Origin of the sequence: Qipengyuania benthica, assembly GCF_030717865.1 — a bacterium.
In the GTDB taxonomy this organism is placed as follows: domain Bacteria; phylum Pseudomonadota; class Alphaproteobacteria; order Sphingomonadales; family Sphingomonadaceae; genus Qipengyuania; species Qipengyuania benthica.
In genome coordinates, this window is the sequence record NZ_JAVAIL010000001.1 from 444,784 (window position 1) to 487,500 (window position 42,717).

The 42,717-nt window shown below is 65.1% G+C and carries 43 protein-coding genes, 1 tRNA gene and 1 pseudogene (2 of these 45 cut by a window edge); 21 read left to right on the plus strand and 24 right to left on the minus strand.

Annotated elements, in window-relative coordinates:
• Together Q9K01_RS02220 and Q9K01_RS02225 are read right to left on the minus strand one after the other, a co-directional pair.
• Positions 1-449 carry the 5' portion of a vitamin K epoxide reductase family protein gene (locus Q9K01_RS02220; protein WP_305928578.1) on the minus strand. The gene continues 103 nt to the left of window position 1, outside the view, so 449 of the gene's 552 nt are visible here — the first part of the coding sequence; its start codon is at positions 447-449; its stop codon lies off the left edge, out of view.
• Between the two features lie 297 nt (positions 450-746).
• A complete protein-coding gene (locus Q9K01_RS02225; RefSeq protein WP_305928579.1) occupies positions 747-1,316 on the minus strand; it encodes a CC0125/CC1285 family lipoprotein in 570 nt (189 codons plus the stop codon).
• A gap of 182 nt (positions 1,317-1,498) precedes the next feature.
• On the opposite strand from Q9K01_RS02225, the gene Q9K01_RS02230 reads away from it, so the two are divergent.
• The 3 genes from Q9K01_RS02230 (at position 1,499) to Q9K01_RS02240 (ending at position 4,781) form a co-directional block, all read left to right on the plus strand.
• Positions 1,499-2,659, plus strand: a complete 1,161-nt coding sequence (locus Q9K01_RS02230; protein ID WP_305928580.1) for a trypsin-like peptidase domain-containing protein — start codon at positions 1,499-1,501, stop codon at positions 2,657-2,659.
• Positions 2,660-2,728: 69 nt separating this feature from the next.
• The gene (locus Q9K01_RS02235; RefSeq protein ID WP_305928581.1) at positions 2,729-3,409 is read left to right on the plus strand and encodes a winged helix-turn-helix domain-containing protein; all 681 of its coding nucleotides are present in this window, start codon (positions 2,729-2,731) and stop codon (positions 3,407-3,409) included.
• Entirely contained in the window at positions 3,399-4,781 is a 1,383-nt protein-coding gene (locus Q9K01_RS02240; RefSeq protein ID WP_305928582.1) for a sensor histidine kinase, read from the plus strand. Before Q9K01_RS02235 ends, Q9K01_RS02240 begins: the two co-directional genes overlap by 11 nt.
• A gap of 452 nt (positions 4,782-5,233) precedes the next feature.
• Here the strand turns inward: Q9K01_RS02240 and Q9K01_RS02245 are convergent, their stop codons facing one another.
• Both Q9K01_RS02245 and Q9K01_RS02250 read right to left on the minus strand, forming a co-directional pair.
• Positions 5,234-5,794 (minus strand): gluconokinase, encoded by a 561-nt coding sequence (locus tag Q9K01_RS02245; protein ID WP_305928583.1) that lies wholly within the window; start codon positions 5,792-5,794, stop codon positions 5,234-5,236.
• An 80-nt stretch (positions 5,795-5,874) separates the two neighbouring features.
• Positions 5,875-6,252 carry a sensory rhodopsin transducer gene (locus Q9K01_RS02250; protein WP_305929158.1) on the minus strand — a complete coding sequence of 126 codons (378 nt, stop codon included), beginning with the start codon at positions 6,250-6,252 and terminating at the stop codon, positions 5,875-5,877.
• A gap of 202 nt (positions 6,253-6,454) precedes the next feature.
• Between Q9K01_RS02250 and Q9K01_RS02255 the strand changes: the two genes are divergently transcribed.
• From Q9K01_RS02255 to Q9K01_RS02270, 4 genes and pseudogenes are all read left to right on the plus strand, one after another.
• Complete coding sequence (locus Q9K01_RS02255; RefSeq protein WP_305928584.1) at positions 6,455-7,477, plus strand: SDR family oxidoreductase; 1,023 nt, start codon at positions 6,455-6,457, stop codon at positions 7,475-7,477.
• A pseudogene (locus Q9K01_RS15450) lies at positions 7,477-7,824 on the plus strand (trehalase-like domain-containing protein); the annotation flags it as partial. The gene Q9K01_RS02255 and the pseudogene Q9K01_RS15450, both read left to right, overlap by 1 nt.
• A 165-nt stretch (positions 7,825-7,989) precedes the next feature.
• Entirely contained in the window at positions 7,990-9,291 is a 1,302-nt protein-coding gene (locus Q9K01_RS02265; protein WP_305928586.1) for a glycoside hydrolase family 15 protein, read from the plus strand.
• Complete coding sequence (locus Q9K01_RS02270; protein WP_305928587.1) at positions 9,288-9,785, plus strand: hypothetical protein; 498 nt, start codon at positions 9,288-9,290, stop codon at positions 9,783-9,785. The genes Q9K01_RS02265 and Q9K01_RS02270 overlap by 4 nt, the downstream gene beginning before the upstream one ends.
• A gap of 387 nt (positions 9,786-10,172) precedes the next feature.
• On the opposite strand, the gene Q9K01_RS02275 is transcribed toward Q9K01_RS02270, so the two are convergent.
• The 8 genes from Q9K01_RS02275 to Q9K01_RS02310 form a co-directional block, all read right to left on the minus strand.
• Positions 10,173-10,451, minus strand: a complete 279-nt coding sequence (locus tag Q9K01_RS02275; RefSeq protein WP_305928588.1) for a hypothetical protein — start codon at positions 10,449-10,451, stop codon at positions 10,173-10,175.
• A gap of 4 nt (positions 10,452-10,455) precedes the next feature.
• Positions 10,456-13,008, minus strand: a complete 2,553-nt coding sequence (locus tag Q9K01_RS02280) for a cbb3-type cytochrome c oxidase subunit I (protein WP_305928589.1) — start codon at positions 13,006-13,008, stop codon at positions 10,456-10,458.
• A gap of 23 nt (positions 13,009-13,031) precedes the next feature.
• Positions 13,032-14,054 carry a cytochrome c oxidase subunit II gene (locus Q9K01_RS02285; protein ID WP_305928590.1) on the minus strand — a complete coding sequence of 341 codons (1,023 nt, stop codon included), beginning with the start codon at positions 14,052-14,054 and terminating at the stop codon, positions 13,032-13,034.
• Positions 14,047-14,844: a c-type cytochrome gene (locus Q9K01_RS02290; RefSeq protein WP_305928591.1), complete on the minus strand. Its 798-nt coding sequence runs from the start codon at positions 14,842-14,844 to the stop codon at positions 14,047-14,049. The genes Q9K01_RS02285 and Q9K01_RS02290 overlap by 8 nt, the downstream gene beginning before the upstream one ends.
• 277 nt (positions 14,845-15,121) lie before the next feature.
• Positions 15,122-15,799, minus strand: coding sequence for a cytochrome b (locus Q9K01_RS02295; RefSeq protein WP_305928592.1), 678 nt, complete (start codon positions 15,797-15,799; stop codon positions 15,122-15,124).
• Positions 15,796-16,440 (minus strand): cytochrome c oxidase assembly protein, encoded by a 645-nt coding sequence (locus Q9K01_RS02300; protein WP_305929159.1) that lies wholly within the window; start codon positions 16,438-16,440, stop codon positions 15,796-15,798. The genes Q9K01_RS02295 and Q9K01_RS02300 overlap by 4 nt, the downstream gene beginning before the upstream one ends.
• 392 nt (positions 16,441-16,832) lie before the next feature.
• Entirely contained in the window at positions 16,833-17,822 is a 990-nt protein-coding gene (locus Q9K01_RS02305; protein ID WP_305928593.1) for an MBL fold metallo-hydrolase, read from the minus strand.
• A 358-nt stretch (positions 17,823-18,180) separates the two neighbouring features.
• Positions 18,181-18,555 (minus strand): hypothetical protein, encoded by a 375-nt coding sequence (locus Q9K01_RS02310; protein WP_305928594.1) that lies wholly within the window; start codon positions 18,553-18,555, stop codon positions 18,181-18,183.
• Positions 18,556-19,197: 642 nt separating this feature from the next.
• Between Q9K01_RS02310 and Q9K01_RS02315 the strand changes: the two genes are divergently transcribed.
• The gene (locus Q9K01_RS02315) at positions 19,198-19,953 is read left to right on the plus strand and encodes an alpha/beta fold hydrolase (RefSeq protein WP_305929160.1); all 756 of its coding nucleotides are present in this window, start codon (positions 19,198-19,200) and stop codon (positions 19,951-19,953) included.
• A gap of 915 nt (positions 19,954-20,868) precedes the next feature.
• Here Q9K01_RS02315 and Q9K01_RS02320 read toward each other — a convergent pair.
• Positions 20,869-20,959: transfer RNA gene (locus tag Q9K01_RS02320), tRNA-Ser, on the minus strand.
• 216 nt (positions 20,960-21,175) lie between these two features.
• Between Q9K01_RS02320 and Q9K01_RS02325 the strand changes: the two genes are divergently transcribed.
• Together Q9K01_RS02325 and Q9K01_RS02330 are read left to right on the plus strand one after the other, a co-directional pair.
• A complete protein-coding gene (locus Q9K01_RS02325; protein WP_305928595.1) occupies positions 21,176-22,009 on the plus strand; it encodes a DUF1134 domain-containing protein in 834 nt (277 codons plus the stop codon).
• A 112-nt stretch (positions 22,010-22,121) separates the two neighbouring features.
• Positions 22,122-23,303 carry an amino acid aminotransferase gene (locus tag Q9K01_RS02330; protein ID WP_305928596.1) on the plus strand — a complete coding sequence of 394 codons (1,182 nt, stop codon included), beginning with the start codon at positions 22,122-22,124 and terminating at the stop codon, positions 23,301-23,303.
• A gap of 37 nt (positions 23,304-23,340) precedes the next feature.
• On the opposite strand, the gene Q9K01_RS02335 is transcribed toward Q9K01_RS02330, so the two are convergent.
• From Q9K01_RS02335 to Q9K01_RS02360, 6 genes are all read right to left on the minus strand, one after another.
• The gene (locus Q9K01_RS02335) at positions 23,341-23,958 is read right to left on the minus strand and encodes a riboflavin synthase (protein WP_305928597.1); all 618 of its coding nucleotides are present in this window, start codon (positions 23,956-23,958) and stop codon (positions 23,341-23,343) included.
• Between the two features lie 131 nt (positions 23,959-24,089).
• A complete protein-coding gene (gene ribD, locus Q9K01_RS02340) occupies positions 24,090-25,061 on the minus strand; it encodes a bifunctional diaminohydroxyphosphoribosylaminopyrimidine deaminase/5-amino-6-(5-phosphoribosylamino)uracil reductase RibD (protein WP_305928598.1) in 972 nt (323 codons plus the stop codon).
• Positions 25,042-25,524: a hypothetical protein gene (locus tag Q9K01_RS02345; RefSeq protein WP_305928599.1), complete on the minus strand. Its 483-nt coding sequence runs from the start codon at positions 25,522-25,524 to the stop codon at positions 25,042-25,044. Before Q9K01_RS02345 ends, ribD begins: the two co-directional genes overlap by 20 nt.
• An 88-nt stretch (positions 25,525-25,612) precedes the next feature.
• Entirely contained in the window at positions 25,613-26,353 is a 741-nt protein-coding gene (locus tag Q9K01_RS02350) for a M48 family metallopeptidase (protein ID WP_305928600.1), read from the minus strand.
• Positions 26,350-26,844 carry a YcgN family cysteine cluster protein gene (locus Q9K01_RS02355; protein WP_305928601.1) on the minus strand — a complete coding sequence of 165 codons (495 nt, stop codon included), beginning with the start codon at positions 26,842-26,844 and terminating at the stop codon, positions 26,350-26,352. Before Q9K01_RS02355 ends, Q9K01_RS02350 begins: the two co-directional genes overlap by 4 nt.
• Positions 26,832-27,446 carry an SCO family protein gene (locus Q9K01_RS02360; protein ID WP_305928602.1) on the minus strand — a complete coding sequence of 205 codons (615 nt, stop codon included), beginning with the start codon at positions 27,444-27,446 and terminating at the stop codon, positions 26,832-26,834. The genes Q9K01_RS02355 and Q9K01_RS02360 overlap by 13 nt, the downstream gene beginning before the upstream one ends.
• Positions 27,447-27,497: 51 nt before the next feature.
• Between Q9K01_RS02360 and Q9K01_RS02365 the strand changes: the two genes are divergently transcribed.
• From Q9K01_RS02365 to ssb, 5 genes are all read left to right on the plus strand, one after another.
• A complete protein-coding gene (locus tag Q9K01_RS02365) occupies positions 27,498-28,151 on the plus strand; it encodes an ankyrin repeat domain-containing protein (RefSeq protein ID WP_305928603.1) in 654 nt (217 codons plus the stop codon).
• Between the two features lie 44 nt (positions 28,152-28,195).
• On the plus strand, positions 28,196-28,837 hold the full coding sequence (locus Q9K01_RS02370; protein ID WP_305928604.1) for a COQ9 family protein: 642 nt from the start codon (positions 28,196-28,198) through the stop codon (positions 28,835-28,837).
• A gap of 53 nt (positions 28,838-28,890) precedes the next feature.
• Positions 28,891-29,163 (plus strand): FeoA family protein, encoded by a 273-nt coding sequence (locus Q9K01_RS02375; protein ID WP_305928605.1) that lies wholly within the window; start codon positions 28,891-28,893, stop codon positions 29,161-29,163.
• On the plus strand, positions 29,160-31,007 hold the full coding sequence (feoB, locus tag Q9K01_RS02380) for a ferrous iron transporter B (protein WP_305928606.1): 1,848 nt from the start codon (positions 29,160-29,162) through the stop codon (positions 31,005-31,007). The genes Q9K01_RS02375 and feoB overlap by 4 nt, the downstream gene beginning before the upstream one ends.
• A 271-nt stretch (positions 31,008-31,278) precedes the next feature.
• The gene (gene ssb / locus Q9K01_RS02385) at positions 31,279-31,815 is read left to right on the plus strand and encodes a single-stranded DNA-binding protein (RefSeq protein WP_305928607.1); all 537 of its coding nucleotides are present in this window, start codon (positions 31,279-31,281) and stop codon (positions 31,813-31,815) included.
• 22 nt (positions 31,816-31,837) lie between these two features.
• On the opposite strand, the gene Q9K01_RS02390 is transcribed toward ssb, so the two are convergent.
• On the minus strand, positions 31,838-32,374 hold the full coding sequence (locus tag Q9K01_RS02390; protein WP_305928608.1) for a YceD family protein: 537 nt from the start codon (positions 32,372-32,374) through the stop codon (positions 31,838-31,840).
• On the minus strand, positions 32,371-32,895 hold the full coding sequence (locus Q9K01_RS02395; RefSeq protein WP_305928609.1) for a ubiquinol-cytochrome C chaperone family protein: 525 nt from the start codon (positions 32,893-32,895) through the stop codon (positions 32,371-32,373). The genes Q9K01_RS02390 and Q9K01_RS02395 overlap by 4 nt, the downstream gene beginning before the upstream one ends.
• Positions 32,896-33,109: 214 nt before the next feature.
• On the opposite strand from Q9K01_RS02395, the gene Q9K01_RS02400 reads away from it, so the two are divergent.
• From Q9K01_RS02400 to Q9K01_RS02420, 5 genes are all read left to right on the plus strand, one after another.
• The gene (locus tag Q9K01_RS02400; RefSeq protein WP_305929161.1) at positions 33,110-33,589 is read left to right on the plus strand and encodes an outer membrane protein assembly factor BamE; all 480 of its coding nucleotides are present in this window, start codon (positions 33,110-33,112) and stop codon (positions 33,587-33,589) included.
• A 59-nt stretch (positions 33,590-33,648) separates the two neighbouring features.
• A complete protein-coding gene (gene hslV / locus Q9K01_RS02405) occupies positions 33,649-34,224 on the plus strand; it encodes an ATP-dependent protease subunit HslV (RefSeq protein WP_305928610.1) in 576 nt (191 codons plus the stop codon).
• Between the two features lie 58 nt (positions 34,225-34,282).
• Positions 34,283-35,584, plus strand: a complete 1,302-nt coding sequence (hslU, locus tag Q9K01_RS02410; protein WP_305928611.1) for an ATP-dependent protease ATPase subunit HslU — start codon at positions 34,283-34,285, stop codon at positions 35,582-35,584.
• A 1,084-nt stretch (positions 35,585-36,668) separates the two neighbouring features.
• A complete protein-coding gene (locus Q9K01_RS02415; protein ID WP_305928612.1) occupies positions 36,669-37,010 on the plus strand; it encodes a hypothetical protein in 342 nt (113 codons plus the stop codon).
• A 90-nt stretch (positions 37,011-37,100) separates the two neighbouring features.
• Positions 37,101-38,054: a hypothetical protein gene (locus tag Q9K01_RS02420; RefSeq protein ID WP_305928613.1), complete on the plus strand. Its 954-nt coding sequence runs from the start codon at positions 37,101-37,103 to the stop codon at positions 38,052-38,054.
• Here Q9K01_RS02420 and Q9K01_RS02425 read toward each other — a convergent pair.
• Positions 38,051-39,877: an ABCB family ABC transporter ATP-binding protein/permease gene (locus Q9K01_RS02425; protein WP_305928614.1), complete on the minus strand. Its 1,827-nt coding sequence runs from the start codon at positions 39,875-39,877 to the stop codon at positions 38,051-38,053. The two genes, Q9K01_RS02420 and Q9K01_RS02425, sit on opposite strands and share 4 nt — an antisense overlap.
• 60 nt (positions 39,878-39,937) lie before the next feature.
• The gene (locus Q9K01_RS02430) at positions 39,938-40,924 is read right to left on the minus strand and encodes a retropepsin-like aspartic protease (protein ID WP_305928615.1); all 987 of its coding nucleotides are present in this window, start codon (positions 40,922-40,924) and stop codon (positions 39,938-39,940) included.
• Between the two features lie 131 nt (positions 40,925-41,055).
• On the opposite strand from Q9K01_RS02430, the gene Q9K01_RS02435 reads away from it, so the two are divergent.
• Positions 41,056-41,886: a glycosyltransferase gene (locus tag Q9K01_RS02435; RefSeq protein WP_305928616.1), complete on the plus strand. Its 831-nt coding sequence runs from the start codon at positions 41,056-41,058 to the stop codon at positions 41,884-41,886.
• Here the strand turns inward: Q9K01_RS02435 and Q9K01_RS02440 are convergent.
• Positions 41,825-42,717 carry the 3' portion of a lipopolysaccharide biosynthesis protein gene (locus Q9K01_RS02440; protein WP_305928617.1) on the minus strand. It continues 694 nt past the right edge of the window, so the window shows 893 of its 1,587 coding nt (coding positions 695-1,587); its start codon lies beyond the right edge, outside the window — the gene reads right to left on this strand; it ends in the stop codon at positions 41,825-41,827. The two genes, Q9K01_RS02435 and Q9K01_RS02440, sit on opposite strands and share 62 nt — an antisense overlap.

Genomic DNA, 42,717 nt, shown 5'->3' on the forward strand with positions numbered 1-42,717 from the left:
GGGCACCAGGCTTTGTCGACCTTCGGCATTTGATGGAAAAGATACCGCCCCGCGACGGCAGCCTGTGGCAATGCTACGAGAGCCGCGAGCAACGGCAACCACGGTCTGTCGCGATAGCGATCCGCAGGTCCCGCCGCTGCGATCGCGAGCGTGACGGCATGGGCAGCGATCGTCAGCGGCGCATCCGGCATGCCGTAGCTGTATGCTTCGCGGCTCGTATTCACCTTGTCGGAATCGAAGTCGGGCTTTTTGGTGGGTGGATCGGGCAGGTGCCGTACGAGCCCGGTCTGCAGCAGGCTGACGACACCCATCGCTGCGATGCCGACGAGCGAAATGGCGACGATTCCGCGCCGGAACTTCATTGGCCGATCGGTCGATTGCCTGATGCTTCGCTCAAGCTGGCGGGGATTTTTGTTTCCGCTGGTTGCATTCATCAGAAGGGACTTCATCGGATGATCCTGGTTGGCGCGTCGCAAATTCCACGCCGTCTGCGAGAAGGCGGTTCCCTATAAGACACGCATGCGAAAGGCAGCAGACGTCGCCAATCCGCGCCCACAGGAGAGTGGTTCCGACGCCGGAGCCTGCTGTACGGTCCAATTATGCCTGAGATCCAGCGCAGCGGTCGAATGCCTATTCGCCGGCCGCAACGAAGACGGAGGCGGCGTTTCGAACCAGATTAGAGCGGCCCGCCGCCCGCCACGCCTGGACGGGCGCGCAGGCGAGCGAGCAGCGGACCGATCTCGCTATCAGCCGGGCATTTCTACCGTGCCTTGCAGACGAGCCATCACTGCCGAGGCATCGAAGTTCGGTTGCGGTCCGGCCGGAGGCGTGCCGCGATACATCTGAATCGTGGCCCTTGCTTCGTACCGTTCCACGCGGTCGATATCGACTGTGGTTCCGGGGAACTGGCCTCCCAGAAAGGGATCATAGGTGTTGTAGATCCCGCCGGTACCATAAAAGCCGTAATACGGCGTGAAGGTGGGATAGGCCCCGATGCCGGTGGTGGGGTAGGTATCCACATCGGTCGCCACGTTCCGATCGATGTTTTCACGCATCAGGCTGAACCCGGTATAGCCGCGCTGGCGCGTGAGTTCCGCGGCGCGGTAGAGAAGGTAATCCTCGACTGTTTCGCGAGACGTGAACTGGTTACCGGCAAAGGAGACCCGGTACATTCCTTCGCCCAGCCGGGTGCTGCTATAGCCGAAGTCCTGTGCCGTCGCCGATGCGCTCTGCGGCGCATAGGGGGTGGACTGGCTGCAAGCTCCCAGGCTGATGGCCGCTGCTGACAGGACGGTGACTACTGCTAATCTGGTCATTCGCTTTCTCCTCAAGCGTTTGTAACCCCGTCCGTTTCGTTAGAGCGCCTGACGAAGACCCCTGTTCCCCCGGCCAATCCGCAAGCCCGTTTATGAAGCGGATTTAATGCGCGTCTCATGCTGGCGTGATGTTGGCTGGGTAAACGGGCTGTCGAACAAGAATCTCTTGCGACAGGATACTCATGACAAAGCGTAAATTCTCACTTCGCCCTGCATCGGCCGCCATTCTGCTCGGGAGTGCTGCATTGGGCGGCATAGTCGGTGGTGCGGCGCTGGCCAGCGACGACGCCGCGATCGCCGGCGAGATCGCCGCTCCGGGTCCCGCTGCGGTGATGCAGAGCGGCGTCCATGCGAACCTTGCCGACATGGTCGAGGCGGTGGGTCCGAGCGTGGTGCAGATCCAGGTAAAACCCGAAGCGCGCTCGCGCACAGCCGCCGGCCCCATGACCCGTGACGAAGCGCTGCGCCGCTTTTTCGGGCAGCCCTCGCCCCATGGCGACCGGGCACGGCCGGGCGGCTCGCTCGGCTCCGGCTTCATCGTCGATCCTTCCGGTCTCGTGGTCACCAACAACCATGTCGTCGCCAATGCCGACGTGGTGACGGTGCAATTGAGCGACGGCCGCGAACTCGAAGGGCGGGTGCTAGGCCGCGACGACAAGACCGATGTCGCCGTCGTGCAAATCACCCAAGGCAGCGGCTTTCAGGCCGTGGACTGGGGTGACAGCGACGGGACGCGTGTCGGCGACAGCGTTTTCGCGGTCGGCAGCCCGTTCGGGCTCGGCAATACGGTGACCTCCGGCATCGTATCGGCGCGCGGTCGCGAGATCGGGGGCGCCTACGACGATTTCCTGCAGGTCGACGCAGCCATCAACTCGGGCAATTCGGGTGGGCCGCTGTTCGATGCGAGCGGTCGTGTGATCGGCGTCAACACCGCCATCTTCACGCCTTCGGGCGGCAATGTCGGCATCGGCTTTGCCATTCCGGCACACCTCGCCCGCGAGATCGCCACAGAAATCGTCCAGAACGGCAGCGTCTCGCGCGGCCGCATCGGGGTCTCCATGACCGATCTCGACGAGGACATTGCCCGTCGGCTCGGGCTGTCCAGCGAGGTCGGCGCACTGATCGCCGAGGTCGAAGCGCGTGGCCCTGCGGCGCGCTCCGGTCTGAAGCCCGGCGACGTCATCCTGCGCTTCGCGGGCGAGAAGCTCGAGGATGGCCGCGATCTCGCCCGTTCGGTGGGCGAGGCAAAAGCGGGAACCAGTGTGCCGGTGGAAGTCTATCGCGACGGCAGACTGCTCGCGCTGGAACTGGTCATCGGCAGCGATCGGGTCGCGTGGTCCTGACCCGAGCGGGAACTGCCGGACCGAAAGGGCGTCGGCATCATAAGACGCCCTTTTCGGAGCCACCTTCTCTTGAAACTCCTGCTGATCGAGGACGATGCGAAGACCGCCGAGTATATCGCGCGCGGTCTGCGCGAGCTCGGCCATACTTGCAACCATCTCGCGAATGGTCTCGATGGCCTCTCCGCCGCCCTCGACGACGAGCACGATGCGGCGATCCTCGATCGCAATCTTCCGGGGCTGGACGGGCTCGCGGTGCTCACCGCGATGCGAGCGCAAGATGTTCGCACACCCGTCCTGCTGCTCTCGGCGCTGGGTCAGGTGGATGACAGGGTCGCCGGTCTCAAGGCCGGCGGCGACGACTATCTGACCAAGCCGTTCTCGTTTCAGGAGCTGATCGCGCGACTGGAGGCCATCACCCGGCGGACGGACGCCGCCGCCAGCACGGATGGGTCCCGCTTGCAGGTCGGCGACCTTACGCTTGATCTGCTGTCCCGGACCGCCCGCCGCTCGGGGCGGGAGATCGAACTCGGAAACAAGGAGTTCCAGCTGCTCGAATACCTGATGCGGCATGCGGGCCAGGTGGTGACCCGGACCATGCTCATCGAGGCGATCTGGGACTACAACTTCAATCCGGGCACCAATGTCATCGACGTGCATATCTCGCGCTTGCGCGCGAAGATCGACGCCGAGGGCGAGACGGGAATGATCAGCACCGTCCGCGGCGCGGGCTATCGCCTCGATGCCCTCTGATCGCACCGCCCTGTTCCACAGTGCGGCCCTGCGCGGCGCGATCTGGATCACGCTGATCGCACTCGCCACGACGGGGTTCGCGCTGACGGTCCAGTTCACGCAGACCATGCGCCTGCTCGAGCAACGCAATCATGCCCTCGTCGACGACGAGGCCGCCAGCCTCCTTTCGCGCTACCGAGCGGCGGGGCTGCAGGGGGTCGCCCGGGCCGTCCGGCAGGAAGGCGGCGCACCGCGGCTCAACGAATTCTTCTATCTGCTGGCGACACCGGGCGGCAGACCGCTGGCCGGAAATCTCGTCGAATGGCCGCGAGAAGTGAACCGGCCAGGCTATCATCGGTTCGAAACGCGGGTCGCCAGCAGCCGCGCCCCCTTGCGCGAGCGAAATGTGGAGGCGCGTGCGATCATCCTGCCGGACGGCTATCGCCTGCTGGTCGGGAATCTGTCCGACGAGCGAATGGTGCTGCGCGATCGCTATCTTTCCGCGCTGGTCTGGTCGCTCCTCGCGACCGGCATTCTCGGTCTGGCGCTCGGCTTCTGGTACAGCCGCCGCGGCCTCTTCTTCGTGCAGGCGGCATCCGATGCCGGCAACCGGTTCCTGCGCGGCAAGCTGGACGAGCGCCTGCCCGTGTCCGCCCGGCGCGACGAATATGACCGGCTCGCACGCACCCTGAACACGACCTTCGAAGAGATCGAGCGGCTGATCGGCTCGCTCCGCGCCGCGACCGAAGGGCTGGCGCACGATCTGCGCACGCCGATCACGCGCATCAGGGCACGGCTCGAACTGGCGGAGATGCAGCAGGCCGACGCCGAGCAGTTGCATGCGGTGATGGCGGAAAGCCGCGAGGATCTCGACGCCATCCTGCGGCTCATCGAGGATATCCTCGAACTTGCGCGTGCCGAGGCGATTGCGGAGGCTGGCTTTGCGCCTCTGCGGCTCGATGCGATCGTCGCCGAAGCGGTTGAGCTCTACGAGCCGCTGGCGGAGGAGCGCGGACTGCGTCTGCAGATGCATACCGCACCGGCGCAACTGTCCGGCTCGCGCTCGCTGCTTGCCCGCATGGTTACGAACCTTCTCGACAACGCGATCAAGTATTCGCCTCAGGGTGGGCGCATCCTGGTGGCGGTGGAAGCCACCGAACAGAACGTCGTTCTGAGCGTCGCGGATGAAGGGCCCGGTGTGCCCGAAGCGCAGCGAGAGAAGGTCCTGTATCGCTTCGCCAGGCTCGATCCCAGCCGCTCGCAACCCGGCAGCGGCATAGGGTTGAGCATCGTGGCGGCGGCGGTTCGCGCGCATCGCGCCGAACTCGAGTTGCAGGAGAACAAGCCGGGGCTGCGGGTCGTGATCCGCTTTTCGCAGACCCGTCGCAGCTAGGTGCGACCGAGGCGAGTTGACCCGTCGAGCGCCATCCCGAGGCTGATCACTGGCCTGCAGGCATCGAACCGAAAACTCGCCGAAAAACAATTACACTCCGCCATCGCCAGATCGGCGGTAGAGAAGACTTGGATGAGTAATATCGTCGCCGTCGCAGGCCGTCTTCCTGGTCGCGGATGAAGACAACATCCGGATCTTCGAAGCAGGCGATCCGCAGCCCCGTACCGACCAGCGTCGCGAGTGAAATGCGGAGTGGTAACAAGCGTCCCAGATCCGGAAGTTCTGCTTCGCGCCGCAATTTCGGCTATCAAGAAGATTGCGGTTCCATCCCGAGAGCGGCCGTCTATCACAGAGGTCGTTTATCCATAATCAGGTACGCGCTGCCGTCCCCACGGGCTCTGTGCGGTCCTTTGGAAAGACGCGGTGTTGCTCCGCGGCAATCGTTGCGACGATCATCTGCTCAGTGCTGATAGGTAGCCAAGCACTACTTCGACTTGCGCCTGAGTTGGCAAGTGGCCGTCGAGCGTCAGAGAGCTCTCATTGGAAGAGGGGGCATCGAGGGAAGATAGCTGGTTCTGTAGAAGGTCTGGAGGCATGAAATGCCCCTCTCTTTCTTCCATTCTCCGCATGAGTTCTCCTTGGTCGGTCTTTGGCCATACAAAGAGGATGTCATCGACGAAGCTTCGCAAAACGTCCCGATGCGAACTGCTGAGAGCAGAACAGCTCGCCACTGTGGGAGAATTTCGGGCCAATTGGCGTCCTACGCTTCTCAAAAAAGGTAAGCGATCTGCGTCGGTGAGAGGTTTCCCTGCCTTCATCTTTACGATGTTCGCGGGAGGGTGATGGTCATCCCCTTCGATAAAATTCCAATCAAGGGTTTTGGCAAGAGACTTGGCGAGCGTTGATTTTCCGCAACCACTCGGCCCCATCACTACGATCGCGGAAAGCCCGGTCGGCCCATGGAGGATTTGTGGCCCGTCGCCGCTTGAGATCACCGAAAGCTTCGTGGTCATGGCCTCTCTTTCATTTCGGCCTGATATCGCCCTGGTATTGACGCCCGGATGGATCGGGACCCATCTGTCTATTCTCTCGTTCAGCTCTCTCCAAATGCCATAGTGGAAAGAAGCGCAATCTCGCTTCGCCTAGAATCGAGCCGTGTATGCTGCACGACGATGGGTAAGTCGGATTCGATGATGCTGGCATAGTCCGTGTCGCGTGGCACTGGTTCCGGTTCTTCCAGATCGTTGAAACGCAGGTGGAGCGTGCGTTGGGGTGCTATTGAGACCCTATACGGCCCGACGGGTTCGCGATCCTTGAAGAAGATCGTGATAGTGAGATGTGCCTCGCCGTCACCGGCGTTGAGAATGCAGGCCGTCTCATGGCTGACCAGCGCCGGATCGTCCTGATCCAAGCTGTCGGAGGGAATATAGCCTTCCGCGATTGCCCAGCGCTTCTTTCCGATCGGTTCCATCAATTTGCGAGCGCGTTAATGCGGTCTTGGTTCCCCGTCTCTGCAAGCTCGTGTTCGTTCCGGGAAACGGGGAGCGAGAAAAGCGGGAATGAGGAGGCCGCGTGATGGCGAGCGCACATCAGCAGGTTTGATCGCTTATCGGCCATTAAGCCCGCACAGCCGCATCGGGGAACTTGCGCATAATCAGGTGCTTTTTAAGGACATGCGCAACCGCCTCGTCCCTGAACCGCCCGTCGTCGTCGTCACCGGAGCCTCGGCTGGAGTGGGCCGTGCCGTGGTCCGTCGCTTTGCGCGGGACGGCGCTCGCATCGCGCTGATTGCCCGGGGAGTGGACGGGCTCGAAGGCGCCCGCCGCGAGATTGAGCAGGCCGGTGGCAAGGCGCTGATCTGCCAGTGCGATGTCGCCAATGCCGCAGAGCTCGAGGAAACTGCCGAGCGGATCGAAAACGAGCTCGGCACGATCGATATCTGGATCAACGCTGCATTTGCAGGTGTGCTGTCGCGCTTCATGGATATGTCGCTGGCAGATTTCGACCGGGTGACGCAGGTCACTTATTTGGGCCAGGTCTATGGAACGCGCGCGGCACTCAAACGGATGCTGCCGCGCAACCGAGGTTCCATCGTCTTGGTCGGTAGCGCTCTCGCCTACCGCGGCATTCCGCTTCAGTCCGCCTATTGCGGCGCGAAGCACGCCATCCAGGGTTTTCACGATTCCATCCGTTCGGAGCTGATCCATTCCGGATCGCAGGTCCACGTAAGCATGGTCCAACTTCCCGGCGTCAACACCCCGCAGTTCGACTGGATCAAGACGAACCTGCCGAAAAAGCCCCGCCCCGCCAGTGCCAGTTATCAGCCCGAGGTTGCCGCCGAGGCGATCCATTTTGCCGCTCACAACCGGCGCAAGTCGCTCAAAGTCGGCTTCCCCACGCTGAAGGCGATCATCGGTGACCGGCTCGCCTCTCCCCTGCTCGACCGCTATCTCGCCCGAACCGCAATTTCCGGCCAGCAGGACAGCGAACTCGTATCGCCCGACCGGAAGAACAATCTCTACGAACCGGTGCCAGGGGATCATGGTGCGCATGGCCGGTTCGACGCTGAGGCCCGAGAGTACAGTCCCCAGCTGTGGTTGACGATGCATCGCGGGGCCTCGGCGCTGGGGGCGGCGGCGCTCGGCCTTGCGCTCATCGGCGCCTCCCGGCTTGTTCTCGGAAGGCGGCGCGGCTGATGCGGGGCCCTGGGCCCGACCAGTCCTATCCGCCGATCAGCGACTATGCCGCTATCGGCAATCTGCAAGCCTGTGCCCTCGTCTCACGCGAAGGTAGCATCGACTGGCTTTGCCTGCCCAATATCTCCGATCCGCCGCTTTTCGCAGGACTGTTGGATCATCTCGCGGGCGGCCATTTTCGGATTCATGCCGGCGGAAAAGCCGTGACCCGGCGCAGCTTCGAAGCGGGCACCCCGGTCTTGCGAACCCGCTTCGATGCGCAAGATGGCAGTTTCACGGTGACTGATTTTATCCATAGCCCTGTCAAAGGCCTCGCCGGGCGCATCGAACCGGAACGCCAGCTTGTCCGACTGGTCGAAGCGACAGAGGGACGCCCAGTCGTACGGCTCGACTGTCAGCCGCGCCCGCCCGCCCGGAAGCGACCAAAGCTGCAGACGCGCGGGAAAATGGGTTGGGCCTGCCAGTATGGAGCCGATGTCGTGCTCCTCCAGACAGATATTGCGAATGCTGAAGTGACAGACGGGGGGCTAACCGCGAACGAGCGGCTCGAAGCGGGTGCGACGCGTCAGGCGTCGCTCTCCTTCTGTCGGCGCGACGCGGGCGTTATCCCCCCGCTCGGGGCTGAAAATCTAGAAAAACTGGAGACGACGATCGACTGGTGGAGGCGCTGGACCGAACGGATCACTTATCGCGGACCGTTCCGCGAGGCGGTCGAGCGCAGCCTGATCGTGCTTCGATTGCTCACCAGCGGAGAGACCGGAGCTGTGGCGGCTGCCGGGACGACGTCGCTCCCAGAATGGATCGGGGGATCGCGCAATTGGGATTATCGCTATTGCTGGATGCGCGATGCCCATTTGGTTCTTGCCGCCTTCATGCAAGCGGGATTTGATTTCGAAGCAAAGCATTATCTCCATTGGTTGATGCATGCGACACAACGCGACCAGCCCGGTCTCCGCCCGCTCTACGATATTCACGGGCGCAGCGATCTGAAGGAGAAGGTCGTTTCCGGCCTGGAAGGATACCGGCGCTCCGCTCCGGTGCGGACCGGAAACAATGCCAAGGATCAGCTGCAACTCGACAGCTACGGTTCCGTCGTGCTGGCAGCGCGCGAATTCGTGGCAAATGGAGGCGAATTCGACGCTTCCGAAGCAAGCCGCCTGCGAGGGTTCGGGCGCACTGTATGCGAGATGTGGGACCGGCCCGACAATGGGATATGGGAGATCCGCGGGCGCCGCATGCATCACGTCTATTCGAAAGCAATGTGTTGGGCCGCGCTCGACGGCCTGCTGGAGATTGATCGCACCGTTCCGCTGCTCCACGACCGTCTACGATTCGAGGAGGAAAGGCGCCGTATCAAGGACGCCGTTCTCGAGCATGGATGGAACGCACAGCGCGGCGCCTTTACCGGAGCATTCGGTCACGAGCATCTGGACGCCAGCGTCTTGCTGCTGCCCCGCATCGGTCTCATAGCCGCGGACGATCCGCGCATGTGCAGCACCTTCGATCGTATCGAAGACGAACTGGCGCAAGGACCATTCGTCTGGCGCTATGCGCGCGGGGTGGATGGAATGGAGGAACCCGAAGGTTCATTCCTCGCCTGCGGCTTTTGGGCGTGCGAATATCTTGCGCTGCGCGGCGAGAAGGCGGCAGCACGCGGACGCATTGCCGCGCTACTCGAAGCGGCCAACGACCTTTGGCTCATGGCAGAAGAGTATGATCCCGCCTCACACACGATGCTCGGCAACTTCCCGCAGGGTCTCTCTCACGCGGCTTTTGTCGACGCGGCCTATGCCGCAGGAGAGGGGGAGGCATGAACCCAGCGCTGCACGAGATCATCAGCAACTGGATATCGCCTGCCGTCTGGGGACTCGTGGCAACGGCTATCATGGCATCTGTGCTGCAAACTGCTCAGCTTATCGGCCTGTCCCGCCTGAGCCTGCCCTTTTTGTTCGGCACCTTCGTGGTTTCCAGCCGCCGAAAGGCGATTGTATGGGGCTATGCGCTCTATCTCTTGGGAGGGTGGCTGTTCGCCTTCGTTTACGCTCTGCTGTTCGCAACCCTCGACAGATCGGATTGGTGGGTAGGCGTGCTGCTGGGCGCCGCCCACGGCCTGTTCCTGATAGCGGTGTTCCTGCCAATGCTCCCTTACATCCATCCGCGCCTGGCGACCGAATTCGATGGGCCAGACCGGACCAGAAGGATCGAACCGCCAGGCGCCTTCGGCCTCAACTATGGCCGCAACACTCCGCTCATAACTGTCCTGGCGCAAACCGCTTACGGGCTGATTCTCGCGCTCGGCTACGGATAGAGCTGGTCTTCGAAGGACAGAACGAGGAGCATCAGGGAGCCGCTGCGATTGCTCCATGATCCAGCTCTTCAGACAATTAAGCGGTTCCAGCCGCCATAGGGCAAGCACCGTAATCCTGGAGCCCCATTCCGGGTGGAATCTCGCGTGCGAGGAGATCCAGGAGCCATAGGGAGTCCGATACAACGAAGTCAGCGCAGACCATCTGACAGGTCTCTCGCCTTTCTCGTCTCGACGCCTATCCACGTGAGCTCTCGTTGCCACAGCCAGGAGGATACCTTCGGGTCGCCTCTGATTGCTCGTGAACAAGGGGCCGACGCCGCGGCTTGCCCATGGCCGAAACCTCGAATGGCCTGGTCGCGATCCCGGCCGCAGTTGTGGCGAGCCAGATCACCCGATCAGCGGTGGAATGGAATCGTAGATCGTACCGACAGTAGCGATGGCAAGTCCGAGTCCCGCAACGCTGGCGAGCTTAGGTTTGCCGGCGCGCAGGAAAAGCCAAGAAAGTGCACCCAGCGCGAAGGTGGTGAAAGCGAGCGCCAGCCAGCGGGCGGCGGGTTCGCCGGGGAAGGTGACGCTGGCGACCCACAGCAGGGTGAAATGCGCCGCCCAGACGATGAAGGCCAGGACAAGCGTGCGGAAGTCGTGCCGATTGCGAAAGTCCTGCATGGCCTTACCCTCCCGGGAGCAGCCGGATGACGAGCGCCAGGACCGCGCCCTGCACGCCGACGTAGCCGATGAAGCGGCTGACTGTGTCGAGCGTGACGCTGGCCGGCGGGGTTATCAGCCCGCGACCGCTGCGAAAGCCGAGATAACCGGCCAGAAGCGCGCTGATTGCGGTCAGGCAGCCCTGATAACCCACCGCCGCGAACACCGTGGCGCCTTGCCCGCTGGCCACGGGATCGAGCCCTGCTTCGCTCCAGCCGGACCAGTCCCACCAGACGCCAAGGGCCAAACAGGTCGCAGCGAGCGCCGCGGTGATCCATGGCAACTGTCCAGCGGGAATCCCGGGCTTGCGCCAGGACAGCATGCGGCGTGAGAGCCAGGCGAGGGCCGTCGTCGCTCCGAACAGCCCAAGGATACCCAGCGTCTGTTCCAGCGGCGGCGCGGCGATCCAGATGTCCGGACGCAGGCCGAACAGGTAGAGATAGGAAAACAGCATCATGGCGCCGATCATGCCCATGACCACCATCAGGACATTGAGCCCCCACCAGCCATGGCTCGAGGGGCCGGTAATGGCGACCGGCACCGTGATCCCGGCGCCGATATCGGCGGTCTTCTGTTCGAGGGGCGGATCGCTGTCCCACATCCAGCGCAACATGCAGCCCACCGCGATCACACCGCAGAACATCGCGAAGGCATAGGCCTGCACCGTAAGCGACAGGAAGAACGCGGCTGTGAAGAACGCCGCCGCCGTGGGAAATGGCGAGGGTCCGGGGATGATCTGCAGATATTGCGGCTCGGCATTGATCGGGCTGGTGATGATCGTCTCCCGCAGCCCGGTGGCGCTGTTGGGCAGGAAGTAGCGCCCTTCCTGCGTATCCTTGGCCAGATCGGGATCGTCCCACAGCGGATCGCGGCTCTTCACCAGCGGCAGCGAGCGGCTGGAGTAGAGGCCGGCGGGCAGCCATTCCAGCGTCCCGGCATCGTAAACGTTGCCGGCCGATTCTGCTGCGGTGAAGCGGAAATTGCGCGCCAGGTCATACAGGAACAGCGCGACCCCGGCGGCAATGACGAAGGCACCGACGGTCGAGATCAGGTTAACCAGGTCGAGCTCGCGGCCCGGCAGATAGGTGTAGACTCGGCGTGGCATGCCGAGGAAGCCGGTCAGGTGCATCGGCATAAAGGTGATGTGCACGCCGCTGAAGAACAGCGCGAACACCCACCGGCCGAGCCGGTCGGACAGCGCGTTCTTGCTGGTCATCCCGGCCCAGTAATAGAACGCGCCGAACAGGGGCATCACCATGCCGCCGATCAGCACGTAATGCAGGTGGGCGACGATGAAGTAGGTGTCGTGCGCCTGCCAGTCGAACGGCACCATTCCCACCATCACCCCGGTCAGCCCGCCGATGGTGAAGGTTACAATGCTGCCGGTCACAAACAGCGCCGGCGCGGACCAGCGAATTCTCCCGCTTGCCAGCGTGGCGATCCAGCAGAACACCTGTATCCCCGCGGGCAGGCTCACCGCCATGCTCGCGGCGCTGAAATAGCCGGTCGAGACGCGCGGCATGCCGGTGGCGAACATGTGATGCGCCCAGACGCCGAAGCTGATGAACCCCGTTGCCACCAGCGCGACCACGTTCAGCCGGTAGCCGACCAGCGGCGTGCGTGCGATGGTGGCCACCATCATGCTCATCATGCCCGCGGCGGGGATGAAGATGATGTAGACTTCCGGGTGGCCGAAGAACCAGAACAGATGCTGCCATAGGAGCGGGTCGCCGCCGCGGGTGGGATCGAAGAAGGGCCAGTTGAACGCCCGCTCCAGTTCCAGCAGCGAGGTGGCGGCGATGATCGCGGGGAAAGCCAGGATGATCATCACGCCGAACACCAGCATCGCCCAGGCGAAGATCGGCATCCGGTCGAGAGTCATCCCCGGTGCCCGGGATCGCAGGACGCCGACGATGATCTCCACCGCGCCGGCAATGGCGCTGATTTCGATGAAGCCGATCCCCAGCAGGTAGAAATCCGTGTTGATCTCGGGCGAGAAGGCGATGCTGGTCAGCGGCGGATACATGAACCAGCCGCCGCTGGGGGCGAGGCTGAAAAAGATCGAAGCGAAGAACGAGAGGCCGCCGATAAGGAACATCCAGAACCCGTAGGCGGCCATGCGGGGGAACGGCAGTTCGCGCGCTCCCAGCATCTGCGGCAGCAGCAGCATCCCCGCCGCCTCCACCGCCGGCACGGCGAACAGGAACATCATCATGGTGCCGTGCATGGTGAAGAACTGGTTGTAGGTCTCCTGCGGCAGGAAATCCTCCAGCGGAGCGGCCAGTTGCACCCTCATCCCCAGCGCGAGGATCCCGGCGAGCAGGAAGAACAGAAAGGCCGTGGAGAGGTGGAAAAACCCGATGTAATTGTTGTTGATGCCCTTCAGCAGCCCCCAGCCGGTGGGCGCTTTCCAGATCCGGTCGAGTTCCTCCACCTCGCCTTCGGGGCGCGGGGCGTGAACCGGGAAGAGCTTGTAGAGATCGTGATCGAAGCCGGTTTCGGATTCGCGCCCGGCCATTGCGTCGCCTCCGCCAGCTGCGCTCACCTCTGTTGCTCCAGCCAGATTGCGATAGCCTCGAGCTCGTCGGCGGAAAGCCGGTCGTAGGTCGGCATGCGATTGCCCGGCTTGATCGACTGGCTGTCGCCGATCCAGCCCATCATCGTCCCGCGATGATTGGGCAGGATGCCTGCGCCCAGCGTCAGGCGTGCACCCACATGAGTCAGATCTGGCCCCGCCAGCCCGTTGGCCTCGGTCCCGGCGACGCGGTGGCAGGCGCCGCAGCCGCTGTCCATGAACAGAGCGCGGCCAGCAATTGCGGCGGCGGCTTGATCCGTTCGCGCGGGCAAGTCTGTATCTCGGACCACCGCAGGCATCGGGCCGGTTCGCGCTGGCAGAGCGGCGGGGCTGTCGCCGCCCTCGAGCCGCGCCTGCAACCACGCTTCCCATTCACCCGCTTCATGCGCCACCGCGACGAAGCCCATCAGTGCATGCGGCCCCCCGCAATACTCGGCGCAAACCCCGCCGAACCGTCCGGGCCGGTCCGCCTGCACCAGCAATTCGTTGAGACGGCCGGGGACCATGTCCTTCTTGCCCGAAAGATGGGGCACCCAGAAGGAATGGATCACATCGTCGCTCAGCAGTTCCAGCACCACCTTTTCGCCGACCGGCAGATGCAGCTCGTTCGCATCGCGCAGCAGCACATCGCCATCGGCGTCCAGATACTCGACATCGAACCACCACATATGCCCGGTCACGCGCACGCGCATTTCATCGCCGCTGATCTCCTCGGTCAGCGAGGCGGTGAGCAGCAGGCCCCACACCAGCAGAACGGTCAATACGATGCCGGGAAAGGCGATCCCGCCGATCCACACGGCGCGCTCGCCGCCCAGCCTGCGACGCCATTTGTCCGGTCCTTTGGCCGCCACCCACAAGGCGGCGACTATGACGCAGGTGACGATCACGCCCATGCCGAACAGCGCCCAAGCGAGCACGGTTACGCTGTCCGCATAGGGACCTGCCGGATCGAGCACCGGCGGCGGCCATCCCCAGAACGCGTCAAGCATCGTCGAGGCCGTAGAGATAGGCCGCGACATCGGCGGCTTGTGGCTGAGTAAGCGGCATGGCGGGCATCGTCGAACCGGGCTTTGCTTCGGGTGCGTTACGGACGAAGTGGGCGAGATTGGCCGGGGTGTTGGGAAGCGCTCCGGCGATCAGACCGATATCGTCGAAGCCGACCAGCGATGGGCCCAACCGGCCCCTGGGCCAGCCGATGCCCGGAATTTCGTGGCATGCTGCGCAACCTGTTTCCTTGATCAGCGCCAATCCCCTCTCTGCATCGGCTCCGCTGCGAACATAACGGGGGCCGGGAACCTCCTTGCAGCCGGCCAATGCCAGCGCGGCAGCGGCCCATACGGCGGAATTCGTATGGCGCCACCACCAGCGGCTTTTTTGCCCTTCGCGATGCACTCGGCGGGTCGCTCGCTCGGGAACCGTCACGGTGCGGGGAAGGTTCCCGTCGGGATGGCCCGGCTCTTCCGTTCGTTCTTGATCCTGTTCGCTTCCGCCGCTGCGACCGCCTGCAACGAAGCCGAGCCGACCGTCGGGAAGTGGGAGCGCACCGGCGAACTGGTGGCGCTGTCCGGAGGCGACGCCGGCGCGCGCGGTGCCTGCATCACCTGTCACGGTCTTCGTGGAGAGGGCGATGGCAAGCTCGTGCCGCGGCTCGCCGGGCTCAACCCCGGCTATATCGCCCGGCAGCTCGATTATTTCGCCACGGGTCTCAGGCGGCATCCGCAAATGGTCTGGATCGCCGACCAGCTCGACTGGCACTCCCGCCAAAAGGTTGCGTTCCATTACGCAGCAATGCCCGTCCCCCCCGAGGTGCCGCGCACCGTCGCCGACGGGCCCTTGCCGGATGCGGTCTGTTCTCCCCGCATCGTGCGGCTCTATTTCTTTGGCGATCCGCAGCGCGGCCTGATCTCCTGCGCAGAATGCCACGGTCGCGACGGGGTGGGGAGAGGGCAGGGCAATCCGCCGCTCGCTGCGCAGCCCGCGCCCTATCTGGAGGCGCAGCTGCGACACTGGCGGACTGGAGAACGCTATGGCGATCCGAACGGCGCGATGACTCATATCAGCCGGCTTCTGCACGAGGAGGAGATTGCCCCCCTTGCGGCTTTCGCCTCGCGCCTGCGGGATTCCAGTCGGTATCCGGCACTTCCGGCAGCATGCCTTCGAACACGTCGTCCCGATCCCAGAAGTGGTGCTTGATCGCCGCTCCTGCGTGGGCCGGGATCAGAAGCGCGAGAACCACGACGCAGAAGACATGCACGTCGAGCGAGCTTTCCAGCACCCACGACTGCCATTCTGGCGAGAAGTCCTGGAACGGCATGGGGGGTATCCGCACCAGCCCGGCGATATGCAGCGGCCGGGCAGGCTGGATCGCGGACCATAGCATGTACCCGCTCAGCGGCATGATCACGAACAGCGTGTAGAACATGGCGTGGATCAGATGCGCCACCCCGCTGCGCCAACCGGCGTTGTCGGCATCGTTGATCGGCCCGGGCACCATCAGCCGCCAAAGCAGGCGAAGCGCGCCCAGCAGCAGCAGAGTGAGGCCGAGACCGCTGTGGCGGGCATAGGCATCCAGCTTGTCGGCCCCGACAAGGTAGCGCTGCATCCACCAGCCGGAGAGCAATTGATAGATCACGAGTGCGGCCATGGTCCAATGGAAGGTAACCCCCACAGGGGTGTACTTCCCGCGGTCGCGATAGCTCTTCGACCAATCACGGAAGAACTCGGACAGGTTCACCGGGCGGGTTCAAGTCGCAACGATCGGTAGAGCACGGCGAGCGCGACCAGCAGATAGATGGCCGACCCGGGCACCCACATTAGGATGCCGGACAATTGCTGGTCCTCGAGCGGCGAAAACCCCCAGGCCTGGGTCGTCAGCCAGTGCGGTTGGTAGAAGGCGCGACCGGCGAAGATCAGCAGCGCGGCCAATAGCCCCATCAAGACCATGGTTGCCAGAAGCGCGATCACGGCGGCGCCTGCATCGGCCTGCCGCAAACGGGCCCACCAGCCGGCGGAGGAGAGCAGCAGGCTGGCTTGCATGATCCAGAACAGCGCGTCGCTGGAGAGAGCTGCGGAATAGAGCGGCGGAGCGTGCCAGGCCCAGAAGATCAGCATGTGCAGCGCCGTGAGCTGCGCCAGGGACAGGTGCCGAAATGCCCGCTGCACGGGGCCGAACCCGGCGATGAGCGGGGCGAGGGCCGCAACCAGGAGGACGTGATGAACCGCCCGCACCGCGAACAGGGACGAACCCAGTGCGCAGAAGGGCGAGATGTAGAGGAAGGCGAAGATGGCGGCAGCGGCGATGGCGCGTCTGCGGCCTTCGCCATCGAGGCCGCCGCGAAGCAATGCCCAGCCAAGAGCCGCAGCCAGCACCAGCATCAGCACCGGATCGAAGTTGAACCGCAGCCACCACTCGGCCGGGACGGGAGCAACCCCACAGTAAGGTACCCAGGAATTCACGCCAGCTGTCATCAAGAGTGCCCACCCTGCTTGCTCTTGGTCATCCCTATCTACGCGTTCCTGTTCGGCGGGTTCCAGATCGGCCTGTCCGAGGGATCAACCGGTGGCTGCGAAGCGCTGTGATGGAACTTGTGCAATACCGGGTGCCTTCAGCAACATGAACAAAAATCGCAGCGATCCGCCGGTCGAACCGTCGGCATCGAACATACCGTTACGACGTGCCGTAGAGCGGCATCGACATTGGTGAAGACGGTCGCTGCCGAGGAGGACTCGAGTTTGCCCGCCGAGGATACGGCTTCGGTCATCAGGCGTCAGGCGGAGCCGGCGAATGCCTCCTCTACCTCCGCCAGCAGCGCTGCCTCGCAATCCTTGTAACGGGGGGAGAAGTGAAACGGCTCTACCCTTTTCGCTTCGCATTCGCGCGCGATCTCGCCTGCCGCCCGCGTGGTGAGGTGCGCTCGGTCGAATGCGAGCGCGGCATCGGCGGCGCGAAAGGAAGCTTCGATGAACAGGATCCTCGCACCGGCACCAAGCGATCTGAGTGACTGCCGGTTGGCGGCTGTGTCGCGAAGGTCGGTCGCGTAGCAGATCTTCCCGCCCGGCTCGACGCTCACCAGATGGCGCAATTCGGATAGAGGTTTTGCGGATCCGCTCGGCAATCTGATAGGCAGTTGGTCGTCACCGCCGCGGCGGATCGCCTCCTTCAGGCCATGGAGCCACTTTCCCCGCTCGAGCCCCGCTTCGTCGAGCCGGTTGCGCCAGACGTTGACCCGATGTGGCTCCTCCAGCGCGAACGCAAGACAGGGACCGTGGTGCTCCAGAATGCTCGCCGACAGCTTCCAGCGAGGGGTTTCGAAGATCATGCCTCCTCGGGCCTCGGCTTCGCCCAGGGGCTCGGGTTCGAAGCGCTGGGAGAACCGGAATCGCGTGCGTCGCAGGCATTCGGGTGCAACCAGTTCAGCTGCCTCGATGACGAGTTCGGTCGTATATCGCTGCGCCAGGTCCCAGGTGTAGCCCTGCAGCTTGTGCCCGAGCCGGTCTGCAAAACCCTCGGGTCCGGCCAATTCTATGCGGGCATCGCGGCCGACATTCACCCGAAGCAAGGCGTCGAAACCGATCAAATGGTCCATGTGCATGTGCGACACGCCAACCGTGCCGACACGCAGCAGGTCACGCGCGGAGAGTGCGGACAGATCTCCCATGTCGAGCAGAACCGCCTCGCGCTGGTGCGAAAACTCCACGAAAAGCGCGGGATCGCCATATCGGCCGTTTACCAGCCGTGGCCGCAAGGAAGTGCTCATAAGCGCGCAACGCAGCAGTTGCTGCCGGGCAGGCCTCGTCGGGCGGGTCCGGCTCCGCTCCTACCTTTTGGACGCAGATTGCCGCTCCGGATCGAGCCCTGTGGCGGGCACATCCGTGTTGTCACCGTCCTCCATTCCGAACCGGGTTGTGGCAGCCTCCCCTCCTTTCTGGAGCCGATAGGTATCCTGGGTCGAACCATCGTCGCTCTTCTTTGCGGCGGGGTCGGTGGGTTGCTTTGGCATCTATAAACTCCTCTGGTTGCTGCATAACCAACGCGCGAGCGTCGCCCGGGTTCATTGGAGCGGACCTTGGTTCCGTGTGCGGTATTCGCAGCAGCAAACGGCCCCGGTTCCGCGATCACGGCCAACGTGCCTTCACCAGCTTCACGCTCGGCGCGTCCTCCACATCCTCCCAGCCGTATCGGGCGATGGCGTCATTGCTCTCATGTGCCTCGCGCCCCGGTTCGAGCGACCAGGTGATATGATAGGTGCCGCCGTCCGGGCGTCGATGGCTGCCCGCTACCTCGACCACCAGCGCCTCGACGCCCGCACCGTCATCTGCATGGCCGATCACGACGGCCCGATCGGCATCGGGCACGGGCGAAGATCCGTCGGCGGGGCCGTGGGTGACGTGATCGGCAATCGTGTTGCAATAGCGAGGCGGAAACCGGTCGAGCAGGTTGGATCGATGCTCCGCATCGAGCTTCCAGCCAAGCCACACCTGCTGCGTCACGGCGACCCCGTTGCGGGCAATGAAGATTTGCCTGTGTCGCTGGACATCGCGATGTCTCCTCTCGGCGAACCCAACGGGTCCGACCGACGGGGGTTTCCCGATATCTGCAGCAGAAAACGCACCTTGCCCTGTGACGGCAATGTCGCGCCGACGATATGGCTCGCCTCTTCGCTCGCCAGCATCGCGCTAGGCCGGCGAGTTCCTCGGGTTTTGCTCTTTTTGCTGAGAACTAAGTTGCACGATGCGGGAGCAGCGCCGCCTGATTGATCTAGTCCCGCTTGATCATCTCGTCGGCGAGTGGTCCGTCTGCTGAAGGTCGGCTCTTCGGGATATTCGCTCCTCTTCCGGAGTGCGCTGCCTGATCGACGCGGACTGGAACGAGCTGGCTCAACACTCGGGCGGTGGACCTCAGCGCTGCAAGAACCAGGTAAAGACCCGCTCTGGATCTGGCTTGGTCAGGAAGCCGCCCAAAGACAGGCGACTGGACGTGCGACCGAGCAGTAACTGTGACCAGCGTGTAACCGAGATGCCGAGCAGGAATTGGAGCTGACTGCCGCCGGCGGCGTTAGTGTCGTAAAGGAGAGCCTGGTGGATTCATCGATCGAGACGCACACGATAGGAAGCGGACGGAAGCTGCTGCTTGTGCATGGGCTTGGAGGAAGCTGGAGGTCTTGGTCGCCGATCCTTCCGATAGTTTCCGCGCAAAGACAAGCGATCATGATCGACCTGCCGGGGCACGGCGAATCTCCTGCCCGCCCTGATAGTGGCACCTTTCGCGGCCTTGCCGACAGCCTGGAGACATACATCCTTCGCGAGGGCCTAGGTCCCGTTGATGTCGCAGGCGTTTCGCTTGGCGGGCGCCTCGTGTTGGAGCTGGCGAGGCGGGGTTGTGTCCGGGATGTCGTGGCACTCGATCCCGGCGGTTTCTGGCAGGGGTGGGAGCGAGCCTATTTTAGATGGACGCTCGGCGCTTCGCTCAGGCTCCTGCGCCTGCTGAAGGGTCAGCTTGGCATGCTCAGCGCATCGCCAGTCACCCGAACTGCCCTGCTCGCTCAACTCTCGGCGAGGCCGTGGGCTTTGTCCCCCGAGTTGGTCGAGAGGGAACTTGCATCCTTTGCCAAGACGCCAACTGTGGCTCCGTTGATCAAGGATCTGGCCGACGGTCCCGCGCAAGAGGGGCCAGCTTCGTCATCGGTTGGTCGCATCACAATTGGCTGGGGCGGAAAGGATCGCCTGTGCCCGCCGCGGCAGGCCGCCCGCGCTCGCGAAGCCTTCCCTCATGCCGCACTCCATTGGTTCGAGGAGAGTGGGCATTATTCGATCTGGGACTGCCCAGAGCAAGCGGCCCGACTGATACTTGAATCGACCGGAAAGGTCAGCGTGACCAACTCTCGCTAGCCCGGAACCGACAGCCCCTTGGAGGCGCCGGCGGCCGCCTCCTCGTAATGAAAGCTGCCTGACTGCTGACGACCCAGTTGCAGCCGTCCCGAATATGGCTCATCCTCGACAGATGGATAGCACCTGGCATCGCATCCGATACGACTGGTCAGGAAAGATTGCATTGCTAATTATCTTCAGATGTTTGGCGCTTGTGCTCGTTGCCCTCCAAGCTGGCCCATCGTCTAACGTAGAAGGCCACATCCTCCGAATTGGGAGCAGTCCCGATGGGTTTGGAGACGGTCCGGTGCTCACTGTCGAATTACCCGACGGGACAATCCAAACGGTGTTAATCGAAGCACCCTATGTTGCCGACTGCAATGTAGGCAGCAAAATAGTTCTGATTAAACGCCGCTTGAGATACTCAGCCTATCCGCCAGGGTGTTGACCTCAAATGTCAGCTCCCACCCAGAACTAGCCACTTCCAGCTACTCGAGGACAGCCCGAAACCTGCCTGGCAACTTCAGCGACTTTGCCGCCGAAAGCCGAAACGAAGAAGGTGGTAGCAAGTAAGTCTGTCTAACCCTGGAGGTCGATCAACTGCGGCACAGGGAAATAGAACCAACCATTCGGTCCGGGTTGAGAGGTGATGATAGGATGAAATCATGGCGTGGCTGATCTGCCTCGAGAAAGACCAGACTCCCTCCCACCCAAGACAGTGCGGCGAAAAACGCTTGGAGCCATCGAGCTGAATCGGCAGGCCCCAAGCCGGGAGGCGCTACCCCCATGCAGACGAGTTCGTCACTTCCCATCTAAACCCCACTTGCGTTCGGCTAGAGATGGGTGGCGTCGGACGGCATAGGAGTTGCAAATAGCGGAAATGTAGAGCTTTTCCGCGTGATTCTGGAGGGGATTGGAGCGGCCTGAAAAGGCCGGTGGCGGAGACGGAGGGATTCGAACCCTCGGTACCCGGTTGGGGTACGGTTCCTTAGCAGGGAACTGGTTTCAGCCACTCACCCACGTCTCCGCAACGGACGCATCTCGGCTGCGAGGAGCGCGCTATAGCCAGAGCTTTGTTTGCCTTCAAGGGGCTTGGCGCCGCGATGTGCGATTAGCACCGGCAGGGATTGGCGCGGTTCGATTCGCCTCGTTTTCGATTCGGTTCATCGCTCACTCATTGCGGGGCGGCGATTGGAGGATTCTTGTCGAACTGCCGATCTATGCCCGCAGGGAGGGGCGCATCATGACCAGACCCGCCAGCCTTGCCCGCCGCTTCACTGCAGCCGCTGCCGCGGTTTTCGCCTTGCTCGCCAGTCCGCTGTCAGCGCAGCTCGAGACGGTCGATCCGAACGAGGCGCTGCAATATCCGATCGATGGCGACCTGGAAGAGACGCCGGGCGACCAGTCGGTCTATGCCGAGCCGCAGACTTCCGCCCCGGCAGCGCCCTATTCCCCAGAGCCCCAACCCCGCGACGGGACGAATGTGGCGCCAAGCTGGAGCGAGCCCGCTTCGCCCGGCTCGGCCGCTATCGATTACAGTGCAGGCCCCGAGGCGACCGGCAGTGCGATCCCGCCCGTCGTCGCCGAGGCCGAGCAGACCTATCGCGAAGACGATCTGATCGGTGCCGCGCAGGGGGTGTTCGGCGACGGCGCCAAGGAAGTCGCCACGTTGATCCGCCGGCTTCTGGCCGACCAGGGCGAACCCAATGCCTATATCGTGGGACGAGAAGCGAGCGGTGCCTTCATCGTGGGTGCTCGCTATGGGTCGGGCACGCTCTATCACAAGGTCGAGGGCGAAAGGACGGTCTACTGGACCGGCCCCTCGATCGGATTCGATGCGGGCGCCAACGCCGGCAGCACCTTCGTGCTGGTCTACAATCTCTACGACAGCGAGGAATTGTACGAGCGCTATCCCGCGGGCGAGGGTCAGCTCTATGCAGTCGGTGGGTTGACCGCCTCCTACATGCGCAAGGGCGATGTGGTGCTGATCCCGATCCGCGTGGGTGCCGGGCTGCGGCTGGGTATCAACGCCGGTTACATGAAGTTCTCCAAGGAACAGCGCTGGCTTCCCTTCTGACGGGGCCTTGCGAGAGACGGGTATCGCCGCTCGCCTAGCGCGATAGAACCGCTGACCCGACGGGAAGTGTTTTCCTGTTGCCGCGTTCCGCAGCTGTCGGCATGGACGCTGCATGCTCGAAAAGCTTCAGTCACAACCCGCCGATGCGCTGCTCGCGCTGATCAAGATGTACGCCGACGACGAGCGCGAGGACAAGATCGACCTCGGGGTCGGAGTTTATCGCACCGGCGAGGGCGCGACCCCGGTATTCTCCGCCATCAAGGGCGCGGAGACCAGGCTGCTCGAGCAGCAGGATTCCAAGAGCTATCTCGGCCCCGAGGGTGACATGGGCTTCGTCCAGGCGCTGATGCCCTACGTCTTCGGCGAGGATGCGACGATGGGCGGGCGCATTGCCGGGATGCAGACCCCCGGAGGCACCGGTGCGGTCCGTCTCGCGCTGGCGCTGGCGCAGCGTGCCGGGGCGGAGCGGGTTCATCTGGGGCTGCCGAGCTGGCCCAACCATGTGCAGATCCTCGAGGATCTGGGAATGGAAGCGGTACCGTTCGACCATGCCAACGCCGACGGCAGCGCCAATCTCGCGGCGCTGATCGCCGCGATCGATGGCGCCGCCCCCGGCGATATGGTGCTGCTTCACGGCTGTTGTCACAATCCGACCGGGATCGATTACACGCCCGAGGATTGGGACGTCATCGCCCAAGCGCTGGAGCGCAACGGCGTTTTGCCGCTGCTCGACATCGCGTATCAGGGGCTGGGTCGCGGGCTCGACGAAGACGTCGCCGGGGTTCGCAGCGTGCTCGCCGCCGTGCCCGAGGCGCTGATCGCCTACAGCTGCGACAAGAACTTCGGTCTCTATCGCGACCGCGTGGGCGCTTTCTACGTGATGGCGCAGGATGGCGGGACGCTCGACACGATCCTGTCCAACGCCAATGCGCTGGCGCGGGCGACCTGGTCGATGCCGCCCGATCATGGCGCCGCGGCCGTGCGGATTGCGCTGCGCGATCCCGATCTGACCAGAGAGTGGCGCACCGAACTCGACGGGATGCGCGATCGGATGCGCGATGTGCGCCGCCAGCTAGCTGTGGCCGACAGCGATGCGCCGGGGCTCAATCTGGCCGCGCTGACCGAGCAGAACGGGCTGTTCGCCGTCTTGCCGCTGGATCGCGGCCAGATCGCCGCGCTGCGCGAGGAGCATGCGATCTACATGGCCGGCTCGGGCCGGATCAACATCGCCGGGCTGCACGTAGGCAACATCGGCAAGTTCATCGCCGCGCTGGCGGACGTCACGCAGCGCTGATCCGCGACGCTGAAATCGGGCTGCGTTCCCGCCGAACCTAATTTTGTAGGCTCTGCATCCGCTTGAGATAGCGGGCCAGCACATCGATCTCGAGATTGACCGAATCCCCCTGAGTCAGCGAGCCCAGCGTGGTGACCTCCGCGGTGTGCGGGATGATGTTGAGCACGAAATCGCAGCTGCCATCGGCGCGATCGTCGACATCGTTCACGGTCAGCGAGACCCCGTCGACCGTGATCGAACCCTTGGGCGCGATGAACGCGGCATATTCGGCGGGAGCTCGGATCGCCAGCCGTGTCGAACCGCCCTCGGTTCGCGCCATTTGGACGGTGCCGCAGGTATCGACATGGCCGGTGACCAGATGGCCGCCCAGTTCGTCGCCCAAGCGCAGCGCGGGCTCGAGGTTGAGCCGGCGACCTTCCTGCCACATCTCGGGAACGCTGCGCGAGACGGTTTCGCCCGACACATCGACGGCGAACCAGGCGTCGCCGGGGTTGCCGCCGCGCTCCACGACCGTCAGGCAGACCCCCGAACAGGCGATCGAGGCACCCATGTCGATTGCTTCCGGATCGAAGGGGCAGGTGATCCTGACTCGCCGGTCGGCCCGATCTTCGACGCTGTCGATGGTCCCGACGGCAGTGACGATCCCGGTGAACATGGTCGTGTCTCCTCGCGCCGTCCGGCGCTTCGATTGCAGATCTGTCGCTCTTGCTCCGGTGAGCGGGCGAGTGGGGGGCCTCGCGCTGGTACGCATCGGCGTCCGCGCTGCCAAGCGCAAGGAATCCGCAGCTAGCGGACGCGCGCAAAGGCTTCGTAGCTGTCGGTGCCGAGCCCACGCCGCTCGACCAGCTTCCAGCGCCCATGCGCCTCGGCGAGATCGCCCAGCCGAATGTCCGCGATTCCGGAAATTCCCTCGCCCACAAGGATCGGGGCGCGATAGATATCGAGCCGGTCCACCAGATCGGCGGCCAGGAAGGCGGCAGCGGTCTGCGCGCCGCCCTCCACATAGAGGTAGAGCATGTCCTGCAACCCGGCGATGTCCTCGGGTGCGGCGATCGTCCGCACCCCATCGATGGCGAGAGCAGTCAGCACTACAGGTAGCGGGCTGCGGCTTTCGAGGCCGCGCAGGCGGACGTCGAGGCGGGGCCGGTCTGCGCGCCAGGTTCCGCCACCCACCAAAATGCCATCGGCGAGCGCGCGCCGCGAATGAACGTGCGCGCGTGCCGCCTCGCCGGTAATCCAGCGACTCTCGCCCGAGGGCAGCGCGATCTTTCCATCGAGCGAGAGCGCAAGCTTGAGAGTGACGTGGGGGCGGCCACGACGGGCGCGGGTCAGATACCCTGCCAGACTTTCGCGAGCAGCGGCCAACTCGATCAACTCGGCGCTCACCCCCGCGTCGCGCAGCCGCGCCAGCCCGCTGCCGGCAGTTCGCGGATCGGGATCCTCGGAGCCGATTACCACGCGTGCGACGCCCGCATCCGCCAGTAGATCGGCGCAGGCGGGTCCGCGGTCGGAACGGTGGGCGCAGGGCTCGAGGGTGACGTAGGCGGTCGCCCCGCGCGCCTCGGCACCGGCTCGACCGAGCGCGATCGCTTCCGCGTGCGGTCGGCCGCCGGGTTGCGTCCAGCCGCGACCGATCACGATACCGTCCTTGACGAGGATCGCTCCGACGGCAGGGTTGGGGCGGCTAGCGGGGCGGCCGCGCAGCGCCAGCCGCGCAGCAGCCGTCAGCCAGCGCGCGTCATTCGGCTGCAGTGTCAATCGCGCCGTCCGCCGGAAGGTCGGTTTGCGGCCCGGCAGGGATGCCCGCCCGATCGAGTGCGCGGAGGCGCTCGGCCTCCTCACGCGCCCGATCCTCGGCGATCTGGCGCTCCATCGCATCGACATCGATCCCGGTGGCCCGGCCGAGCGTCCGATACATATCCTGGATCTCGGCCTCGCGTGCATCGCGCCGGGCTTCCCATTGCTCCTTCAACCGCTGGTTCTCCAGGTTCGAGGCGATGATCTCGGCCTCGCTGCGCCCATCGGCGAAGGTGGAAATGATCGAGACCTGTGGCCGTACGGGCGGACCGATCACCCGCTCCTGCGTTACCCAGAACATCAGAGCGAAGGTGCTCAGCAGGGATGCCGCCAGGATCGGCCAACGATAAGGATTCGGGCGTTTGAATTCGCTCCAGAAATCCTGGAACCCACCGACGGGGTTGAGTCGCGATTTGATCCGCATGGCGAGAGAGATAGGGGGGCCGGCGCCAAGTTACCAGCCGGCTGTTTATCAGCCCGTCGGTTCGACCGGTCGCAAGACCCGCGAGGGCCTACCCGAAATCGGTGTAGAGACTGCGACCGTGCGCGCGCAGCCAGGCGTCGGCCGCGTCCACATCGTCTTCGTAGATGTCGCGAAGCAAGCGGTGAAATTCCGGGCTGTGGTCGAAATGGACCAGATGCGCGGTTTCGTGCGCCACCACCGATCGGCGGATCGCATCGGGCGCCTGCACCAGCCGCCAATTGACCCGCACCACGCCCTTGCTCGAACAGCTGCCCCAGCGTCGCTGCGCGCGGGTAAGCCGCAGATCGGGCGGCGAAAGGCCGGCGCTGGTGCAATAATGGGCCAGATCCGCGCGCATCAGCCGGATCGCCTCGGCTTCGAGCCAGCGATGCAGCCGGTGGGGCAGCGTGTGGTGCGGACCGCCGAGCCGGATCCTGCGCTCTTCCAGCATGGCTTTGCGCGGCGCGTCCTCGGCCCAGCGTATCGCGAGTTCGCTGCCGCGGTAGCGGATCGTGCCGCGCGCGACCGGGTCGGTCGCTTGCGGAACCTTGGCCAATTGCGCCTCGAGCCATTCGCGGCGGACCGCGGCGAAAGCCACCGCGTCGGCGCTGCGGCACCAGCGCGGCAGGGTGATCCGCACCGCGCTGCCATCGGGCGCCAGCCGCAGCGTCAGCCGCTTGGCGCGCGGATGGCGGTTGAGCGCAATCGGCAGAGTGCGACCCGATAGCTCGATCGTAGGCGCCCTAGGTTTGGCAGCGGGCCTGCTATCGCCGCGCAGCCACTCGATCACTCTGCGGCTTCCCGGTGCCAGTCGCGGCCGCCTTGGCCCCCACCATCGCCCTCTTCGTCCCACTCGACGACATGGTGTTCGAGCGGCCCGGCATCCACTTCGCTGACGACCCGGCCAGCGACCGAAACGCCCGCGCGCACCACCGCCTCGCGGTCGCCCGACAGCAGGTAATGCCAATCGGGCAGCGACCGGCCTTCCGCGCGGCGGCGATAGGCACAGGTGGAGGGCAGCCAGGGCACCCGATCGACGATCTTGAGCGTCAGCCGCAGGCAGTCGGGAACGAAGCTCTTGCGGTTGGGATAGTCGCGGCAGGTCGCGCTGGCGCAGTCGAGCAGGCGGCACGCGACGTTGGTCTCCTCGATCCGGCCGGTGTCCTCGTCTTCCATCTTGTGCAGGCAGCAACGCCCGCAGCCGTCGCACAGCGCCTCCCATTCGGGGCGGGTGAGCTCGGCCAGCGGGCGCTCCCAGAAGCGCTCCCTCAGCGCACCCATTTGTCCAGCTCCTCGGCCACCGCCTCTGGCCCCAGATCGGTCGGCAGGATCGCCAGCGGCTCGCCCGCGGGGCCGAACAGATAGGTGTAGCCCAGATGATCCATCAGATAGCCGCCGCCCGGCTGTACTTCGCCCTTCGAAAAGGTTGTGCCGAAATCGCTGGCGACATGCTTGAGCGCTTCGGTCTCGCCGGTCATGCCGATCAGCCGCGGGTGGAAGCTGTCGGTGAATTCCCGCAGCACTTCGGGCGTGTCGCGCTCCGGATCGACGCTGATGAAAAGCGGTTGAACCTGAGCACCCAGTTCGGGATTTTCTTCCTCGAAGCGCTTCAATCCGGCCATCGCGCGCTGGACATCGGTCGGACAGATGTCGGGGCAATAGGCGTAGCCGAAATAGAGGATCCGGTACTGTCCGTCGAAATCGCTCCAGCGCACCGTGTCGCCGGTCTCGCCGGTCAGCTCGAAGGGGGCGCCGATCGCGGCGCCCTTGAGCGGCGGTTCGCCCGCGTCGACGGACGAACCGGCTGAATCGCAGCCGGTCAGGGCGGCGAGCAGGAGCAGCGGGGCGGGGAGGGCGAGCGACAACGCTTTGCGGTGGGCCATGGCGTTGCAATTCATGCTCTGCTAACGCTGGCGGCACAAGGGCTGTGCCCCATGCAAATGCGAAAAACACGCGAGGTTGGTCAGGTGAAGCTGCGGGTCGGGACAAGATACGGATTGGCTGCTGCGCTCGCCGGAGCGCTGCTGGCGGGTCCATTGGCGGGGCAGAATTTCTCCGAGGGCTATCAGTTCCTCAAGGCGGTGGAAGACCGCGAAGGCGCGACGGTGACCGAGATGCTCGACCAGCCGGGCACCGTGATCGCCAATTCCCGCGACATCACCAGCGGGCGCACCGCGATGCATATCGTGGTGGAGCGCCGCGACCTCACCTGGATCCGCTTTCTTCACAGCAAGGGTGCCAACCCCGACATCGCCGACAAGAAGGGCATCACTCCCCTGCAGATCGCGTCCAATCTCGGGTTTATCGAGGGCGTCGAGGCGCTGCTCGAAGCCGGCGCACGCGTCGATCAGAGCAATGCCGCGGGCGAGACCCCGCTGATCTCCGCGATCCACCGGCGCGACGTGCCCATGATCCGCTTGCTGCTCGACAAGGGTGCGAACCCCGACCGCAACGACAATTCGGGCCGCTCGGCGCGCGATTATGCCGCACTGATTTCCGGCGGGACGCAGATCACGGATGTCATCGCGCAGGCCGACAAGGACCGCAGCGCCGACGGCACCCGGCAATCCTACGGGCCGAGCCTCTGATCATGGCAAGCGATGCTCCGGACCCGGCAGTAGCCCCCGCAGAGATGACGCTGGACGAGTTGCGGCTGCATCTCGCTCCGCTCATTGCGGATGCGGCGGTGTTCGATGGCTGGAGCGACGCCGCGCTCGCCATGGCGGCGCAGCAGGCGGGGGTCGATGCCGATGTGGCGCGACTGGCCTACGATGGCGGCGCGATGGACATGATTGCCGCCTGGATCGAGACCATCGATACAGCGATGGCCGTGGCGCTGCCGCCCGAAAAGCTGGCGCAGATGAAGATCCGCGAGCGGATCCGCATTCTGGTCCAGTTCCGGCTCGATGCCGTGGCGGGGCGCGAGGAAGCGCTGCGCCGGGCGATGGCGATCATGGCCATGCCGCAGAACGCCGCGGCGGCTTTGCGCACCGGCTGGCACAGCGCCGATGTCATGTGGCGGCTCGCCGGCGACACGGCGACCGATTACAACCACTACACCAAGCGCGCCACGCTCGCCGCGATCTACGGCGCGACGCTGGCGGTCTTTCTCGACGACGCGAGCGAAGGCAAGGTGGACACCCGCGCCTTCCTCGATCGTCGGATCGACGGGGTGATGCGGTTCGAGAAGGCCAAGGCCAAATGGCTCAAGCCCGACCGCGATCGCTTCAGCGTCACGCGATTTCTCGGACGGCTGCGCTACCCCGCACGCTGACGCGCTATTGATAATCGGTTGCAAATAGCCCCTGTCTCTGGCAGCGCGCTGCCATGACACTGGATGGGCTCGAATACGGCAGGCAGGCGCGAATCGTCGCCGTCGCCTGGGATCGGCTGGCGATGGACGAGGCCAAGCGGTTGCGCGCGCTCGGCATCGATGAGGGCGCGGAACTGGCGGTGATTCATCGCGGGGTCTTCGGGACGCGAGATCCGCTGGCTCTGCGGCTCGGCAATATGACGATCGCCTTGCGTCGCTCGCACGCACTGGCGATCGAGGTCGAACTGCTCGACGGCGGCGCCGACGAAACGGCGGCAGCGGCATGAGCCGTCACCGCAGCGCCGCGCTGGTCGGCAATCCCAATTCGGGCAAGAGCGCGCTGTTCAACGCGCTCACCGGCGCGCGTCAGAAGATCGCGAATTATCCCGGCGTAACGGTCGAGCGCAAGGCGGGCCGGCTGACGCTGCCGAGCGGCGAATCGCTCGAGCTGCTCGACCTGCCCGGCTCCTATTCGCTGGATTCGGCGAGCCCCGATGAAGAAGTCACCCGTCAGGTCATCCAGGGCAGCTTCGAGGGCGAGAAGCTGCCCGACGTCATCGTCCTCGTGCTCGATGCCGCCAATCTCGAACAGCATCTGGTGTTTGCGCAGGAAGTCCTCGAGCTTGGCCGTCCGACGGTGGTCGCTCTCAACATGGTCGATCTTGCCGAACGCGACGGCCTGACGCTCGATCCCGCAGCCTTGTCCGCCGCGTTGGGCGTTCCGGTGATTCCGACCGTCGCGGTGCGACGCAAGGGTATCGCCGAACTCGGCCAGGCGATCGCCGAGGCGGAACGCCACGCTGTTGAAGCCCCGCAGCGCCATTGGCATTTGACTCAGACCGAGCGGCGCTTGGCGGCGAAGCACATCGCGCGCGGTACGATCTTGTCGCGAACGACGCGCCACACCGTCGAGAACGGTTTCGACCGGGTCTTGCTCAATCCCTGGGTCGGTCCGCTGATCCTGTTCGCGCTGCTGTTCGTGGTGTTCCAGGCGGTGTTCGCCTGGGCGACTCCCTTCGCCGATGCTCTGGAAGGTTTGGTTGGCACTTTGAGCGGTTGGGCCATCGCGCTGCTGCCCGAGGGAGTCCTGCGCGATTTCGTCACCGAAGGAGTGCTGGCGGGCGTCGGCTCGGTGGTCGTCTTCCTGCCGCAGATCGTGATCCTGTTCTTCTTCATCCTGCTGATGGAGGCGAGCGGATACATGGCGCGCGCCGCGTTCCTGATGGACCGGCTGATGGCGGGCGTGGGTCTGTCGGGAAAAAGCTTCATACCGCTTCTCTCCAGCTTCGCCTGCGCCATCCCCGGGATCATGGCGACCCGATCGATCTCGGATCCCAAGGACCGGCTGACCACGATCCTGATCGCGCCGCTGATGACCTGTTCGGCGCGGCTCCCGGTCTATGCGGTGATCATCGCGGCCTTCATCCCCCAGACCACCGTCGGTCCGGGTATCGGGCTTCAGGGACTGGTGCTGTTCGTTCTATATCTCGCCGGGATCGTCGGCGCGATGGTGGTGGCGCTGGTGCTGCGCGGGACGGTGGCCAAGGGCGCGGCGAGCGGCTTCATCATGGAAATGCCCCGCTATCAGATGCCGCGCCTGCGCGATCTCGGCATCGGATTGTGGCAGCGCGCCTGGGTGTTCCTGCGCCGTGCGGGCACGATCATCTTCGTCGCCACCATCGCGCTGTGGGTGCTGCTCAGCTTCCCGGAGGCGGAACCGGGCGAAAGCCAGCTCGATGCCAGCATCGCCGGGACGATCGCCGACGGCCTCCATCCGATCCTCGCGCCGATCGGTTTCAACCGCGAGATCAGCCTGGCGATCATTCCGGCCATGGCCGCGCGCGAGGTCGCGGTTTCCGCGCTGGCGACTACCTATGCGGTCGAGACAGAGGACGAGGAACTCGCCGCGCAGGGCGTCACCGAGCGGATCGCCGATCTGTGGACGCTGCCGACCGCGCTGGCCTTCCTCGCCTGGTTCGTCTTCGCCCCGCAGTGCCTCTCGACGCTGGCGGTCGCGCGGCGCGAGACCAATGGCTGGAAATGGCCGATCTTCATGGTCGTCTACCTGTTCGCGCTGGCCTATATCTTCGCCGGGCTGACGTATTGGGGTGCGGTGGCGCTGGGCTGGTAGGTTCGCGCGGAGGCGCGGGGGCAAAGCTTGCGCGGCGGAGCCGCGGAATCTCTCACACGAAGACACGAAGAATACCGCGCTCCCTCGCAAGCGGGCAGGACATCTTGGTGTCTTCATGTGAATCGAAAATGGCGGCTCCGCCGCCGGCTCATCCTCTGCGTGCCTTCGCGTGAATCACTCGAACAAGGGTTGTGATAGCGGGGCAAACCCCACTGGCCCCCGTGCCCGCCATCCGATAGGCCCCACGCAACACACAAGAAGGAACGAATCGATGGCCGGTAGCCTCAACAAAGTCATGCTGATCGGAAACCTCGGGGCCGATCCCGAAATCCGCAGCTTCCAGAACGGCGGCAAGGTCGCGAACCTGCGCATCGCGACCAGCGAGCAGTGGAAGGACAAGAACACCGGCGAGCGCCAGGAGCGCACCGAGTGGCACACGGTGGCGATCTTCTCCGAAGGGCTCGTCAATGTGGTCGAGCGTTTCCTCAAGAAAGGCAGCAAGGTCTTCGTCGAAGGCAAGCTGCAGACCCGCAAGTGGCAGGACCAGAACGGCCAGGACCGCTATTCGACGGAAGTTGTGCTGCGCGGCTTCGACGGCACGCTGACCATGCTCGACGGTCCCGGCGGGGCTGGCGGCGGCGGCGGCGCGGGTGGCGGCCAGCGCTCGGGCAGCTATGGCGGCCAGTCCTCCGGCGGCGGCGACAATTGGGGCGGCGGCTCGGGTGGCGGTTCCGGGGGAAGCTCCGGCGGCGGCGGCTCGAGCGGCGGCTCGAACTACGACGATCTCGACGACGACATCCCGTTCTAGGAAGCTCTCGCCCGCGCCGCGCTCAGTCCTTCTTGAGCGCGGCCAGCGCGGCGAAGGGACCGCTCGGCGCCGCGTCGAGCAACCCCGCCTTCTCGCGCGTGGTCCCGGCATCGGGACCTTCGGCGTAGGGATCGATCGCGAGCCCGAAGCTCTGCGCGACCGCCTCACCCAGATCGAACGCCTGGCCCTCGTAATAAATCTCGTCGGGTTCCGAGGAGTCGAGTTCGATTTCCTCCTCGGGATCGAACTCGGGCTCCTCGCTGGCGGGGACGAAGCGCATCGACAGCGGTTCGTCGATCCGGTTGCGGAAAGGCTCGCCCGAGATCGCGCAGAGCTGGTCGATCTCGGCCGTCAGACGACCGGTCGCCGTCACGATCGTGCCCTCCGGCACGAAATGCACTTCGGCCTCCAGCGAATGCACCCCGTCGATTGCGAAGCGGCGCGCCAGCGCGGCACGCTCGGCCTCGTCGGCCTCGATCCTCAACGGCTCGCGCGGCAGGCGATCGAGCTTGACGATCCGTTCGAATTCCCCCTGTTGCGATCGGTTGGCCGCGCTCATGGCATGGTCCCTTCCAGCAGGCGGTCGGCATCCACGGCGGCCAGCCGGACCTGCAGCGCCAGCAGCCGCTCCGCGAGCGCCGGGGCGCGGCTCTCGTCCGCAAGCGTGACGTTGCGCCGCGCCGCCGAGGCGAGCGCACCGGTCCGTGCAGCCTCCTGCTCGCTCAGCGCATCGCGATAGGCGCCGATCCGGCCCCCCAGCGTCTCCATCAGCCGCCCGATCTTCTTGCCGACCATCAGGTCGCCCACCCCCGACTGGCGCAATTGGCCGTCCATATCCTCGACGAAGAGCTCGGTCAGCAGACCGGTCTGCGCCGCCAGCATGCGATCGTTCTCCATCCGCAGCAGCACCAGCGCGAGGACGGCGGTGATCATGTCGAAGCGCCCTTCCAGCGTGTCGGCGACGCCGCATTGCGCGTACCATTCGGGCTCGCGGGCGATCTCGACGGTGCGGTGCCACAGCGGGCGCAGCGCTTCGCGCGGATCGGCGCGAGGGCGAAAGAGGCGGGAAAGAAAGGTCATCGGTCTCCGGATCGACAGAAATTGCAGGGTCGCCGTGTTCAGCGGCAATTCAAGCCGCGCCTTCCAAGCGCGGCACTGCAGCCGATGCGCCGTCCATGCCGGGCTCGCGCATTGCAAGCAGGCGCACGGCGGCTTAAGGCGTGCCCACGACATATAGGTTGCGCGGCGGTTCCGGCCAAGCCGCGCCTCGGCATTTGGAGTTCGAGTGAGTCTCATGCGCGCAAACGGTCGCCTCGCCTGCAAGGCAATTCTGGTCGCGGGCACCGTGCTCGCGCTTTCGGCATGCACCTCGATTCGCGAACCGCGCGGGTATATCGTCGACAGTACGCTGGTGAACGTGATCCAGCCCGGGATCGACAACCGGCGCTCGGTCGAACAGACTCTGGGCCGACCCACCTTCACCAGCCAATATGGCGACCCGACCTGGTATTACGTCTCCAGCACCACCGGCCGCCGACCCTTCGTGCGCCCGACGATCCGGCAGCATTCGGTGCTGGCGGTGAAGTTCGATGCGGATGGCAATGTGGTCGCCTCCGACCGCACCGGGATCGACAAGGTGGTCTATCTCTCGCCCGAAAGCGACGAGACCCCGACGCTGGGCCGCGAGCGCAGCTTCCTGGAAGACCTGTTCGGCAATATCGGTACGGTCGGAGCGCCGGGCACCGGCGGTGCCGGTCCGGGCCCGGGCGGCTGACGGTGCCCGCGCCTGACCGTGCCGCTTGACCGAACCGGCGCGCTCCCCATATCGCGCGCATGGCTGACACAGATTCCCGCCGCGGGCTGATCCCCTGGCATTCCACCACCATCATCGGCGTCAAGCGCGGCGGCACCACGGTCATTGCCGGGGACGGACAGGTCTCGATGGGCAACACCGTGATGAAGCCCAATGCGAAGAAGGTCCGCCGCATCGGCGCGAAGGACGACAAGGGGGTGGAAACCGTGGTCGCCGGCTTCGCGGGCGCGACCGCGGATGCCTTCACCCTGTTCGAACGGCTCGAGAAGAAGCTCGATCAGTACAACGGACAATTGCTGCGCGCCGCGGTCGAGCTGACCAAGGACTGGCGGATGGACAAATACCTCCGCAATCTGGAAGCGCTGATGATCGTCGCGGACAAGGACAACCTCCTCGTCCTCACCGGCAATGGCGATGTCCTCGAACCCGAGGGCGGGATCGCCGCGATCGGCTCGGGCGGCAATTTCGCGCTCGCCGCGGCCAAGGCGCTGTCCGATTACGAGGACGATCCCGAGAAGATCGCGCGCCGGGCCATGGCGGTTGCAGCGGATGTCTGCGTCTTCACCAATGGCAATGTGACGATCGAGACCGTCTGACCCTTCATATTCGGCGCCGATCCTATGGCGCGAACCTCAACGGAAAACTGTCGATTCTATGATCCAGGCCCTCACCCCCAAGGCGATCGTCGCCGCGCTCGACGAGCACATCATCGGTCAGAAGGAAGCCAAGCGCGCGGTCGCCGTCGCGCTGCGCAACCGCTGGCGGCGCCAGCAGCTCGGCCCCGAGCTGCGCGACGAGGTCACGCCCAAGAACATCCTGATGATCGGCCCCACGGGCTGCGGCAAGACCGAGATCAGCCGGCGGCTGGCCAAGCTTGCCGAAGCGCCCTTCGTCAAGGTCGAGGCGACCAAGTTCACCGAGGTCGGCTATGTCGGCCGCGACGTCGAGCAGATCGCCCGCGACCTCGTCGAGGAAGCGATAAGGCTCGAGAAGGAGCGCCGCCGCGAGGCGGTGCGCGAATCCGCCAGCGAGGCGGCGATGGACCGGCTGCTGGTCGCGCTGGTCGGCGACAACGCCTCCGAAGCCACCCGCGAGGCCTTCCGCGAGCGGATCGTCCAGAACGCGATGAACGACACCGAGGTCGAGATCGAGGTGCGCGATGCGCCCAACAAGTCGATGGATATCCCCGGCATGCCCGGCGGGGTCGGGATGATCGACCTGTCCGACATGCTCGGCAAGGCGATGGGCAAATCCGCCGCCAAGCGCCGCAAGCTCAAGGTCCCCGACGCCTGGGACAAGCTGGTCGAGGAAGAGGCCGAGAAGCGCATGGACCAGGACGATGTCGCCCGCGTCGCGCTGGAGAATGCCGAAACCAACGGGATCGTCTTCCTCGACGAGATCGACAAGATCGCGGTTTCCGACGTGCGCGGCGGCTCGGTCAGCCGCGAAGGCGTCCAGCGCGACCTGCTGCCGCTGATCGAGGGCACCACGGTGGCGACCAAATACGGGCCGATGAAGACCGACCACGTGCTCTTCATCGCCAGCGGCGCCTTCCACGTCGCCAAGCCCTCGGACATGCTCCCCGAACTCCAGGGCCGGCTGCCGATCCGGGTCGAACTGCGCGCGCTGACCGAGGCGGATTTCGTCCGCATCCTCTCGGAAACCCGCGCCAATCTGGTCGAACAGTACAAGGCGCTGATCGGGACCGAGGACGTCACGCTCGACATTCGCGACGAGGCGGTGGCCGAGGTCGCCAAGATCGCCGCGCAGGTCAACGAAAGCGTCGAGAACATCGGCGCACGGCGGCTGCAGACGGTGATGGAGCGGCTGCTTGAGGACATCAGCTTCGAGGCCGAGGAGCACGCGGGCGAGACGGTGACGGTGGATGCCGCCTATGTCCGCGAAAGGCTCGACGATCTGGCCGGCGACAAGGATCTGAGCAAATACATCCTGTAGGCTGAGCGGGGACACCCCCTCCATTCGTCATTGCGAGCCGCCGCAGGCGGCGCGGCAATCCACGGCCGGAGATTTCCGCCCGTCCCGCCCGCCGCGTGAGCCCGAAGCTCACGCCATGGATTGCCGCGTCGCTTACGCTCCTCGCAATGACGAGAGCGGGGGCGGGCCCGTTTGAGCGCGAGCGTGGCCCGGGGACATCGGAAAACCCCGAGGCGCTCGCCCCGCTTCGTATCAAGGCCCTCCCCCCTCCCCCGGGGGAGGGGCCGGGGGTGGGGGTACCGCGCGCGTAGCCACGAGCGCCGAACACCCCCACCCGACCTCTCCCTCAAGGGGGAGGAGAAGGAGGGCTGCCCGGCAGCTAGCGGCGCTCGCCCGAATCGTCGCCCCGGGCTCGACCCGGGGTCCCGCCGCCTCCGTGCCCAAAAGCTCGACACCGGCAGGCACCCCTCCGCGGACAAACCCTTCCCCTCGTCATTGCGAGCCGCCGAAGGCGGCGCGGCAATCCACGGCCGGAGATTTCCGCCCGTCCCGCCCGCCGCATGAGCCCGGAGCTCACGCCATGGATTGCCGCGTCGCTTACGCTCCTCGCAATGACGAGAACGGGGGCTAGTGCGTTTGAGCGCGAGAGCCGTCCGGGGGCATCGGAAAACCCCGCGCGTTCGTCCCGATGGGTAGCGAGGTCCTCCCCTCCCCCTGGGGAGGCGCCGGGGGTGGGGGTACGGCGCGCGTAGCCACGAGCGCCACCGGCAGGCACCCCTCCGCGACCAAATCCATCCCTCGTCATTGCGAGCCGCCGCAGGCGGCGCGGCAATCCATGGACTGCGCGTGCCGCCCGGCACCAACGCAGTCGCTCAGCCGCGACGCTACGCCCTGGATTGCTTCGTCGCTGCGCTCCTCGCAACGACGAAAGCGGGGCCCCGGGTCAAGCACGGGGCGACGCGGGGGGCAGCCCCCGACCGATTTGCCAATGCCGCGAGGATCTCGATGAACGGGGGAGGGCCGATTGCTGCTATACTGTACCAAAAGCCGCCTGTCGGTTCACGACCCAATAGCGGTCGTCGAAAACTTGCTGTAATTCGGGAGCATGCGGCTGAAAATCCTTGAAGGTGAAACACACATTGGCGACGCTGACGTGTTTGCGCTCGACCCACCCATGTGTGTGGCAATGGCAAAGTTTTCTCCGGCAAGAGACTATGATGCGAACCGACACGCCAATGTGATCGACGGAGATTACGTTGGCGATCGCACTGAAATCTTACGGCTAGAAATGGCTGATGGGTCAATGGTGAAGAGTGAGGCCATCTCAATCCAAGACTATCCCACTTTGCATGAGCGCCAGGTTGATTTGATCGGAATATTTGAGCCGAGCTTTGATGAGCTTTTCAAAGAGCATCCGAGTTACACGGCGTATTGGGGCAAGCAATAAAGTCCGCTTCCCACCCCAAAATCCACCCGCCACCCCGCTCTGCCCAAAAACCACTTTCCTACACGTTCCTTTTATGTTCCAAACTCGCGGATGAGCACACATCGCGAGTCCCCGGGCCACTCCGAGCGCCCCGACTGTCCCGCCACCCGTTCGACCTGCGCCGCGCGTGACGGGCGGTCCGCTGCCGATCTTCTGCCCACACCCGCACCCGCGCCTGCGCTTCCGGCGGTGGTCGGGACGATTGCGCCGGGCGAGGGGGGCGAGCCTGGCCCCAGCCTCACGCCGCATATCGATGCGCACGGGTTCGATCCGGCCGAGTACAAATGGATCCCGGTCCGCCGCCGGCCGCGCAAGGACGGGTGGTCGGAAGCCCGGCAGCGATTGTTCATCGAGGCACTGGCCGACAGCGGCTGCGTCCAGACCGCGGCGACTGCCGTGCAGATGAGCGTCCAGAGCGCCTATGGCTTGCGGCGCGCGCCGGGCGGGGAGGCGTTCGCGGTGGCGTGGACGGCGGCGCTCCAGCAGGGCGCGCTCAAGCTTGCCGATGTCGCCTTCGAGCGCGCGCTTATGGGGACGCAGGAGCCGGTATTCGACCGCGCCGGGATCGCGATCGGCTGCAAGACCCGCTACAGCGAGCGGCTGATGATGTTCCTGCTGCGCGCGCATCTGCCCGAGCGCTATGCGCACGCGCACCGAGCCGAGCTACCCGCCGACGCGCCTCCCGCTCTCCCCGCTTTACCGCTCGCCGCCGCCATCGCCCGGCTTGAACCAGCGCTGCCGCCCGAGCCGCACGCGCTGATGCCGCCCGAGGAACTCGACGTCGAGCTGGAGGTCGCCGACATCATGCCGGGCCAGCTGCCGCAGCGCTATTGCCCGCTGCCGCCCGAGGCCCCGTCTGATCCGATGCCGCTGGGCGAGGAGTTCGAACGCCGGCTCGAGGCCGCCAAGCAAGGCTGCACCATCGGGCCGGACGGAGAAATGGTCGCGGACCCGCCCGCCGCCAAGCGCCGCGCCGATTCGCGTTCCAGGCCTAAACTTCCCTAAACTTCCGCTTCCAGCCCCGGCCCGGGCCGACGCTCCGCCGCCTGGCGCTGCCACATCTCCGCATAAAGACCGTCGTGCCGCAGCAGCTCCTCGTGCGAGCCCGTCTCGGACACACGGCCGTGGTCGAGCACGATGATCCGATCGGCCGAGGCAATCGTCGAGAGGCGATGCGCGATCGCCAGCGTGGTGCGGCCTTGCGATACGCGCTGCAGCGTCTGCAGGATGTCCTGCTCGGTGCGCGAATCGAGCGCGCTGGTCGCCTCGTCGAGCACCACGATCGGCGGGTTCTTGAGCAGCGTGCGGGCGATCGCGACGCGCTGCTTCTCGCCCCCCGACAGCTTGAGCCCGCGCTCGCCGACCTCGGTGTCGAAGCCTGCGGGCAGACGCTCGATGAAGGGCAGGATCGCGGCGTCGCGCGCGGCCTGTTCGATCTGGTCGGGGGTCGCGCCCTCCTGGCCGTAGGCGATGTTGTAGCCCACGGTGTCGTTGAACAGCACGGTGTCCTGCGGGACGATGCCGATATGGGCGCGCAGGCTGTCCTGCCGGACCCTGGCGATATCCTGCCCGTCGATCAGGATGCGCCCGCCTTGCGGGTCGTAGAAGCGGAACAGCAATCGCGCGATCGTGCTCTTGCCCGCGCCCGAGGGACCGACGATGGCCAGCGTGCTCCCGGCGGGCACCTCGAAGCTGAGTCCCTGCAGGATGGTGCGATCCGCATCATAGCCGAACACGACCTTGTCGAAGGTGACCGAAGGACGGTCGACCACCAGCGCCGGGGCGCCCGGCGCGTCCTCGACCTCGACGCCTGTATCCATCAACTGGAACATCTGCGCCATGTCGACCAGTCCCTGGCGGATCGTGCGATAGACCACCCCGAGCAGGTCGAGCGGGCGGAAGAGCTGGAGGAGGTAGGTGTTCACGAACACCAGATCGCCGACGGTCAGATCGCCGCGGCTCCAGCCCCAGACGGTATAGGCCATCGCACCCGCCATCAGCGCATTGGTGATCAGCGCCTGGGTGATGTTGAGCAGGCCGAGCGAGGTGTCGGACTTGATCGCCGCCTCGGAATAGGCATGCGCGGCGCGCGAGTAGCGTTCCCCCTCGCGGTGTTCGGCGCCGAAATATTTGACCGTCTCGTAGTTCAGCAGCGAGTCGACCGCCCGCGACAGCGCGGTGCCGTCGAGATCGTTCATCTCGCGGCGCAGATCGGTGCGCCATTCGGTGATCCGCTGGGTGACCACGATATAGCAGACCACCGCCAGCGCGGTCGCGGCAACCAGACCCAGCCCGAAGTTGAGATAGAAGATCACGGCTACCGCGATCAGCTCGATGGCGGTCGGCGCGATGTTGAACAGCAGGAAATAGAGCATCGAATCGATGCTCTTGGTCCCGCGCTCGATGATCTTGGTGACCTCGCCCGTCCGGCGCGAGAGGTGGAAGCGCAGCGACAGGCGGTGGAGGCGCTGGAACACGTCGACCGCCAGATTGCGCGTGGCTTCCTGCCCGACGCGCTCGAACACGATGTTGCGCAGATTGTCGAACACGGTGGCGGAGAAGCGGCCCAGGCCATAGGCCAGCACCAGCGCCAGCGCGACCATCACCGCTTCGTTGGCCGGCGTCGACATGGCATCGACCGCGCCCTTGTAGGCGAAGGGCAGCGCCAGCATCACGCCCTTGGCCAGCAGCACCAGCAGCAGCGCGATCGCGATCCGCACCCGCAGCTGCGGATTGCCTTGGGGCCAGAGATAGGGAAGGAACCGCCGCAGCGTGGCCCAGCTCTCGGCGTCGCGCGGGGTGCTGGAAGTTATCGTGTCGGGCGGCATGGACCGCCCATTTGGTGCCCCGCGGCGCTCAGCACAAGCGCAGCGGCGGGAAGGGCAGCGTCAGGTGCCGATCCGTGAAGGGAAGAAGATCTGCTTCCTGATCGCGCCCGACTGCGATCCGTCGGGAAGATCGAACAGAATGCGACGGTCGGCGAAATCGATCGCCACGCGGTCGAACACGCGCAGGTTCTGCATTCCCAGGATCAGCGCGGGACGATCGTCGAGACCAAGCTGCGCGAACACCGGGCTCTGGGCATAGCCGATTGGCACCCGCGCCATCGTCAAACCGCCGATGCGCAGGGTCCCTGCCAGCGCGAGATCGCTGCGGAGCTCGAAGCCGTTGACGTCCGTGGTGAGCAATTGGTCCTGCTGGCGCGCCCGCAACCGACGGCGCAGCGCGGCATTGCCGTGCGAATTGGCGGCGCCGGTGTCGATGATCACCGCAGTGCGCACCCCGTCGATCTGCGCATCGGTGATGATCATGTGCCCCAGCTTGCGTCGCGCGCGCACGACGATCTCGTAGCCCGAACCGCGATCGTCGTGGGCATCGGCAACCCAGATCTGGTTGTCGCGAAAGTCCATCAGCACACGCAGGTTCTGCAGGCTGTCGAGCCCCAAGATGCCGTCGGCGCCGACATGGCGGTCGTCGAGCAGCGGTGCGGTCAGTCCGTCGAACCGCCGATTGGCGAATTCGAGCCCGTCGAGCGCGACGGTCTCGACCATGCGGCTGCTCCCCATCGCCACCAGCAGCGCCTGTCCGCTGGGGACCAGCTGCAAACGGTCGGTCACGCGATGCGTCACCACGGTGGCTTGCGCGCCGGTGTCGACAAGAAAGCGGAAGGGTCCGGCTCCATCGATGGTGACGGGCACCGTCATGCGCAGATAGCGGTCGAGATCGACGATGAAATCCTCGATCGGATTGAGGTCGTCTTCCACGACCGGTGCGGACGAGGCGGGCTGCGCCAGCGCCGGGGTCGGGGTTGCAAGCCAGAGCGACAGCACGAGGGCACCGCCAACCGCCGCCGCGTTCAAGAATATGCGTGCCATGACGCGTCTCCAATCTTCGGGATAGATCACGCCACGATGGCCAAATAACGGCAGGAGCCTGCGCGCGATCGCGCTATGCCGGTCGGCGATGCGCTGATAGATGCGCGATCGATGATGCGAGCGCCCCGGCCATGACGATCCAGATCGCCGTTCTGGCCCATAATGAGGAGCGCCGGATCGCGCTGTGTCTCGACAGTCTTCCACTGGACGAGGCCGCGGTCGCCGTGGTGGTGAATGGCAGCAGCGACGCCACGGCGGACATCGTGCGCGGCTATGCGGATCGCGGGGTCCGGCTGGTCGAATATACAGCTGGCGGCAAGGCGCGCAGCTGGAACCGCTTCATGCTCGACGAGGCGCCCGAGGCGGATTGCTACGTCTTTGTCGATGGCGATGCCCAATTGCTGCCCGGCACAGTGCGCGGCCTCGAGCGCTGCCTGCGCAACAACCCGCACGCCAACGCAGCGGCGGGGATGCCGCGCAACGGGCGGCGGGCGGCCTATTACCGGCGGCTGCTGGCCGAGGAGCACGGCCTATTCGGCGATTGCTATGCCTTGAGCGGGGCTTTCGTCGCGCGCCTGCGCGCCAGCGGCGTGCGTTTGCCCGAAGATTTGGTCGGCGACGACAGTCTGATCGCGGCGCTGGCGAACAATGATCTGGGCCGCGATGCCGACCGCCGCGAGGATGCGGTGGTGCCGTGCGACACCGGCGGCTTCCTGTGCGAGCCGACCCAGCTGACCCCCAAGAGATTGAATCTGCAGGCGCGCCGGATGGTCAATTATTCGGTCCGCCATTTCCAGAACCGGATCATCAGCACGCTGATGCAGGGCGAGGGTCCCGCAGCGCTGCCGCCGCGGATGGCCGATCTCTATCCCGAATGCCTGCCGCGGCTGCGCCCGCGGTTCAGCCCGCTGTGGTTTGCATTCGACCGCCTGGCTCTGGCGCGGATGCGGGCCGCCGTCTGACCATCGCCCAGCTGTCGTAGACCACGCTACGCCAGCCGAACCAGATGACCGCCGCATAGATCGCGGCCCCCGCCGCTCCGAGCGCCGCCAGCCTGAGCGGTGCGGGCCAGTCGGGCAGGATCGTCCCCAGCCCGATCACGCCCACGGCCATCGCACCGCAGCCGACGATCGCGGGCCAAATCGATTTGAACCACTCCCATGCCCCGACCCCGGCGACCGGCAGGGTGAACGCGAGCGTGAAGGCCAGCAGCAGCGGCGAGGCGACCCACCAGGCGCGAACCAGCCCCATCGCGCCGTATTGGACTCCGACGAGAAATCCGGAGGTGAACAGCAGGGCACCGAACAGGCTGGTGTAGACATAGATGCGCGGGCGCCCCGTAGCGTTCGTCGCAGGGGTGCAGATGATCTCGAGCGAGCGCAGCGGCATCACCAACGCCAAACCGGCGACGATCGGTGCCATCGGCAGCCACTTCTCGCCGAACAAGGTGGCGATGGCTTCGGGCGCGGTAAGGGCGAGGCCGATGTAGATCGGGCCGGTGATGATGGCGACGCTGCGCATCGAGCGCAGGAAATAGGGTGCGAGGCTGTGCCCCGCCTTGTGCAGTTCGGAATAGGCGGGGAAAGCCACCTCGTTGAGCGGAGGCAGAAAGCGTCCGGTGACGATCAGCGTGAGGAACAGGGCTTCGGCATAAAGCCCCAGATCGTACGGCTCGAAGATCCGCCCGGCGATGAAGATGTCGCTCTGGCTCTGGACGATCCACAGCATCTGGCACAGCGTCATCGCGCCGCCATAGCTGACCATAGCGCCGGCCCCCTTGAGATCGAACACCG

Bases quoted from the DNA above. Each gene is read 5' to 3' on its own strand.
- feoB (WP_305928606.1), top strand. From the start codon at position 29,160: ATGAGCCGTCACCGCAGCGCCGCGCTGGTCGGCAATCCCAATTCGGGC.
- Q9K01_RS02225 (WP_305928579.1), bottom strand. From the start codon at position 1,316: ATGACCAGATTAGCAGTAGTCACCGTCCTGTCAGCAGCGGCCATCAGC.
- Q9K01_RS02230 (WP_305928580.1), top strand. From the start codon at position 1,499: ATGACAAAGCGTAAATTCTCACTTCGCCCTGCATCGGCCGCCATTCTG.
- Q9K01_RS02370 (WP_305928604.1), top strand. From the start codon at position 28,196: ATGACGCTGGACGAGTTGCGGCTGCATCTCGCTCCGCTCATTGCGGAT.
- Q9K01_RS02395 (WP_305928609.1), bottom strand. From the start codon at position 32,895: ATGACCTTTCTTTCCCGCCTCTTTCGCCCTCGCGCCGATCCGCGCGAA.
- Q9K01_RS02240 (WP_305928582.1), top strand. From the start codon at position 3,399: ATGCCCTCTGATCGCACCGCCCTGTTCCACAGTGCGGCCCTGCGCGGC.
- Q9K01_RS02360 (WP_305928602.1), bottom strand. From the start codon at position 27,446: ATGGCCCACCGCAAAGCGTTGTCGCTCGCCCTCCCCGCCCCGCTGCTC.
- ssb (WP_305928607.1), top strand. From the start codon at position 31,279: ATGGCCGGTAGCCTCAACAAAGTCATGCTGATCGGAAACCTCGGGGCC.
- Q9K01_RS02345 (WP_305928599.1), bottom strand. From the start codon at position 25,524: ATGCGGATCAAATCGCGACTCAACCCCGTCGGTGGGTTCCAGGATTTC.
- Q9K01_RS02250 (WP_305929158.1), bottom strand. From the start codon at position 6,252: ATGGAACCGATCGGAAAGAAGCGCTGGGCAATCGCGGAAGGCTATATT.
- Q9K01_RS02270 (WP_305928587.1), top strand. From the start codon at position 9,288: ATGAACCCAGCGCTGCACGAGATCATCAGCAACTGGATATCGCCTGCC.
- Q9K01_RS02420 (WP_305928613.1), top strand. From the start codon at position 37,101: ATGAGCACACATCGCGAGTCCCCGGGCCACTCCGAGCGCCCCGACTGT.
- Q9K01_RS02275 (WP_305928588.1), bottom strand. From the start codon at position 10,451: ATGCAGGACTTTCGCAATCGGCACGACTTCCGCACGCTTGTCCTGGCC.
- Q9K01_RS02425 (WP_305928614.1), bottom strand. From the start codon at position 39,877: ATGCCGCCCGACACGATAACTTCCAGCACCCCGCGCGACGCCGAGAGC.
- Q9K01_RS02365 (WP_305928603.1), top strand. From the start codon at position 27,498: ATGCAAATGCGAAAAACACGCGAGGTTGGTCAGGTGAAGCTGCGGGTC.
- Q9K01_RS02305 (WP_305928593.1), bottom strand. From the start codon at position 17,822: ATGAGCACTTCCTTGCGGCCACGGCTGGTAAACGGCCGATATGGCGAT.
- Q9K01_RS02330 (WP_305928596.1), top strand. From the start codon at position 22,122: ATGCTCGAAAAGCTTCAGTCACAACCCGCCGATGCGCTGCTCGCGCTG.
- Q9K01_RS02415 (WP_305928612.1), top strand. From the start codon at position 36,669: ATGCGGCTGAAAATCCTTGAAGGTGAAACACACATTGGCGACGCTGAC.
- Q9K01_RS02325 (WP_305928595.1), top strand. From the start codon at position 21,176: ATGACCAGACCCGCCAGCCTTGCCCGCCGCTTCACTGCAGCCGCTGCC.
- hslU (WP_305928611.1), top strand. From the start codon at position 34,283: ATGATCCAGGCCCTCACCCCCAAGGCGATCGTCGCCGCGCTCGACGAG.
- Q9K01_RS02255 (WP_305928584.1), top strand. From the start codon at position 6,455: ATGCGCAACCGCCTCGTCCCTGAACCGCCCGTCGTCGTCGTCACCGGA.
- hslV (WP_305928610.1), top strand. From the start codon at position 33,649: ATGGCTGACACAGATTCCCGCCGCGGGCTGATCCCCTGGCATTCCACC.
- Q9K01_RS02245 (WP_305928583.1), bottom strand. From the start codon at position 5,794: ATGACCACGAAGCTTTCGGTGATCTCAAGCGGCGACGGGCCACAAATC.
- Q9K01_RS02335 (WP_305928597.1), bottom strand. From the start codon at position 23,958: ATGTTCACCGGGATCGTCACTGCCGTCGGGACCATCGACAGCGTCGAA.
- Q9K01_RS02290 (WP_305928591.1), bottom strand. From the start codon at position 14,844: ATGGAACGCAACCTTTTGGCGGGAGTGCCAGTCGAGCTGGTCGGCGAT.
- Q9K01_RS02375 (WP_305928605.1), top strand. From the start codon at position 28,891: ATGACACTGGATGGGCTCGAATACGGCAGGCAGGCGCGAATCGTCGCC.
- Q9K01_RS02355 (WP_305928601.1), bottom strand. From the start codon at position 26,844: ATGGGTGCGCTGAGGGAGCGCTTCTGGGAGCGCCCGCTGGCCGAGCTC.
- Q9K01_RS02435 (WP_305928616.1), top strand. From the start codon at position 41,056: ATGACGATCCAGATCGCCGTTCTGGCCCATAATGAGGAGCGCCGGATC.
- Q9K01_RS02300 (WP_305929159.1), bottom strand. From the start codon at position 16,440: ATGCTGGTGCTGGCTGCGGCTCTTGGCTGGGCATTGCTTCGCGGCGGC.
- Q9K01_RS02430 (WP_305928615.1), bottom strand. From the start codon at position 40,924: ATGGCACGCATATTCTTGAACGCGGCGGCGGTTGGCGGTGCCCTCGTG.
- Q9K01_RS02285 (WP_305928590.1), bottom strand. From the start codon at position 14,054: ATGCTTGACGCGTTCTGGGGATGGCCGCCGCCGGTGCTCGATCCGGCA.
- Q9K01_RS02400 (WP_305929161.1), top strand. From the start codon at position 33,110: ATGCGCGCAAACGGTCGCCTCGCCTGCAAGGCAATTCTGGTCGCGGGC.
- Q9K01_RS02280 (WP_305928589.1), bottom strand. From the start codon at position 13,008: ATGGCCGGGCGCGAATCCGAAACCGGCTTCGATCACGATCTCTACAAG.
- Q9K01_RS02390 (WP_305928608.1), bottom strand. From the start codon at position 32,374: ATGAGCGCGGCCAACCGATCGCAACAGGGGGAATTCGAACGGATCGTC.